Source organism: Myxococcales bacterium (assembly GCA_016706225.1).
Classification (GTDB): Bacteria; Myxococcota_A; Polyangia; order Polyangiales; family Polyangiaceae; genus JADJKB01.
This window is the reverse complement of sequence record JADJKB010000012.1, coordinates 1-55,373: the sequence shown is the minus strand read 5'-3', so window position 1 is coordinate 55,373 and position 55,373 is coordinate 1. Positions and strand designations below refer to the sequence as shown.

The following is a 55,373-nucleotide window of genomic DNA, read 5'->3' as shown; positions in this document are numbered from 1 at the left end:
CACTACGCGGACGGCGAGAAGCGCTACATCTTGGCGCCGGACGGGCTCAAGCAGGGTGACAGCGTGGTCTCGAGCAGGAACGCGGACATTCGTCCGGGTAACTGCCTGCCCCTCGGCGTCATCCCGGCGGGCACCACCGTCCACAACCTGGAGCTGCGCAAGGGCAAGGGCGGTCAGCTCGTGCGCTCTGCCGGTGTGGCAGCGCAGCTCATGGGCAAAGACGGGTCGTACGCGCAGGTGAAGCTCCCGAGCGGTGAGGTTCGCAAGATCCACGTCGACTGCCGGGCCACCGTGGGCCAGGTCTCGAACGTGGACCACCAGAACGTGAGCCTGGGTAAGGCCGGCCGCACGCGCTGGTTGGGTCGCCGCCCGCACAACCGCGGCGTGACGATGAACCCGGTGGATCACCCGATGGGTGGTGGTGAGGGCCGCACCAGCGGTGGTCGTCATCCTTGCTCGCCGTGGGGCCAGCTCTCCAAGGGCATGAAGACCCGCAACAACAAGCGTACTGACAACATGATCGTGAAGCGCCGGAAGGCAAAGGGCTGATAGATGGCACGCAGCATCAAGAAGGGGCCGTTCTGCGACGGCCACCTTGCAAAGAAGATCCAGGAAGCCGCTGCTTCCGGCGGGAAGAAGGTCATCAAGACCTGGTCGCGCCGCTCCACCATCTATCCCGAGGCCGTGGGCCTGACGTTCGCCGTGCACAACGGTCGCAAGTTCGTGCCGGTGTTCGTGACGGAGAACATGGTCGGGCACAAGTACGGGGAGTTCGCGCCGACTCGGACCTTCCACGGTCACGCGGGCGACCGTAAGGGCGGGGCGAAGAAGATCAATCCGCGCACCGGCAAGAACTGAAGAGCGCGCCCGAACGCGGGCTCGAGTGAACGCGGGCTGTCCCTTTCTCGGGATGGTCCGCGTTTTCGTTTTTTGACGGGTGGCGGGGCCACAGTCCGCCGCCCGGGGGCGGCCCGGGCCCCAGGGGAACCTTTTGCGTCGCCCCGCGTGGAACTAGCCCGATGGCTCGCCTTCTCTCAGTCCTGGTCCTGGCGCTGTTCTCGAGCGGCTGCGCCATGGGATTTCGCGCAGAAGCGCGCGGCAGCAACGTGCCCGCCGACGACGGCTATCCGCTGCGGGTGTACCAGATGCGCGAGAGCGGAGGTTCGAGCGCGCCCGCGGCAGCTCGGGGCGTCGTCTTTTACGTGGACGGCTCTCGGCGAACGTCGGTCCTCGATCGCATGGGTGCCCTCGCCGGTTTTTGCATGCTCGGGTTTTCCGTGATCCTGGTCGAACCCCGAGGGCTCGCCGACGATGGCGGCTTCGACAGAGCACTGGCCTGGCGTTCGGACACCAAAGCGCGGCGGGTCTCCGATGAAAGGAGCGTCGTCGATGCGATCCTGGCCGGACGTCGTCCGAACACGGTGCTGCTGTTTGGCGTCAGCGAGGGCGGCGACGTCGCGGCTCGCGTCGCAGCAGAAGACGCGCGTATCACCCACACCATTCTTCTGGGTTCGGGGGGTGGCATCAGTCAGGCAAACGAGCTCGGGCTGCTGCTGAAACGGCAGCCGGGCTACCTTGGTTTGGGCAGTGAGGCGGAGCTCGATGGCGCATTCGAGCGCATTCGCCGTCAGCCGGAAGCACTGACCGAGTGGTTGGGGCACCCGTATCGGCGCTGGAGCTCGTACCTGTGGAGTCGCCCGCTCGACGATTTGATGCGTGGCAAATCCCGGGTGCTCGCGCTTCACGGCAGCGACGACATGAACGTGCCGGTGGAGAGCGCCCGTGAGCTCGACACCGCGATGAAAGACACGGGACGACTCTCGTACGTGGAATACCCCGGGGTCGACCACCGGTTTCGCCAGACTCGGGGCGGCAAGAGCGTCTTCCCGTGCGTGGAGCTCGATGTGGTGGCCTGGCTCGCACGAACGTCGGTGCTCTCGGAGCAAGAAGCGCGAGCGTTCTCCGAGCGCACGCGAGGTGCGCACCCGGAGTGGTTCTCCGGTGGCGAGCAGCGCTGCGCGATGTAGCGAAAGCTCAGCCCCAAGCGCCGTACACGAGCCGGCTGACCTCGGCGATCAAACCCAGGGCAGCGTTGTCGCTCGTCACGCGGGTGTCCTTCACGTTCTGGGCCATCACGGCGATGGCCCAGTCGGCGCTCGGGGTGTGTACCAAACCCGCTTCGCAACGCACGCCGGACATGCTGCCGGTCTTGCTGGCCACCCAGACCGGTTCGGGATCGCCGAACTCGCGCGCGTAGGGGTCCGCCGGCAGGTTGCGCCTCAGCGGTTCGATGTACTTTTGGATCCGCATCACGTCGAGGAACCGCTCGGTCCAGCTCGGAGGGAGCAGGTGTCCACGTCGGAGGTCTCCGAAGAACTTCACCAGATCGGCTGGGGTCGACGCGCCGAAGGCGAACTTGTCCGAGGAGAGGCGCTCGAAATCGATGGCGCCCGCGAGCTTGGTGTCGTTCAGCCCCGCCGCGTCGATACGGGCGTTGATGTTCGCCACCCCAAGCAACTCGATCAGCAGGTTGGTGGCGAGGTTGTCGGAGACCATCATCATCAACGTCGCCAGATCCCCCAGTGTGGGTCTCAGCCCCGGGTTCAAGTGCAGCAAGACTCCCGAGCCGAGCGTCCGAGCTTGCGCTGCCAGCTCCTGCCGCTCTTCCAGCGAAATCTCCCCAGCCGCGGCCTTCGAGTAGAGCGCGTAGAGCACGAACACCTTGAAGGTGCTCGCGGTCGGGAAGCGCTCGCGCTCGGACAGCCCGAGCGTCTCTCCGGTCTTCAGGTTCTCGGCGGCGACGCCGACCGCGCAGTCGACGTGTGAAGCGGCGAGAGCGATCTGCTCACTCAACATCGTTCGCCTTCGGTGCGCAGCACGAGGCTCGACCGGCCGCAGTTCTCGGCGTGAAAGGCCAACGTGCGCCGAAGTGGCGCTACTTCCCGCCGCTCGGCCGCGTCCAGGAATCGCGGAATGGGGTCCTCGACCACACACTTTCGGCTGAGCGATGCGTGGATCACCGTCATCGGGTCTCCCTCCACCAAGATCCCGACGTGACACGGACCCTCGCGCGCCGTCCAGGCGAACACGAGGTCTCCCGTCTGCGCTGGCGCCTGACCTTGAAGCAGCGTTGCGGCGAGCTGATCGGTGGAGTGACGTGGCAGGCGCACACCGAAGCCACGCAAGAAGGCCCGCGCCACCAGGGCCGAGCAGTCGAGACCGTCGGAAGTTGCGCCGCCGAGTCGGTACGGCGCATCGAGGAAAGCGCGCGCCGCGGCCACCAGTCCGTCGGCCGTACCGTGCGCGGCCTCGATTCGCGGGGGGGCGCTCTTCTGCGCGGGCTCTTGTTCGAGCCAGCCGAGCGTCTGATCCATGCAGCGGATCAGCGGAAAACCCTCGTGCACCGTGAGCAATTCGATGGGGCCGTCTTCCGGCAACAGCTCGGTCGCCAAGCTGCGGCCGCGCCTTGGGTGGCAACGCCAGACTGGCGTGGGGCTGTCCGACGTTCGTCGCCAATCGCCGCTCGTCAGAAACGACACCCCGCTCGTGTCGATGTGCCAACCCTCGGGTACCGCGTCGACGAGGGCGGCCTGCAGCTTGCGGGCGACGCGGGGCACCGCCACCGTGCCCCGCACCAGCAGACCCGAGTCGTTGGGGCCAAGTGAGAGCTCGACGTCGACGCAGGTCCAACCGAACGTGCGCTGGAGGTCACGCTCGAGCTGTCGCACGGCGCGCTCGGCGGCGGTCAAGACCCGCTCGGGTCCACGACTGCTCACGCGGAGCCGCCGATCAGCCGCAGGGCCTCTTCGACGTCCGAGAAGGGCAGCGTCTCGGTTCCGATGACTTGCCCGCGCTCGTGGCCCTTGCCCGCAATGACCACGACATCACCCGGTTTGGCACGACTCAGCGCCTTTTCGATGGCGGCGCGACGATCGAGCTCGATCTGGACGTAGGCTCTGCCGCCGCGCTCGGCGCCCCGCGCCACGGATTTTGCGATCGACCTGGGATCCTCGGCGCGAGGGTTGTCATTGGTGACGATGCACTCGTCCGCACGTTCACCGACCGCACGGCCCATCGGTTCACGCTTCTCCGGGTCGGCTCCGCCACCGGCGCCGAACACGATGATGACGCGCGAGGAACCCGCGAGCTCCCGCGCCGTGGCCGCCGTGCGCGCGAGGGCGTCCGGGGTATGCGCGTAGTCGATGGCGACGGTGATGGGCGCCTTGGCCACCAACTCGAAGCGACCCGCTACTCCCACACACTCCCCGATACCTCGGGCCACGGTCCGGCCTTCGATACCCCGCGCCAGCGCTCCCGCGGCGGCTGCCAGGGCGTTCTCCGCGAAGACCGCCCCCACCATGCGGGTCGACAGACTGCCACCGAGTGCCTCTGCGAGCGCTGAGGGTTCGAGCTCGATGTGGGTGCCCTCCGTGGAGACTTCGACGGTCCGCGCAGATAGGTCAGCCGCGCGAAGCGCCGCGCCGCGGGACGGCACACGGTACCAGGTTCGTTTGACATCGGCGGGGAGCACCTGATCGATCAAGAGCGCACTCTCGTCTGCCGCGTTCAGCACGGCGGTTTGTCCCGGTCCAAGGTGGACGAACAGCTGGGCCTTGCTCGCGAGGTAGTGCTCCCAAGAACCGTGCTGCGACAGGTGATCTCGAGACAGGTTGGTGAACACGCCGAGATCGAAGCGCCAGCGTTTTGCGTAGCCCTGCGCCAACGCTTGGCTCGTGACCTCCACTGCTGCGTCACGGCAGCCGGCGTGCGCCGCCTGCTCGAACGCGTGCAGATACCCCTCGAGGGTGCGTGGCACCTCGAGCGGCTGGCCATCGAGGAAATAACCGAGCGTGGTCTCCACCAAGACGGAAGAGCCCGCCGCGCGGAGCGCCGCCCCCAGCAGTTGAGTCGTCGAGGTCTTGCCGTTGGTTCCGGTCACGCCGATGGTGAAGAGGGATTCCGCCCACGGAAATGCGGCTTTTGTTGGGCGGATCAGCTCGGTCATCGGCGGCTCGAATGGACCCACGGTATCACCACAAAAGAAAACGGGCCCCCGAAGAGGAGGCCCGCTTCCCGCGACTTCGATTTCGGGTCAGGGCAGCCCGACGCAGCCGATGAAGTCGTCCCGGCAATTGCCGGTGCCCTGGTCGTAACAATTCAGGACTGAGAGTACCGAGGCCGAGTCCAGCGGATTCAGCGCCGAGTTGCACTCCGATTCGGTGATCCCGGTGCCGGCATCGCCGGTGCACGTCGACGCGACGTCCTTGCAGGGGTCGTAGGTCCCGCCGTCACCGTCCGGTATCGGGTCGTGCTGGCAGGCTTTGGGGAAGAGGTCGTCGATGCACTTCTGCACCGCCGTGTCGTGGGCCGCCGCGCAGGCGTCACCCGTGATGACCTTGAGGCAATCGAGGATCGGCTGCTGGAGCCCGACGCGGCCCATGCTCTCGACGTAAATGCACAGATCGTATCCGAGAGGGGCCAGGCCGCCCTCGACTCCCGCGTCACCACAGACCGTCGCTGCGTAAGGCAGTGAGGCGCATCCAGCGGACTCGGCTCCGGTGTCGCCGAGGCAAGCCCCGCCGTCGGACCCTGCCGCACCGCCACCACCCGCCGCGCCGCCGCCGCCGGCCACACCGCCGCCGCCCGCTGCGCCGCCGCCGCCCGCCGCGCCAGCCACGCCGCCGCCGCCTGCCGCGCCGCCTGTCGAGGTGCCACCGGACCCGCCGGCTCCGCCGCCGCCCGAGACGCCCGCGTCAGTGTCCGTCTTCGTGTCTTCCGTCGTGCAGCCAGCTCCGAACAACGAGCTCGATGCCAACAAGGCCGTCAAGGCCAGGAACTTTTCGACCTGGATCCGCATGCTTCAAGCCTCCGTTAATGATGCTTTAGGGGTGCCGCCCCCCCGCAAGAACGGAGGCCGACGCACTGTTTGACGTGATTGTACGCGGAGGATTACAGAGGGCTCCCCTTTTCTGCACTCGTTCGGTGGGCGCGCCTCCCACCCCTCGCCCTGGGCCTGCGCTTTCATTCAGTATCCGCCCGAAATCACGGGGCTTGCGCAGGGGGTACCGCTCTGCTACTTAGCGCTCCCCTTTTTCGGGCCACTCGGCTCGACGTTCGTCCTTTAAAGCGCCCGGCCTGTGCCGGTCGCAAAGTGGGCTACCCAACACCCACGCGAAGGTCTCGAGCGGGGGGCGCCCCAGCGCTCCCGGAAGACTAGCTCGCTTCTCCGTCGCACAACTCGTGCGCCAGGGAAGCTCTCCCCGCCGACGCGGAATGCTTCGCGCGGGGGCTCTCGTGAGCTGCCCCCCCAATGCGGGGGACATCAGGAGTCGAGTCGATGATCAGCCGAGCCAATGCCAACTTCCAGCGAATCAGCGTGCGCAAAGCGCGCGTGATCATCAACCTGGTTCGCGGCCGCGATGCAGCGGAAGCGCTCCAACTGCTCGACTTCGTGCCGAAGGCCGCGTCACCCGTGGTCAAGAAGCTACTCGCGAGCGCCATCGCCAACGCGAAGGTCAAGCGCCCCGACCTCGACGTGGACTCGCTTTACGTGAGCCACGCCAGCGCCGACAAGGCCTCGACTCAAGCCATGCGCCGCTGGCGCCCGCGCGCGATGGGGCGCGCAACGCGCATCGAAAAAGGCGTGAGCCACATCCGCATCGAGCTGGATGCACGCTGACCAAGGCTTTCAAGAGAACGCGGAGAGATAGATAAGATGGGACAAAAGACTCATCCGTACGGCTTCCGGCTCGGAGTCATCAAGACCTGGACCAGCAAGTGGTACGAGGACGGCCACTACCAGAAGTGGCTGCACGAGGACCTACGCATCAAGCGCGCTGTGAAGGACTACCTCTACAACGCCAACGTCGCGAGCGTGGAGATCGAGCGCGCCGCCAACAAGGCGAAGGTCATCGTCTACACCGCCCGCCCCGGCATGGTGATTGGCAAGGGTGGCAAGGGCATCGAGATCCTGAAGAGCGGGAACATGGATTCCGCTGCCAAGGGTGAGACGAAGTTCCCCGGCGTGCAGTCGTTCACCGAGAACGAGGTCTTCATCGACGTCCAGGAGGTGCGCAAGGCCGAGACCAACGCGCAGCTCGTGGCCGAGAACGTCGCCACTCAGCTCGAGCGTCGTATCGCCTTCCGCCGCGCCATGAAGAAGGCGCTGCAGACGGCCATGAAGTTCGGAGCCAAGGGCGTGCGCATTCGTTGTGCCGGTCGCCTGGGCGGCGCCGAAATGGGTCGTGTCGAGACCTACCGCGAGGGGCGCGTTCCGCTGCACACCCTGCGCGCGGACGTCGACTTCGGCCTGGCCGAGGCGCGCACGACCTACGGCATCATCGGGGTCAAGGTTTGGATCTTCAAGGGTGAAGTCCTGCAGCGCAAAGCGCGCCGCATTCCGGAGTGATCGGCCATGCAACTTCAACCGAAACGCACCAAGTTCCGTAAACAGCAGAAGGGCCGCAACCGCGGCGTCGCCTGGCGTGGCAGCGACGTCTCCTTCGGAGATTTCGCGCTGCAGTCGATGGACAACGCCTGGATCACGGGCCGCCAGATCGAGGCCGGCCGCATGGCGATTCAGCGGCACGTCAAGCGCGCTGGAAAGCTCTGGATCCGCATCTTCCCGGACAAACCCGTGACCAAGAAGCCGCTCGAAGTCCGCATGGGCAGCGGCAAGGGCGCGGTCGAGGGCTGGGTTGCCGTCGTCAAGCGTGGTCGCGTGCTGTTCGAGATTTCCGGAGTCAGCGAGAAAGAGGCGCGGGACGCCTTTGCACTCGCATCGTCCAAGCTGCCCATCGAGACGCGTGTCTTGGTGCGAGGAGACCTGTGATGAAGGCGAAAGAGCTGTCGGAGCGCACGACGGAGGACCTCACCGAGCTGAAGAACCAGCTCAGGAAGGACCTCTTCTCGAGCCGCATGAAGAACTACGTGAACCAGCTCGAAGACACGAGCGTCCTCAACAAGACGCGCAAGGACATCGCTCGCATCGAGCAGATCTTGCATTTGCGCGTGAGCGCCAAGGGTAACTGACCATGACCGCCTCGGATACCAAGCCCCTGAGCAAGCGCCGCCGTCTGATCGGACGCGTCTCCAGCGACAAGATGGACAAGACCGTCGTCGTCGAGGTGGTGCGCCACAAGATGGAGTCGCTCTACAAGAAGTACGTCCGCGTGCGCACCAAGTACAAGGCGCACGACGAGAAGAACGCGTATCGCACCGGTGATCGCGTCGAGATCATCGAGCACCGCGCGCTCTCCCGCGACAAACGCTGGAAGGTCGTCCGGCTGGTCGAGCGCCCGGCGGTCGAGTTGACCACCAAGGAGCCGGTGACATGATCCAGATGCAGTCGTTTCTGGATATTGCCGACAACTCCGGCGCGAAGCTGGTCCAGTGCATCAAGGTGCTGGGCGGTTCGCGGCGGCGTTATGCGGCGCTTGGCGACGTCATCGTCGTCAGCATCAAAGAAGCGCTCCCGGGCTCAAAGGTGAAGAAGGGCGACACCGCTCGTGCGGTCGTGGTCCGAACCAAGCGCGAGTACCGCCGGCAGGACGGCTCGTACATCAAGTTCGACGACAACAGCGCCGTCTTGATCAACGCGCAGCAAGAGCCGGTCGGGACCCGCATCTTTGGCCCGGTGGCCCGCGAGCTTCGCGGCAAGCGCTTCATGAAGATCATCTCGCTCGCACCGGAGGTGCTGTGATGAATCGCATTCGAGTGGGCGACGTCGTGGCCGTCATCAGCGGAGACGACAAGGGCAAACGCGGCAAGGTGATGCGGATCTTGGTCGACAAGAACCGCGTCGTCGTGGAGGGCGTCAACCAGGTGAAGCGCCACGTGCGCGCCAGCCAGACGACCCCCGGCGGCATCCTCGAGGTGGAAGCCCCCATCGCCATCTCCAAGGTCATGCCCATCGACCCGCAGACGGACAAACCGACGCGGGTAAGTTTCAAGTCTGAGAACGGCAAGAAGCAGCGTTTCGCCAAGAGCGGCGCCGCCCTGCCCACTCCGCAGGAATGAAGCCATGAGCGAAGAAGCCGTCGTCGCGCCGCGTTTGCGCGAAAAGTACAAGAAGGACACCGTCCCGGCCTTGATGAAGCGGTTCAACTACACGAACCCGAATCAGGTGCCGCGCATTCAGAAGATCGTCATCAACATGGGCCTGGGTGAGGCCGTGGCGAACCCGAAGATCATCGACTCGGCCGTCGAGGAGCTGACGGCGATTGCCGGCCAGAAGCCGGTGGTTACGCGCTCCAGGAAGTCGATCGCGAACTTCAAGCTCCGCGAGGGGCTTCCGATCGGCGTCATGGTCACGCTCCGGGCCGAGCGTATGTGGGAGTTCTTCGACCGCCTGGTGACGCTCAGTCTACCGCGCGTGCGTGACTTCCGCGGCACCAGTGCCAAGGCCTTCGACGGCGCCGGCAACTACACGCTGGGCCTCAAGGAACAAATCGTCTTCCCCGAGATCAACTTCGACAAGGTCGACAAGGTCAAGGGCATGAACGTCACCATCGTCACCACCGCCGAGACCAACGAGGAGGCCAAAGAGCTCCTCGGTCAACTCGGCATGCCTTTCAGGAGCTGATCAGACCATGGCTCGTGCATCTCAGTGGGCAAAGGTAAACCGCCCAGCAAAGTTTTCGACGCGCGTCGTCCACCGCTGCAAAGTCTGCGGCAGGGCCCGAGCGGTCTACCGTGATTTCCACCTCTGCCGCCTCTGCACGCGCCAACTGGCGTTGCGTGGAGAGCTGCCGGGCGTCACGAAGGCGAGTTGGTGAAGCCATGATGACCGATCCGATTGGGGACCTGTTGACCCGCATCCGCAACGCCTCACGCTCGCGGCACGAGGTCGCGCGAGTTCCGGCCAGCAAGGTCAAGCGGGCAATCGCCGAGATCTTGAAGGCCGAGGGTTACGTCGCCGATGTACGCACCGAAAAATGGGGCGACAACGGCAACAAAGAGACGCTCACCGTCGTGCTCAAGTACGGCCGCGAGCGGGACTCGGCGTTCCTGGGCATTCGGCGCGTCTCTCGCCCCGGCCGCCGTGTGTACGTCGGCCACGACAACATTCCGCGCGTTCTCTCCGGCCTCGGGACGGCCATCTTGAGCACGTCCCACGGCCTGATGACCGACAAGGAAGCGCGCCGGCAGAAGCTCGGCGGCGAGTTCTTGTGTGAGGTTTGGTGATGACCGAAACCCAAGTACAACCCAAGAAGCAGTCGCGGATCGGCAAGCGCCCCGTGATCGTGCCCAAGGGCGTGACGGTCAACATCACCGGCTCGAAGGTCGACGTGCAGGGGCCGAAGGGCAAGCTCACCGTGACCCTTCACTCCGATATCGTGGTCAAGAAGGAGGGCGACTCGGTCCAGGTCGACGCCAATGCGACCGGCCGGAACGCGGCGCGTCTGCAGGGCCTCGGCCGTGCGCTCATCGCCAACATGGTGAAGGGTGCTGCCGACGGCTACGAGCAGACCCTCGATCTCGTCGGCACCGGTTACCGCTCGGAGCTCAAGGGCAAGACCTTGCACTTTTCGCTGGGCCTGTCCCATCCGGTCAACATCGAGCTGCCGCCGCAAATGACGGCGAACATTCCGCCGGACTCGAAGGGCGCCGTGCTGATGCTGGCGTGCCCCGACAAGGCGCTGCTCGGCGAGTTCGCAGCCAAGATTCGTTCGTTCCGTCCGCCAGAGCCCTATGGCGGCAAGGGTATCCGCTATCGCGACGAGAAGATCCGTCGCAAAGCGGGCAAGGCCGGCAAGGGCAAAGCGAAGTGACGGGAGGCTATAGATGGCAATGAAGCTACAAGGGCGCGAGCGCCGCAAGCTCCGCATTCGCACCAAGATCTCAGGCACGGACGAGCGTCCGCGCTTGAGCGTTTTCCGCAGCGCGAAGCACATCTACGCGCAGGTCGTGGACGACGCATCAGGGAAGACCCTGGCGTCGGCGTCTACGCTTTCGCGTGATCTGAAGACCACGCTGAGTGAGGACACCAAGACCGACGCGGCCAAGAAGGTCGGCTCGCTGCTGGCCAAGATTTGCCTCGAGAAGAAGATCGCAAAGGTCGTGTTCGACCGCAACGGATACCTCTATCACGGCCGCATCAAGGCCCTCGCAGACGCAGCGCGCGAAGCTGGCCTCGAGTTCTGATCCCCGGAGCAACCAATGGCGTTCGATCACATTGACGATGAAAAGCTGAAGGAGCGGGTGATTCACATCAACCGCGTCGCCAAGGTCGTGAAGGGCGGTCGGCGCTTCAGCTTCTCTGCGCTCGTCGTGGTGGGTGACGAGTCCGGGCACGTGGGTGTCGGGCTGGGCAAGGCCAACGAGGTGCCGGAGGCTATCCGCAAGGGTAACGACCAGGCGCGCAAGAGCATGTTCAAGGTGCCGATGGTCGGTGCGACCATTCCGCACGACATCGTCGGCGAGTTTGGTGCAGGCCGAGTCCTGCTCCGCCCCGCCGCCCCGGGAACGGGCGTCATCGCCGGTGGCGCAGTCCGCGCCGTCGTCGAGTCCGCCGGCATCCAGGACATTCTCTCGAAGTGCCTGGGCACCACCAACAAACACAACGTGGTCAACGCCACGGTGGATGCGCTCAGCCGACTTCGTCGCGTCGAGAACGTGGCGAGCTCGCGCGGCAAGACCATCGACGAGGTGGGCCACGACTACCCGATTCAGCGCATGAGCGGTGCGGCCGCAGCCGGAAGCTCCATCGTCGCTTCGACGGGTGGCTCTGGCGGAGGACCTGCCGAATGACTACCAAGCTCGAAGTTCGTCAGCGCGTCTCGGTGTCCAACCGACCGCATCCACAGCGCGCCGTGCTCAAGGGCCTCGGTCTCCGAGGACCGGGCTCCACGGTCGTCGTCGACAACACCCCCTCGTTCCGCGGCATGGTGAAGAAGGTTCTCCATCTCGTCGACGTGCAGGAGAAGAAGTCATGAGTGACATCCTTTCACGCCTGGCGCCGCCGCCTGGCTCCCGCACCCGCGAGAAGCGTCTTGGACGCGGCATTGGCTCGGGTCTGGGCAAGACCGCAGGACGCGGCCAGAAGGGCCAGAAGGCCCGGCACGGCGGTGATTTCGGCAAGACCCACTTCCAGGGCGGGCAGACCCCGATCCAGCGTCGTATGCCCAAGCGCGGCTTCAACGTGCCGTTCCCGGTCTACACGGTGGCCATCAACGTCTCGGCGCTCGATCGCTTCGAAACGGGCATGGTCGTGGACGAGGCTGCGCTGCGCACCGCGCGCCTGGTTCAGGGCCGCGACGTCCGCATCAAGATCCTGGGTGAGGGCAACCTCGAGAAGGCGCTGACGGTCAGCGCTCACGCCTTCAGCAAGTCGGCCCAGGAGAAGATCGAAAAGGCCGGTGGCAAGGTCGTCGTCTTGGCATCGTCGGCGCCGCCGGCGGCTGCCGAGAGCTGAGGCCTCAGTCGTCAAATTGGTCCCAGCTCTGGCCCCAGTCCCGAACGATGTTTATGACTCCCGCTCACGCTGCCGGTAACCCCGGCGCCGGAAGGTGAAGCCGCCGCATGGCAGTCGTTCGCGGATTCTCTAACATTACGAAGGTGCCGGAGCTCCGCCGGCGCTTGCTCTTCACGCTGATGATCATCGCGATCTATCGCGTGGGTGTGTTCATCACGACGCCCGGGGTGGACCGTGCGGTGATGAAGAGCATCGTCAGTGGGCAGGGTGGCCTGCTCGGGCTCTTCAACCTGTTCAGCGGCGGCGCCCTCGAGAACCTGTCGATCTTCGCCTTGGGCATCATGCCCTACATCTCGGCGAGCATCATCATGCAGCTCCTCGGCATGGTGAGCAAACAGGTCGAAGAGATGCGCAAGGAGGGCGAGTCAGGTCGGCGCAAGCTCGAGCAGTACACCCGCTACGGCACCATCGTGCTGTCGAGCTTTCAGTCCTTTGGCGTCGCGCTCTACCTCGAAGGTCTCAACGACGCCGACATCGGCGGAGGGCGTTTTGGTGACGTCGTGGCCAATCCCGGCTGGGGTTTCCGGCTGCTGACGATGATCACCCTCACGACCGGCACCGCCCTCATCATGTGGCTGGGTGAGCAGGCAACCGAACGGGGTATCGGCAACGGCATTTCGCTGATCATCTTCGCCAGCATCGTCAGCGGCGCCCCGGGCGCCATCGGTGGTTACTGGCAGGCCAGCGGCGGAGACGTGCAGCCGCTCACCGTCGCGCTGTTGCTCGCGGTGATGCTGATCTCCATCTCCATCGTCGTGTTCTTCGAGCGCGCGCAGCGCAAGGTCCCGATCCAGTACGCGCGGCGTCAGGTCGGGCGCCGCATCTACGGCGGGGAGAGCGCGCATTTGCCGCTCAAGGTGAACATGGCGAGCATGATCCCGCCGATCTTCGCCTCGAGCTTGCTGCTCTTCCCGACCACGTTGGCCAACTTCAACGTGCCCGGAATGGCGACCTTCTCGGCGCACTTGAACCGCGGCGAGTGGCTGTTCAACGTGCTCTTCGCCGCGCTCATCATCTTCTTCTGTTTCTTCTACACCGCCGTCACGTTCCAGCCGGTCGACGTCGCGGACAACCTGAAGAAACAGCAAGCCAACATCCCCGGCATTCGGCCCGGCAAACAGACCGCCGAGTTCCTGGACCGCGTGCTCACCCGTCTGACCGTGGGTGGGGCCATCTACGTCGCGGCCATCTGTGTCATTCCGAGCGTGATTGCCCAGGCACTTCGGGTGCCCTTCCAGTTCGGCGGCACCAGCTTGATGATCGTCGTCGGTGTGGCGCTCGAGACCGTGAACCAGATCGAAGCTCACCTCATCACGCGAAGCTACGAGGGGCTCACGGGTCCGCAGACCACACGGCTCAGCGGGCGGAGGCCCGCCTGAACGGGGGGCGGAGGTAACAATGCGAGTGGTGTTGGTGGGGCCGCCGGCTAGCGGCAAGGGCACTCAGGCGGATCGCCTGACCACGAGCTTCGCAGTGCCGAAGATCTCGACCGGCGACATGCTGCGCGCCGCGCGGGCGGCGGGCACGCGGCTCGGCAAAGAAGCCGAGACCTTCATGAACTCCGGCAAGCTCGTGCCGGACGAGGTCGTCATCGGTCTCGTGGACGAACGGCTCGACGCCGACGATGCCAAGCAGGGTTTCATCCTGGATGGCTTCCCGCGGACCGTGCCCCAGGCCCAGGCCCTGGCGGTGCTGCTGTCGAAACGCGGAACACCCCTTCAGTATGTGCTCCAGATCGATGTTCCCCGGGATTTGCTGGTCGAGAGGGCGACGCTCCGCCGCATCGACAAGCGGTCTGGACAAATTTACCACCTGAAGTATAACCCCCCGCCCCTGGGTGCCGAGCTCGAACACCGAGCCGACGACCAGGAGGAAACCGTCAAGCAGCGACTCGATGAGTACGACGCGATGACGGCGGCACTTTTGCCGTTTTACGAAGAGTTGGGACTCCTCCGCCGGATCAACGGCGTCGGAACTCCAGACGAGGTAACCGCCCGAATCCAGAGTGAGCTCGAGCGGTGACGGAGGAAAGCCCGAAACGAAGAGATACGGAAGCCAACGGAGTGATCGAGGAAGTGTTACCGAACGCAATGTTTCGCGTTCACCTCGACGACGGCAGGACGGTGCGCGCCAGCATCTCCTCCGCGGCGAGGCACTCGACGGTACGGCTGATTGCCGGCTCGCGAGTGGGAGTGAAACTCTCGAGCCAAGACCCCAGTCGCGGCCACGTCACCCGAAAGCTCTGACTCAGAGAACGAGGCAGGTAGCGCCATGAAAGTCCGTCCCAGCGTCAAGAAGGTTTGCGAAAAGTGCAAGGTCGTCCGCCGCAAAGGTGTGGTCCGGGTGATCTGCGAGAACCCCCGCCACAAGCAGCGTCAAGGCTGAGCAGGTAACCGAACATGGCACGCATCTCCGGAGTCGATCTTCCCCGCCGCAAGCAAATTGCGTTCGCCCTGCCGTACATCTTCGGCATCGGTCACAAGAACGCGGTCGAGATCTGCAAGAAGGCAGGCATCCCGGCCGAGAAGAAGGTCGACGAGCTGACCGAGTCCGAGGTCAAGTCGATCCGCGACACGATCGAGGCAGGCTACAAGGTCGAGGGCGATCTGCGCCGCGACATCCAGCAGAACATCAAGCGCCTGATGGACCTCGGTTGTTACCGCGGGCTCCGTCACCGCAAAGGCCTGCCGGTCAACGGGCAGCGCACACACACCAACGCGCGCACTCGCAAGGGCCCGCGCAAGGGCGCCGCTGGGCGCCGTTCGTGAACCCTGAATAGAGCGAAAGAAGCCGCAGCATGAGCACCGCAGGATCTGGCAAGAAGCGCGCTACCAAGAAGAAGGTCAAGAAGAATGTCGCGGCAGGCATCGCGCACATCAAGTCCACCTTCAACAACACCATCGTCACGATCACGGACGTGAACGGCAACGTGGTGTCGTGGGCGAGCTCCGGCTCCCGCGGCTTCAAGGGTTCGCGCAAGAGCACGCCGTTCGCGGCACAGCTCGCCGCCGAAGAGGCAGCGCGTCGCGCGTCTGAGCACGGCATGCGCTCCATCGCCGTGTTCGTGAAGGGTCCGGGCGCTGGCCGCGAGAGCGCGCTGCGTGCGTTTCAGGGTGCCGGCTTCAAGGTATCGCTGATCCGCGACGTCACCCCGGTTCCGCACAACGGTTGTCGTCCGCCCAAGCGTCGGCGCGTCTGAGCAGAGGAAGAGAAGTCATGGCACGTTACCTTGGTCCTGTTTGCAAACTCTGCCGTCGCGAGAGCGGGAAGCTCTACTTGAAGGGTGATCGCTGCTTCACCGAGAAGTGCGCCGTCACCCGTCGCCCGTATCCGCCCGGCCAGCACGGTCAGGGCCGCATCAAGCTCAGCGAGTACGGCCTCCGGCTGCGCGAGAAACAAAAGATGCGCCGCATCTATGGGCTGCTGGAGCGCCAGTTCTCGGGCTACTACGCCCAGGCCAGCAGCATGAAGGGCCGCACCGGCGAGGAGATGCTCGGCCTGATCGAGCGTCGCCTCGACAACGTCGTGCACCGCATGGGTTTTGCCGTCAGCCGGCGTCAAGGCCGCCAGCTCGTGCGCCACAGCCACATCCTGGTCAACGGCAAACACGTCAACATTCCGAGCTACGTGGTCCAGCCGAACGACAAGATCGAGCTCCACGAGAAGAGCCGGAAGATCGCCTACGTTGCTGCCGCGCTCGCCGCCGCCGAGAACAAACAGCGGGCGAGCTGGATCGACGTCGACAAGGAGAACTTCTCCGGTGTGTTCAAGGGCATGCCGGTGCGCGACGAGCTCAACGAGCCGATGATTCGTGAGCAGTACGTCGTCGAGTATTATTCACGCTGATTGCTGGGCCGACAGGCCAACCCAAGCGGGCAGGCTGCGGAGCTGGATGAGGAAGCTGGTTTCCTCGCTGGATCGAGACAGCCGCGCTAATTCCGAACCCGAAGGAGGCACGACATGATTACCCAAATGATGAGTCGAAACTGGCGCGATCTGATTCGACCGAAGGCGATCCACATCGAGACCGACAGCTCCTCGGAGTTCTACGGCAAGTTCACGTGTGAGCCGCTCGAGCGCGGCTTCGGCATCACCATCGGCAACTCGCTCCGGCGCGTGCTCCTCTCGTCGCTCCAGGGCGCCGCGATCACGGCCGTCCGCATCGAGGGCGCGCTCCACGAGTTCACGACCGTCCCCGACGTCGTCGAGGACGTGAGCGACATCATCCTCAACCTCAAAGAGGTGGTGTTCAAGGCCGAGTCGCCGCGCACCTACACGGTTCGCCTCGAGAAAGAGGGCCCCGGTCTGGTCACCGCTGGCGACATTCAGCTGGTCGACGGGCTGTCGATCCTGAATCCGAACCACACCATCGCGACCCTCGACAAGAAGGGCCCGTTGTCGATGGAGCTGACGGTCAACGTCGGCCGCGGCTACGTGCCCGCCGAGCGCAACAAGACCCCGACGATGCCCATCGGGACCATCCCGATCGACGCGCTCTTCTCGCCGATCCGCAAGGTGAACTACACCGTGCAGAACGCGCGCGTCGGGCAGGTCACCGACTACGACAAGCTCACGCTCGAGGTCTGGACCAACGGCGCGGTGAAACCCTCCGACGCCGTGGCGTTCGCCGCGAAGATCCTGAAAGAGCAGCTCTCGATCTGGATCAACTTCGAGGAGACCGAGGAGACGAGCTACCACGCACCGGGTCGGCGAGGACGAGCCGCTGAACGAGAACCTGTTCCGTTCGGTGGACGAGCTCGAGCTCAGCGTGCGCTCGGCGAACTGCCTCCAGAACGCCAACATCACCTTGATCGGCGAGCTGGTTCAGAAGACCGAGCAGGACATGCTGAAGACCAAGAACTTCGGCCGCAAGTCGCTGAAGGAGATCAAAGAGATCCTTTCGACGATGGGTCTCGGCCTCGGCATGAAGTTCGACAGCTGGCCCCAAATGGTCGAGCGCTGGAAGCAGCAGCAGGCCCAGAACTGAGACGGTAAGTCATGCGTCACCGCAAAGCAGGGCGGCAATTCAGCCGCAATACATCTCACCGCCGGGCGATGTTCCGCGCGCTCGCCGCGAACCTCGTGGCTCACGAGAGCATCGAGACCACGGATGCAAAGGCCAAGGAGCTGCGCCGCTTGGCGGAGCGCCTCATCACCCGCGCCAAGCGCCTGGGTGCTGTCGCCTACACGCCGAACGATCAGCTCAGCGAGAAGGACCGCGCGCGCCGGCTCGCGGCCCAGACCCAGGTTGGCCAATTTCTGCGCCGCTTCGGCACGGTGCAGGACAGCGGCGAGGTGGAGAAGATCGACCTGGTCGAGAAGGTGTTCGTGGATCTGGCCAAGCGCTTCGAGAAGCGGCCGGGCGGCTACACGCGCATCATCAAGCTCGGTCATCGTCGAGGTGACCACGCCCCGATGTCCCTGATCGAGTTCGTCGAGCGTGGGTCGTCGTCCGGAAGGCCGGCGAAGAGCGCGAAGGCGGACAAGGGTTCCAAGGCCCCGAAGGCAGCCGCTGCGGCGGCCGACGGTCTGGACGGCAAGAGCGTCGACGAGCTGAAAGAGCTCGCGGCGACCGCCAAGATCGAAGGACGCAGCAAGATGAACAAGTCCGAGCTCGTCGAGGCGCTCCGCGCCAAGAGCTGAATCGTCGAAGCACGCTCGTGCGTCGACAGGTAGGCGGGCACCCCGGGAGACCGGCGGTGCCCGTCGCGCATTTGGGGTGGATGCTTCGGGCTCGCGACTAGACTGACGCGCATGCGAACCCTGCGCTACGTCGTGTGCGACGTCTTCACCGACCGACCGCTCGAGGGCAATCAACTCGCGGTCTTCACCAACGCCAGCGGCGTCGATGACAAGACGATGCAGGCACTGGCGCGCGAGACGAACTTCTCCGAGACGGTGTTCGTGCTGCGCGCCGAGCAAGGTGGGCACGCCAAGCTCCGGATCTTCACGCCCGCTCGCGAGGTGCCGTTTGCCGGACACCCGGTGCTCGGCACGGCGTTCGTGCTGGGCAGTCCGATGACGGTCGACGACATGCGTCTGGAGACCGGCAGGGGTGAAGTACCGGTGGCGCTCACGCGCGAAGGCGGCAGGGTGACGTTCGGCCGCATGCAACAGCCGATTCCGACCTGGAAGACCTTCGAGGCCGCGGACGAGCTGTGTGCGGCGCTGGGTGTCGAGCGCTCGGAGCTCCCCATCGAGTCCTACGACAATGGGATCGTGCACACCTACGTTGCGCTCGCGTCACGCGAGGCGGTGGCCGCGGTGCGACCGGACTTTGCGCGGCTTGCCCGGGTGCCCACGCACGGCGTGAGTGTGTTTGCGGGCTCCGGCCTCGAGTACAAAACGCGCATGTTCGCGCCGGAAGCGGGCGTGAACGAAGATCCGGCGACGGGTTCGGCGGCGGGGCCGCTTGCGCTCCACCTGGCTCGCCACGGGCGGCTCGCCTTTGGTGACGAGATCCGCATCGAGCAAGGCGCCGAGTTGGGACGGCCAAGCGTGCTGTTTGCACGGGTCAGTGGCACGAGTGACAGCGTCGAGCGGGTGGAGGTGGGCGGCTCAGCGGTCGTGGTGGCGCGGGGGGAGTTCCGGGTTTGAAGGGCGGAGAGAGAGAGTTCACAGGAAGACGGAAGGGCCGAGAAAAAATAGAAATTTTACTTCTGCCCTTCCGGCCTTCCTGTAAATCCTCTGAACTGAAGAGCTGACAGCTTGCAGGGTGGCGTCAGCTCGATGGGGGCGGGTCGTCGTCGCCGGGCGCTGAGGTTGGGGTTGGGGCTTCGGTTGGCTTCTCGGTGGGGTCGTCGGCGTCGGTCGGTATTGCCGGTTCGTCATTGGCCGGTTCGGCGTGATCGGCTTTGGGGGCGGCGACGGATGCGGAGTCATCGTTGTCGCGGTCCGGTCTTGACGAACTTGGGTCGTCGTCGGGCTGGGTTTCTTCGGTGCCCGCGTCAGCATCGGGTTTCGGAGCGTCCTCAGCCGGCTCCGGCGCCGGCTCTTCGTCGCGGCGGCCTCGGCGGAGGGCGATGGCGAGCAGCGCAAACAGCGCACCGACCGCGATGGCGATGGCGGCGCCCCAGCGTCCGGTGGCGCTCTTTTTCTGGACTTCGCCCCTCCGCAGGCGCGCGAGTGCGTCTTTCGCGCGGCCGTTGTCTGGGTCGAGCTCCAGGGCTCGGTTGAAGAGTACTTGATCCGCAATGCCCTTCTCGGCCAGGACTTCACCCTCGAGCGTCAGCGCCAGGCTCTGGATCCGCTTCTTGTCTTCGGCGTTGCCAGTCAGGCGCTCGGCGCGGCGGAGCGCGGTGAGTGCCGCGGGTCGATCGTCGTCCAGCTTCCTGCGCGCGAACTCGAAGTAACCGTCCGCCAGCTCGTCCTTGTGCTCGAAGCGGGGGTTGCGCGCGAGCACCTTGTCGTAGGCCACCCGCATTGCTTCGAGGTTGCCCTCGCCGCGCGCCTTCGAGCCCTCGTCGAAGAGCGTGTACACCTGCGCCAGACGCTGACGGTCGAGCTCACCGAACAGTTCGCGCGCGGTTCGATCCCAGGTCCAGTCTCGGGGCGGCTTCTTGCCGAGCTGATCTTCGTAGCTGTCGCGCAGCTGCCAGCCGGCCACTTCCCCCATCATCGCCACCGCCTGACGCGCCGCCTCGCGCACCTGGGCCCGCTCGGTGTTGGCGAACGAAATCACGATGCGCGCCGCGTCGGGATCGCGCACGCGTCCGTAGGCCCTGAGAACGTCGGCGAGCACCTGGTGGTCCTCGGTCTGCACCGCCTCGCTCGGGATCGCCTTGCCCATCGTGTCGAGGTGACGTGTGGCCCACTTGGCAATCTTCTCCGCCTTGTGTCGGCGTGCCTCGACCAGCGCTGCGACCGCTTTGTCCCCCATCTTGCTCAGCAAAAGCTGCACGTCCACCCGCAAGAAATCGCCGAAACGGCTGTGTACGTTGATCAGCTCGCGGGCAGCCTCGACCGTGCCAATGGTCGCGAGCATGCGACTGAGCGCCACGACCCCCACGAGATCTTGCCAGGCCTTGTTTGCAGGCTGGGCCGCCGCGATCAAGATGCTCAGGTAGTCCGGCGTCTCCACCCGTCCGCGTTTTCCCTCGGCCTCCATCTTCTTGCGCTGGCTGGTCCGGGCCTTGCCCCGTGCATCGTCGAGCGCCCGGCGCATGTCGTCTCGGTTTGCCTTGTCCGCAATCGTGTCGATACGACGCGCGATGGCCGCAACCCAGGTCGGCTTGGCCTCGAGCACCTCGGGCGCGGCCGACTCGCGGGTGGTGGCGTCGTCGCTACGAATGCGTGCGAGGACCGCATCGAGATCTTCCAGGTCCGTTGCGGTCGGTTCCGGCAGCGTGATCTTCGGCACCTCCGGCAGCGCTGCGAGTGCGCGATCGTGGCGCGGCGCAGCGGGGGCTTCGGCGCTCGGGGAGGAAGCGTGAGCTGACGGCAGCAGTGTCGCGAGCGACACCACCAGAGCAGCAACGCTGCTCAGTCCACGATGCGGAAATCGGGAAAGTCGCCGCTGAAGCTGCGCCATCGCGTGTCCACCCGATCTACGCGGGCCGCACTGGGACCCTTTTGTGCCCAGCCGTAGAGCTCGCGAATGCTCGTCTCTTCACCCTCGGCCAGCATCTCGACCGAGCCGTCGCTGCGGTTCTTCACCCACCCCGTCAACCCCAGCCGCTTGGCTTCGCGCTGGGCCGACGCGCGGAAGAAGACGCCTTGGACTCGCCCTCGGACGACGAGGTTCAGCTGCTTCAGCGCCATTCTGAGGTCAGTTAAAGCAGTTTTCCCCGCGATGGAACAGCGGCGTCGGAGCCTCGGGGGCGCCACTCTGAACACACGGTCAGCTCAGCTTTGATTTTGCAGCCCCGTCCATGATGTGATCCCACGCGTGGCGCTCGCGGCGGACCCGAAGCCCGGCGAAAGGAGCCCTTCGGAGCTCGCGGCGGCGCTCTCTCGCGCGGAGCGGGTCAGCGCCGCGCTGCGCGAGGTCGGGGTGGCCATCGGCACCACCCTCGAGCTCGATGAGCTCCTGGAGCTGATTCTGGACCGCGTGACGGAGCTGGTCGAGGCCGACCGCGCGACGCTCTACTTGCTCGACGAGACCAAGAACGAGCTGGTCAGCCGGTTTGTGGTCGGGCAGAACGTGCGCTCGATTCGACTGAAGGTCGGCCACGGCATCGCGGGGACGGTGGCCCAGACGGGCAAACCCTTCCGGATCAACGACGCATACGGTGACACACGGTTCGAGCGGCAGTGGGACCAGCTCACTGGGTACCGAACGACGACGATGCTCGCCATGCCGCTCAAGAATCACCTGGGCCGCACCATTGGTGTCATCCAGGTGCTGAACAAGAAGGACGGCGCCGAGTTCACGCTGGAGGACGAGGCCCTGCTCAATGCACTGAGTACCCAGGCGGCCGTTGCCATCGACAACTCGCGACTATTCCTGTCCTTGATTCAAAAGAACAAACAACTGCTCGACACCAAGGACCAGCTCGAGCGCAAGCTCCGAGACCTCGAGCTACTGTTCGATCTGGAGCGTGCGACCGCCAACGCGCAGTCCATCGAAGAGCTCATCACCGGAGCCCTCAGTCGCTTGGCCGCGGCGTGCGGCGCTCGCGGCGCTGCCATCATGCTCGCGGAGGAGGACAGCGGTGATCTCGTCGAGTATGCCTTCGACTCGACCGCCGCCGAGCCGTTGTCGCGCCGCGGTGTGAAGGCGGGAGAAGGTGTGCTTTCGACAGCCATGGAGCAAGAGCAGCCGATCCGCCTGGTCTCTGCCAAGGACGATCCACGCTGGCACAAGCAGCTCGCGCTGGGGATTTCCTTCGAAGTGGAGCCGGTTTTGGCCCTGCATTTGGAGGGCGACGGCGCGGCGCTCGGCTCCATTGGTCTGTTCGGCGCGGCCGGGGCGCCGCCGTTCACCGACGAAGATCTGTACCTGGTGCGCCTCGTGAGCGCGAACGTGTCCACGGCAGTACGACTGTTCCTGGCCAACCGAGCTCGAGAGGTGAGCGAGCGGTTGACGACCATCGGCAAGCTCTTGTCGCAGGTCATCCACGACTTCAAGACACCGATGACCGTCATCAGCGGTTACACCCAGCTGATGGCCGAGGCCGACGAGACGGAGCAGCGCGCCGAGTACGCCGAGGAGATCTTGAAACAGTTCGACATCTTGACCGCCATGCAGCGCGAGGTGCTCGAGTTCGCGCGGGGCGAGCGCACGATCTTCATCCGGCGGGTGTTCTTGAAGAAGTTCTTCGCCGACCTGACCCGGCAACTCGGGCACGAAGTGGACGGGCGCGCGGTCGAGCTCGAGCTCGAGATCGACACCAAGGTAGTGGCCCGCTTCGACGAGAATCGCGTGGCGCGTGCGATTCACAACCTGGCGCGCAACGCCATCGAAGCGATGGCGGAGCACGGGGGACGCCTCACCATCAGCGCCGGCCTGGACGGCAGCGACCTGGTGGTTGCCGTCAGGGACACGGGGCCGGGCATCCCGAAGCAGATCGAGGGGCGTTTGTTTCAGTCCTTCGTCACTGCCGGCAAGGCGGGGGGCACAGGACTGGGACTGGCCATCGTGAAGAAGATCGCCGAGGAGCACGGTGGCAGCGTGCTCGTGAACAGCTCGGCCAAAGGCACGGAGTTTCAGCTGCGTCTGCCTCAAGATGACGGCAAGGATTCGGCTCCCCCAGCCGCGAAGGCCTCGAAATCTCGAGGCGCCGGTCGCGGTCAAACGCCCAAGACCAACCAATGAAGCGCACGCTTGCCTTGCTCGACGAGCGCCGCGCGGCGCTCGAAACCTGCGGCTACTGCCCGAAGCTGTGTCGGGCGGCGTGCCCCGTGTCGGAGGCAGAACCGCGCGACTCGCTCACTCCCTGGGGCAAGATGAGCCTGGCGTGGTTCGCGGCGCGAGGTGACGTCGAGCCAGACGCGGAGCTGGCACTGACGGCCTGGGCTTGCACCGGTTGTTTCTCGTGCAGGGAGCAGTGCGATCACAAGAACGAGGTCGCGCATACCCTGGGCCACGCCCGTGCCGAGTATCGAGCGCTCGGGCTCGCGCCCGCCGCGTCGGAAGCAGTCCTGGCCGGCTTCGAGCAGACCCGCAAGCAGACCTCCGCTGCCCTCGAATCGTTGCGGAAGGAGCCCGGAGTCAACGAGACGAACGAGACGGCGCTGCTGCTGGGTTGTGAATACACACGGGAGCTGCCCGCGGAGGCTCGCTCCGCCGTCGCGGTCGCAGTACGGCTGTTCGGCGGTGTGCGCTTGGTCGACGGCTGTTGCGGACTGCCCCTGCTCTTGGCGGGAGATCCTGGCGGATACCGAGCGAACGTCGAACGCCTGCGGGCCTCGGTGGCGGGCGCGCCGCGGTTCGTCGTGCTCGACCCAACCTGCGCGCTCGCGCTGTCGGAGCTCGGACCGAAGACCCTCGTCGAGCTCGCTGGCGCGCGCCTGGGTGCGTTCAACCAGGTTCCACGCCTGGCGCGCACCCCGGTGCGTTATCAGGATCCGTGCAAGCTCGGACGAGGCCTCGGCATCTACGATGCTCCGCGTCAGCTCCTGGCTCGGGCACTCGGTCGTTCGGCGGACGAGTTCGCGCGCAACCGCGAAGATTCCCTCTGCTCTGGCGGTGGTGGTCTTCTACCCGAGACCATGCCCGAGGTTGCGTCACGTATCACCGAGCGCCGCTTGTCGGAGCACCGCGAGCTCGGCGGGGGGCTCGTGGTCACGGCGTGTGCGTCGGGCCTGAAGCGTTTCCGCAATCAGGGGGTCGACGCCGTCGATTTGATGAGCGTCCTCGAAGAGAGCTCGCGGCCATCCGATGGTTCGTCTTAGTCCGCGTCCCGGGCGACGCACAGTCGCGACGCGGGTGCTGCTGTCGTACGCACTCGTGACCTTCGCCTTTGCGCTCTCGGCGGGGTGGGGAGTGTTTGCACAGCGCAGCGCAGCCACCGAGGCCGACCTGATGCGTCGAGGTTACTTGCCGCTCTCGCTCGCGTTGCGAGATCTGGTTGCCAACCAGGACACCTGGAACACGCAGCTGAACCACATCACCACCGCTCGCAACCCGACCGACAAGCGGGTCTGGTTCGAGACGTCGCTGCGCATCGGGCGGCCGAAGACCTTCGGCGAGGTCCGGGCTTCCATCTCGCGAGCGTTTGCCAGCTCGGGTGACGAGTCGGTGCGAGCCGTGGGTGTCGATCTCTCCCGAGAGGCCTCGGCCATCGAGGACTTCTTGGCGCAAGACCGCGAGCTGCTCGGACGACTGTTCGATGCTCTCGATCGCGGAGACGCAAAGCGGGCCGACAACCTGCGCGACGAGCTGGTCACGCGGGGTGCGCAGGGGAAGAAGCGCATGAGTCAGCTCGAGCAGCGTGTGGCGCAGAACGTCGACTCGTTGCTCGACGCCGCGCGCACGCGGGAGCGACTGGCAATCCGCCTGCTCCTGGCGCTCTCGGGGTTCACGCTTCTGGTGGGCGTGTTGATGGCGTTTTATGCGCGGCGGGTCTTGAAACCCCTGGCCGCGGTCACCGATCGCGCGAAATCCGTGGCGCGCGGTGACCTGCGCCCGCACCCGGTGGTGCCCTCGAAGGACGAGATAGGAGAGCTTGCCACGACCTTCGAGGGCATGGTCGCGGCCATCGCTCGGGCGAACGAACAACTGCTCAGCTCGGAGCGCCTGGCCACCATCGGCAAGATGGCGGCCCACGTCACCCACGAGGTGCGCAACCCGCTCTCGAGCATCGCCCTCAACGTCGAGCTGCTCGAGGAAGATCTGGGTGAGCGCGAGGACACAAAGGAGGCCGTGACGCTGCTGCGGGCGATCAAGAACGAGGTCGAGCGACTCACACAGCTCACGGAACAGTACCTCTCCGTGGCCCGGCGACAGCCGTTGCGCCTGGAAGAGGAGCAAATCGACGAGCTCGTGAACGAAGCCTGTGTGTTCATGAGCGGCGATCTCCGCCGCCACGGCGTCGAGCTGAACATCGACATCGAAGAAGCGCTGCCGGCGGTGCGCGTGGATGAGGCGCAGATCAAACAAGCGCTGTTCAACCTGCTGCGCAACGCGCGTGAAGCCATGCCCAACGGCGGAGAGGTCACGCTGAGGGTCAGGCGCGCGTCGGGTGGTGGGCTCGACGTGACGGTGGATGACGAGGGCAGCGGTATGGACGAGGCCACGCGCACGCATTTGTTCGAGCCGTTCTTTACAACCAAGGGCCACGGGACGGGGCTTGGCCTGGCGATCACGCGGCAGATCATCGAGGCCCACGGCGGCAGCATCGCGTGTGAGGCGCGCCGCGAGGGTGGCACGCGGTTCTGGCTTCATCTGCCGCCGCGCGACGAGGCCTCCCCGCCGCCGCCGGCGAGTGAGGCATGACGAGGACTCCGGGCAGTGGCCTTTGCAGGCCGCCACGCTGCTTCGACAGGTGCAGGTGGAGTTTCGGGTCGAGGAGCGCTAATCCTCGAAGCACCTCATGTTGCCCGTGGTGACCATCGTCCTGGCGACCTCGAACGAGAACAAGGCGGCCGAGCTGCGCGCGCTGCTCGGTGATCTGCCCGTGCAGCTCGTGACCACCGCCGAGGTCCTGGGTGAGAAATTGACGCTGCCGGAGGACGGCGAGACCTTCGAGGCCAACGCCATCCAAAAGGCGAGGGCCATCTGCGAAGTGACGGGCATGCTCTCATTGGCGGACGACAGCGGGCTCGAGGTCGACGCGCTCGGTGGTCGTCCGGGGGTCCGCTCGGCACGTTTCGCCCACGACCGGGCCACCGACGCCGAGAACAACGCGGCGCTGTTGCGTGCGCTCGAAGAGGCAGAGCGCGGGCACGAACGCGGGGCGAGGTTTCGCTGTGTGCTCGCGCTGGCGAGTCCATGGCTGGGCGGCGAGGTGAAGACCACCGAGGGGCGTGCTGAAGGGGCCATCGCACGGGATCCGCGCGGGAGCGGCGGATTCGGCTACGACCCGCTGTTTCTGGCTGCCGATGCCGGCGGCAAGGCGATGGCGGAGCTCAGTGATTCCGAGAAGAACTGCATCAGCCATCGCGCGCGCGCCGTGCGCCACATGCGCCCGGTGTTGATCGAAGTGATCAACAGCCAGCTGGACGAGACCGAGCGCATTTCGGGCTAGTCCACCGGCACCAGCTCGACGTTCTCGATCCCCTTTTTCGGATCGACGTCCACTACCAGGAAGTGTCTGCCGATGTTGTCGAAGCGCTCGGGGATTGCTCCGCCGCCGCCGGAGATGAAGGCGGGGATGCCGGCGTTGTCGAAGGAGTAATAGCTGTGGATGTGGCCGTACAGGGTCAGATCCACCTTGCCCTTGGCCAGGCGTGTGAGCAGCTTTGCCGCCTCGTTGCGGCTGGCAAAGGAGCCGTTTCGCACGCCCACCGGATCGATCGGCGGGATGTGCATGGCGACGATGTGAACGTCGTTTTTGCTCTTGGCGAGCCAGCCGTCGAGCCAGTCGAAGACCATGGGATCGACGCTCGCGCTCGCCGAGTCCAGCATCGAGAAGCGGACCTTGCGGAATACGAAGCTGAAGCTGGCTCGTCCATACCAATCTTGGTAGGCGGGCCCCTCGTCACCGAGCTCGTGATTGCCGAGCGTCGTGTAGTACGGCACGTCCAGTGACGTGAGCTCACTCTTGAAGCGCTCGAGCTCGTCGACCTGACCTTGTTGGGTCAGGTCGCCCGCGCCCAGTAAGAAGCGCAAGCCCTTCACCTGGTTCATCTGGGAGTAGAGCTCACCGACCCGATCGATGGCTTCCTGCACGTCGCTCATCACGGCAAAGCGCCATTTCGAGGCGTCGTCGCGGTCGGGTGGGGCGAGCACGAAGTGGGTGCGTGCATCCGCAGGCAGCGTCACGCGGTAGCGTTTGCGGGTCGGCAGCTTCTGGTCGAGCAAGCTGACGGTCAGCGGTTTGCCGTTGCTCTCCGCTCGAAGCTCGACGTCGGAGAGCACGTTCTCCAGGCTGAGGATCCAGGTCGGTGCGACGCTCTCGCTCGTGATGACGTCCATCTCCCACGCCGGAGCACTGCTCCAGAGCTGGAGTTTCCCTGGCTGGAGCTCGCGGACTGCGGCCAGCCCATCCGTGACCACGACCTCGATGCCGTGTTTCTTCGCCTTGCCGACCTCGAGATCTCGCTCCGCGCGCTCCTGAGTCGGGCGCAGGCAGCCCCCGGAGAGCGCGAGCGCAATGGCAGACACCAATCCCACACGGCGAACGAGCTGCATCAGTTCACTCCCTGTCGAAACAAAAGTGAGGCGCCGAAGATCGCCGCCGAGCCGACCTGGCCCTCGACGCGCACGCCGAGATCTCCGAAGAACTGTCGCACGTCGAAGCCCAGGTGGCCGGCCACGCCGCTGCCGAGACCGGGGACCTTCAAGCCTGCGGCGTAGTCGTCATGGCGATGGTCGTAGAAGAGCTGCGCCTCGCCCGAATTCGCGCCGCGTCCCAGGTAAAAACCGAACGCAAAGCGCAAGAGCAACAGGTCATTCGTCTCGGGGTCGATGGGAACGCCGGGCACGCGATACTCGAAGCGCTGGAGCGCGAGGCCCGTGCCCGCCTCGACGAAGGAGCCGGCGAGCGCGCTGTCCCAGCCCGCGAGATCAGCGCGAGTGCTGACCGAGACTTCGCCAGTGAGCGAACGAAAACCATCCGAGTCGAAGCGCTGGTGGGTCACCGCCGCCTCGAGATCGACGAAGCTGCCATCCGGCGCCACTTCGTGCGGCGTCGGGCCAGTGAGACGCCAGGCCGCGAGCATGCGCACCCGCGCGTTGTCGTCATCCAGCGCGAACCAGGCGCTCGGGGCGAGGCGCAGACGGCCGACGCGGAGGTCGACGCTCTCGACCAGGAAGTGCCGGTAGCGAAACTGCGGGTCGTAGACGTAGCGGTGGCCGAGCTCGCTGACCAGCACGGGTGCGAGACGCGGCGCAGTGCCGGCACCATCGGGCCCCGCCGCCGTTCCGTAGATGTCTGCGGCCCAGGGCAGGAAGAACAGGCCCGCGCCGGCGATGGTCACCACGGCGAGCGGTCCGACCACGTAACGACTGGCTCCCGTGAGGGCGAGCCCGGCGAGCCCGCCCACCATCGTGCCGAGGCCGGTGAGCTGGGCGAGGGCCAGATGTCTTCCGGTCTCGGTGCGTCCGGCTGCGACGTGTCCTGCGCCGTGAACGATCGCTCCCGGTCCGATCGCGACCGCCGTGTTCAGCAGACGCCGGGCCGGATCGTGCGCGGTCTGGTCGACGGTTTCCGGCGCGTCCGCGCTTGCCGGTCCGACACCACTCTGATCCGGTTTCCATTCGGCGTCGCCGAGGTGCGAGGGTGGCGTGTCAGCGTCGTCGTCGGCGCGGCACGGCATCACGACCAGAGTGGTGAGCAACGCGACCGAGATCGCGTGCCGAGCTCGCAGCTTCAACCCCCGCTGCCGCCTGGAATGTCGAAGTGGCCGCCGAGCTGGAAGGTCAGCCAGCCGTGCCCTGCGCTCTCGTCGCCGGGGGCGTAGGCGTCGGACTTCTTGCCGGCGGCGTCTTGCCACTCGGCCTTACCAAACGCGCCCGCCCCGAGCGTCACCATCGGTGACAGCGAGAAGAACGGGGTAACACGGATGTCGGCGCCCAAACCGATGCGGAACTCGAGGGGAGCTTCCGTCATCTGTAGCTGCGTTCCATCCTCCCACTCGGCCTTGAAGCGCCGCCATCCGAGATCGATCTCGGTGAGGAACCCCACACGATCGGCGTCGGATGAAAATCGGAGACCGATGGCGTAGTAGTCGCTGCTGCCGGTCTTCTGGCCGCCGTTGGCGTCCGGTCCTGCGCTGCCCTTGCCGAGCGCCGCGCGCTCCCAGGTGAAGAACACGTTGTAGTTGCGCGTGAAGCGCATGCCGACGTCGACCTCCCACAGGGGACCGCTCGAGGCGTACTCACTCCACTTCACCTCGTCGTAGCCGTTTGGCGTGGAGCGCAGCCAGAGATTGCCAAACGGCACGAAGTAGCCGATGCGCGCGCCGAGCCAGAACGCGGTCTTGGGTGCTCGGTGCCTTGGCTTGGCGGGGGGAGGCGGCTCCCAGACCTGCTGTTGTGGACCGTAGTAGTAGCCCGGTGGCGGCGGCTCGTAGGCCCCTGGAGGCGGGCCCTGCGGAGGCGGGCCGGGCGGTTCGCTGTAGGACTGAGGAGGCGGTCCACCGGGTGGTGGCCCGCCCTGCGGCGCCGGCGCTGGTCCCGGGGCTGGTGCGGGTTGCGCAGGTGGCGGGGGCTTTTCTCCCCCTTGGGCCCACCCGAGGGCGGGCGCAAAAAACGCGACCAGTGCGACGGTGACGGCGGTCCGACCCATGTGCCGGAGGATAGCACCAGGCTTTCGGCGCGGCGCGTCGAGGTGTCGTTGACCCCGCCTGTGCGGGCGTGTTAATCGACCGCCGCCCCTGCTGATTCGGGGGTTTTTCTGCGCTCTGCCCCGTGCGGAGTGGCCCTCCAAGGCGAGGGCTTTGGTGAAGCAAAACTGGAAAGGTCTCGGTACCTACGGGACGGTCGGACTTGAGCTGGCACTCAGCGTGCTGTTTGGCCTCTTCGTAGGAAATTGGCTCGATCGAAAGCTCGGCACTCGCTGGATTGCTCTGGTGGGTTTCGGATTCGGTCTCGCCGCTGGTGTCCGGAGTCTCTGGCGTGCACTGCGCCAGGCCAACCTCGACGCCGAGCGCATGGACCGCGAAGACCGCGAAGCCAGGAAGAAGTTCGATGACGACGAAGACCCCGACTGAGAAAGACCCCGGCACGGCGCGCGCCGTCTGGACGGTCGCGCTCGTGGGTGCCGCGTTCACCGTCGGCGCGGGCTTCGTTGGTGGGTTCACACTGACTCGCAGTGTCGCCCTCGGCGCGGTGATCGCGACGGCCAACCTGTGGGTCATTGGCTGGGTCGTCGGCGGCATGTTCGGTGACAAGCGAGGTCGCGTGCCGTGGCCGCTGATCGCCGTGTTGAAGATGGGTGTGCTGTTCGGGGGGCTCTACCTTCTGCTCAAGACCGGCTGGGTCGAGCTGTTGCCGGTGATGATCGGCTACGGCGCGTTGCCCATCGGTGTCGTCATTCGTCAGTTCGGCGCCCCGCGCGCCGTGGGTGAGGAGACCTGAACCATGCCCGAGCACGCATCCTGGCTCACGCTGTTACTCGCGTATGCGAAGGACACCCTCTCGCACAACGCCGAATCGATCGGTGATTCCATGGTTGGGCATCACCCACCCACGTGGCAGAGCTTCGAGCCGATCACGGCCTCGCTGCTGGTTTCGCTGATCGTGATTCTGGTCGCGCTGCGGGTGAAGTCGCGCTTGGCCGACGCCAACGAGGCCGTCATCCCCGACGACCAGCTCACCCTCCGCACCTTCATGGAGGCGTTCCTCGGGTACTTCTACGATCTGTCGAAGAGCGTCATGGACGCGGACCGGGCCAAGAAATACTTCCCGATCATCGGCACCTCCGCCACGTTCGTGTTCTTCTCGAACATCATGGCGCTGTTCCCCGGGCTTCCGGTGGCGACCAGCAGTCTCAACATCACCCTCGGCTGTGCCCTGGTGGTGTTCATCTACTTCAACTACGTCGGTATTCAGACCAACGGCATGGCCTACGTCAAACACTTGATGGGGCCGAAGATCTGGCTCGCGCCGCTGATCTTCCCGATCGAGGTGATCTCGCTGTGTGTCCGGCCGATCACCCTGGCCGTACGCTTGATGCTGAACATGGCCGTCGATCACCTGATCTTGGGGATCTTCCTGGCGCTGGTCGCGACCCTCGTGCCGCTGCCAGTGATGGTGCTCGGCATCCTCGTGGTCGTCGTCCAAACCCTCGTCTTCACCCTGCTCACGAGCATCTACATCTCGCTCGCGACAGAGCACGAAGAGCACCACTGATTTCCCTAGATTTCCCTCAGAATTCGGCTTAGAGCCGCCCCGCCCCCATAAAGGAGACTTGAAAGTCATGTCGAAGAACAAGCTGGCGCTGGTCGTCGCTACGCTCGTCACCCTGTTCGCCACCAGCGCGTTCGCGCAGGATGGCGGAGCCGCTGCCAACAAGTTCTCGGCCCAGGCCATGGCTGCCCTCGGCGCCGGCCTCGCGATTGGCCTCGCCGTGCTCGGTGGCGCCATGGGACAGGGTCGTGCCGCAGCGGCCGCCCTCGAAGGCATCAGCCGCAACCCGGGCGCCGCGGCCCGCATTCAGACGCCGATGATTCTCGGTCTCGCACTGATCGAGTCGTTGGTGCTGTTCGCGTTCGCGATTGCGTACCTGCTCCAGGCCAAGGTCATCTGATCGCGCCTACAGTCTAGCTTTGGACGCCGGTGCGACTTCATCGTCGCGCCGGCGTGCCTTTCTGCGCTCGGTCTCATTTCTTGCGGCGGAAGGCCCGGCCCGCGTCCGCCAAGACGTGGGCCCCGAGCAACGCTGCGGCCAGCACGACGAGCAGGTAGCCGACGATCTCTCGGCCCGATGCGGCGAGCGCCGCACCGCCGATGATCAGTGCCGCGCCGACCACGGCGGAGAACAGACGGCGCCCCAGCCGATCGGTCGCTGCGCCCGCAGCCGGGTCGAGTGTATTGAGCTTCAGCCGCCCGAGGCGCAGGTCGTCCAGCACCTCTTGGAGCTGTTGCGGCATGTTGTAGGTCGCACCGCTGAGCTTCTCGATGCGTCGGAGCAGCTCATTGCCCAGGCGTTCGGGTGAATAACGCTTGCGCAGGATCTCGACGAAGAGCGGCTTGGCCTCCTCGAAGACGTCGAGCTCCGGGTCGATCTCCTTGCCGACACCCTCGACGGTCATCAGCGCCTTGCCGACCAGCATGAAGTCGGAAGGGATCTCCAGTCCGTACTTGGTCGCACCCTGCACCAGATCGCGGATCATGGCCGAGAGCTCGATGTCCTTGAGCTGTTTGCCCAGGTACTTCTCGGTCAGCATGCCGACCTCGGCGCGGTAAGCGTCCATGTCGATCTTCTTGGTCGGCGTGCCGATGGCGTACATCGCATCCGCGATGGCCTCGTAGTCCTTTCGCACCGCGCCGACCATCACGTCGACGGTGAGATCGCGCATGCGTGGCGACAGGCGCCCGACCATGCCGAGATCGATCATCACCAAGATGGGGTCTTCTTGCTCACCGAGCACCATCACGTTGCCGGGGTGCGGGTCGGCGTGGAAGAAGCCGTCCTCGAAGATCTGCTTCACGATCACGTCGAGGGAGATCCTCGCCAGCTTCTTGCGGTGAAAACCCGCGGCCAGGGCGTCGTAGACCTTCTTCCCCGGGATGAACTCGAGGGTGAGAACGTGCTTGCTCGAGGCTTGTTTGTAGACCGCGGGGAAGCGCACGTTGCGAAACCCCTGGAAGTTCTGGGCGAAGCGAATGGCGTTGTCGGCCTCGGTGGCGAAATCGAGCTCGGCCGTGATGGCTTTGTCGAACTGCTGCACCAGACCGACGGGGTTGTAGATCTTGCTCTCCGGTATCGTCCGCTCGATCAGGGCCGCGAACGTATGCAGCAGATCGAGATCACTCGCGATGGTCTCGGCGATGCCCGGCCGCTGCACCTTGACCACCACGTCCTTGTTGCCGTCGTCGGTGCGCAGGACCGCGCGGTGGACCTGGGCGATGCTGGCTGCGGCCAGCGGTTTCTCCTCGAAGCTCTCGAACACTTCCGGGAGCTCGGCGCCAAGCGAGCGCTCCACCTGGCGTTTGAGCTGATCGAACGGGACTTCCGGCACGGAGTCCTGAAGTTTTTTCAGCTCCGCCAGGAGCTCGGGGGGGAGCACGTCGGCGCGGGTCGAGGCGATCTGCCCGAGCTTGACGAACGAGGGGCCCAGATCTTCGAGCACACGCCGGGCGCGAACCGCCGTTGAGGTCTCCTGGCGTTCCTTGGCACCGTGCTCCTCGTCCTCGGCTGTGATCTCGACGTCTGTCGTCGCGCCTTTGGCTGCAGGCGGTGGCGTGCTGTCGTGTGTCTTCTTCGCCTTGCCGAAGCCGATGCGCTGGGCGATCTCGCCGAACCCGTGGCGCACCAACACCAGTGAGATCTTTCGAACTCGCGCGATGTCGCGAGCAGCGTGGACGATGGAGACCATCTTTGGTGCTCAGTCGTCGCCGATTTGGCTGAGCCCCGCCGAGAGCTTGGATTTCAGCGCGGGCAGATCGAAGCCGCCGGGGCGATTGGAGGGGGGCGCATCGCGTAGGCCGAGCGCGACGCCCTTGGCGCGGTCCCGCGCGATCTTGGACAGCCCCAGGCGATCTCCGAGCAGATCGAGCACCTGCTCTTCCTCGGTCCCGATGCCTCCGTCGAGAGTCGCGATCCAGATTGACGCCGCGAACGTGAAGAGCCGCGTCAGCCGGTTCATGCGAACCGTCTCCACTTCGTCCAGACTGAACTCGCGCCCGAGCGCGGCTTCCATCACCTTGATCGAGTCGGCGTCCAGACCCAGTTGTTGTGCTGCTCCGCGAATGCCGGCGGCCTCGGCGGGGTCGACCGCGCCGTCGGCCCACGCGACCGCCACCAGTGCGAGTACGGTGTCACGCCCGATGTCGATGCTCATGGGAGTGATACTAATTCACGGTCCAGCGACGTGCGACAAGTCGTGATGGAGAGCTGCCGCGAGCTCCTGAGAAGGGCCCGAAAGCCCGGCTCAGCGCACACGAATCAGGGTGCCGCGGTCGTATTCGGTCGGCAGTGCGGCGGTCCAACCCGCCGGCAGGCTGGGCCCCGTCCAGTTGAACAGGCGCTGTGCGTCCATGGGGGTCAGATTGACACAGCCGTGGCTGCGAACGCGGCCGAACGAGCGGTGCCAGAAGGTGCCGTGGAGACCGTAGCCCTTCTCGAAGTACATGACCCAGGGCACGTCTTGAATGGCGTAATAACGGCTGGCGTCCTCGTCCTCGAGGTTGTCCATGTCACTCGACAGGAGTTTGACCCAGACCCGGTGTGTACCAACCGGTGTGGCCAGGATGCTCTTGCCCTTGCCCTTGCCGGTCGAGACAATGGTCGCGAAGATCGGCCGTTCGCCCTCGTACGCGGTCAACACCTGGTTCGCAATGTCGACGTCGATCCAGCGCTCTCCAGGGGCTGCTTCGCCAGGCACGGGCGCGGTCGTGGGGGCCCGCACGTCGTGGTCATTCACCCAGCGATCTTGTGCGATCCGGAACCAGCGATGTCTTTCCTTGGTGACGGTGTCGAGGACCTTCAGGCGCTCCCACTGCGGGCGGGTCTCGGAGCTGAGGCGCGAACCGCCGGGTTTGCTGTAGACCCGTGCGTGGTCTTCGTAGACCCAGGCTAGGTTCAGCATCCCATCGGTGATTTCGATGCCCCGGAGCGGGAGCGGACGCACGGCCCCCAGGTCGCGCATGGGGATCCAGAGATTCTTGGTGGTGAATGCGAAGGGATCAGCACCCCGCTTCGCGACGTTGACGACCGCGACTGCGAAGCCGGGCTCGAGCTCCGCGTCGGGGGCGATCTCTTCTGCCACCGACAGCGTGTGGTATCCGAGCGCGCCGTTCCTGCCCACGAAGTGGTAACGGAACGGCATGCCGTCGGGCATTTCGATCGGACCCTTGCGCGCGCCGACCGGTGGATCCGTCGACAGTCGCACGCGATCCTGACAAACCCAGGCGAGCGGCCCGACCATCAGCCAGTACCCCCGACAGCCAGCGCCGCGCTTGGCCGCATACAGCGGCAGCCGGGCGCTCATTTCGGCGGATCCCCGACGCGCCGCGTGAGGAGCCGGTCGCAGATAGAGCGGCTCGTCCTTCTCGGGGATCTCCACACTGGCGATCTCGACTGCGATTGGCAGGCCACCCTCCACCCAGGGCAGAGGTTGGGCCTCGGCAACCCGGGGTGTCACCAGGGCCAAGGCGAGCGCGATGGAGAGCGGACGCACCGCTGGCGAGTGTAGCGCTCGGGGACGGCCGCGCCGAAAATCTCGGCTTGTCGCGCGCGTGGAATGTTCAGTCGAGCAGGCGTTCCAGGCTGGGAAGCGCCACGCCGTGGGCTCGCCCGAGCTCCAGGATTTCGGCCCCGAGCACTCGATGCTGAGCTTGGAGCTTGGTACCGAAGTGGCTGTCGACGAAATGATTCGCCTCGGGCAAGAGCTTGCCCACGACGGAAAAGACCCAGCGCAGCGTCCGCGGTGTGACGCCGCGGAGGGCCAGCACGAGCGGCAGCTCGATGGGACCGATTCTCTGCGCCAGCACCAGGGCCTCGCGCGCCGCCTGGGCACCGAGCGAGGCGAGCTGCGGATTGGCGAGCATTGGCTCGACTCCGCCGGCGCGGCTCACTGCGACCGAGATGGGAAAGAACGCGATCGTGGTCGCCGGGTTGCGCTGTCGCACGTCTCTGGATGAGCGAGCGGGGAGGCGCGAGCGCCGGAGTGAGACAACCAACGCGCGCACGCTGTCGTTGCCGTCGACGTCGCGCTCCTCGAACAGGCTGGGTGATGCGCGGAACGCCCAGTACTCGTCCACCCCGTCGGGCCCTTCACTCGATGCCAGCGCCGGCATGGCAACGAAACAATTGGCGGCGGTCCAACCTTCGAGCCGAGCGAGCGAGAGCGGCAGGAGCGGCGTGAGCGCGACCACGGGTATTTCAGGGCCACTCTGCAGCAGCCGTTCCACGTCTTCGTTCAGCTGGTCGGCGCGCACAGCGAGCAGAATCAGGGCGGTGTCGGGCGGGATTTCGCTTACTCGTCGCGGCTCGGCAATTTGGCGGCGCAGGCGGTCTCCGTTGCGCCGCTGGATCACGAAGGCCCGCGTCTCGGTCAGCCGGGACGGGCGCACGACGAACGAGACCTGCTCTCCGGCCTCGGCGAGGTGAACACCGTAGACTCGGCCGAGGGCTCCGGCTCCCAGAACTGCAACTCGCACGTTCGCCCCCGTCGATCAGCAACACAGCGGGCGGGCGAAGCGGCGGCGCTGTTCGCCACAGCGCGCGCGCCCTGGCGCGTCAGCCATAACTGAAGCTGATCTCGTGATCGCAGACCTTGAAGTGATCTCCCTCGTTGATCACTTTCCGCTGCACACGCTGGCCGTTGTACTCGACGCCGTTGGTCGAGCCCATGTCGACGATGTAGTACTGCCCGTTCAAGTACTCGACCATCGCGTGCTGACGCGACACGTTCGGATCTTTGATCGTCAGGTCGCTAGACTGCTTGCCGCGCCCGATGATGAAGCGATCTTTGGTGATCGGAAAGCGCTCGCCCGAGTAGTAGATGTTGAGCGTGCCGTAGGGCTGCTGCGCCGGTGGGGCCGGCGGAGGCGGCGCCGAGCGCGGCATGGGTGGGGGAGGGGGCGGCGGACCGCCACCACGGCCGCCCATGGTTGGCGGGCCCGGCGGAGGCGGGGGTGGGGGTGCTGCGCTGCGGTATTGCTGGGGCGGCGCAGGAGGCGGTCCGGGCGGTGGCCCAGGGGGCGGAGGAGGTGGAGGAGGTGGCCCCGGCGCACGGCGCGCAACCGAACCGCCAGTTGCTGGCGGCGGCGGCGGCGGCGGCGGAGGCGGCGGCGCTCCGCCCGCCGACGGGAACGTTCCGCGCGGTGGAGGCGGAGGGGGAACGGACGCGCGAGCCTGCGGCGGAGGCGGCGGTGGCGTGGGTGCGGCCGACGATCGCCCTTGCGATGACGTGGGAGGCATCGGCGGCGGCCCGCCGGGGGGCGGCGGAGGCGGCGGCGGTGCACCCATCGTTGCCGGGTGCGCAGTGCTGCCATACCCGCGCTGGCGGGCGTACTGCTTCATCGCGTCGTTGATCAGGTAATCGACGGAGCACTCGAGCTCCCGCGCCATCTGCTCGAACTTCTGCCAGAGCGATTCGCGGCATTGAAACGTACGAGGAACCTTCTTGTTCGGGTCGGACGATTCCATCACTTGCCCTTGGTCTCACCCTTCTTGGATGCCGCGCGTTTCTCCATGGCCGGCTTCACGCAGTACTGGGCAAACTCGCCGACGGTGGAGACCTCTTTCACTTCCTGACTCTTGCCCTCACCCACCGCGCACTTCCACTCGCAGTCGGTCATTTCCTTGCAGTCAGGCACCTTCCCGCGGTCCCCGGTGAGCGGGTCGATCTTTCCGAGCTCCGGCTTTCCGCCCCACTCGTAGTAGTAGCCCATGGCGCTCAGGCGAACGGACGTGGCGTTCTCTCGCCCGAGGTACTTGTCGACCATGTTCTCGGGCTTGTCCTTGCCCTTCATCTCGCCGATCAGAGCGCCGTAACGGAGCGGCTCGGTCAGCGCCATGTGTCGGACGCTGGACAGCTTGCTCATGAATTCGCCGAGCTGCGACGTGTCGCTCATCTTCAACACCAGCTCGGCGGCGACCCAGCGGATCTTCCAGTTGTCGTTGGAGAAGAGCCCGTAGAGTTTGTCGACGACCAGCTTGCGCGGCAGCTCACCGACGCGCTTCAGCGCCAGGTCGCGCACGCCGTCGGGTGTGTCCGCCGCCGAGGCAAGGTCCAGGATCGTCGCCACGTGTTTGGCGTTGTTCTTGTCGAGGTTGCCCTCGAGCGCGGCGAGAGCCGCTGCCCGGCGCTTCTCTTCCTTCTCGACCTTGGCGAAGTCGAGCAGGAAGTCGACGGTGGGAACCCCTCCAACCTTCTTCATCGAGGAGAAGACACGCAGCAGCTCCTCTTCCTGGTACTGCGACAGCTGAGCCTTGAACTGCGCCGGAGTCGGGTTCAGTTTGCTGGCCTTGTTGGCTGCCTCGACCAGCGGAGCCTTCTGCTCGATCCAGTGGGCCGAAGAGATGTCCTTGGCCACCAAGACCAGCTGTTTGCTGGCGGCTTCTTTGGTCGCCGGGTCGGCCAGCTCGGCGATCAGATCTGCCATGCGGTCGAGCTTCTTGGCTCCCGGCAGCATCTGCGGCGGCAGGCGCGTCACACCTTCGGCACCGAGCTCGCGCAAGACCTGCTCCACGCCGTAGAGCTGCGACGACTCCTCGAGGCGGTCTGCGAAGTCGGTCATCGACCATTCCACCAGCGCGGCTCGCAGGCGCTTCTTGTTCTCATCGCTCTGCATCAACCCGCCTTCGGCGTGGGTCAGCAGTGCAAAGGCCGCGTCTTTGTATTCGAAGCTGGGATCCGCGGGCGCGGGCTGGCCAGCTTGCGCCTTGGGTGGCGGCTTGCGCATCTCCTCTTCGAGACGCGGCACCATGCGAGACACGATCTTCTCGCGGCTTGCCGGCGGCATCGACTCGAGCGCGCTGACCAAGCCGGGTTGGTCGTCTTGTCCGAGGATGCCGATGCGCCGGCCTCCGCGCGCCTTCATGCGCACCATGCCCATCGCGGCCTCGACGCGGAGATCGATGGGGTACTTGTCGTGGACCAGTACCGCGATCAACTTCCGTGGCCCTTGAGCCGTCGTTGTCCAACGCTCGATGTCATCGTTCGTGGTCCGACAGCCGGCCGAAGCCGCGCCGATCCCGATCGCGACGCCGAGGGTTGCACCTCGGACAGTGCGTCCCCAACGCCCGCCGAGATTCCCCGAGAACCTTTTCGTTTTCGCGTACCTTGCCATTCGAGGGCCCGCCCGCATCGCTGCCGAAGGAAGAGCGAGGATAGTACAGGCTCGCCACGAAATGACTCAAGCGAGCGACAGGAAACGCCCTTCGATAACTGCCGGAGGGCGACGCTGAACGGAGGTACCCCTGCGGCGGCCCGCAGCTTATTTTCCCTGTGAACGCACCTGATGTAGGTGAGTAACTTACATGGGCGCTAGACCCTTTTCGCCGCGGCGGCACGCCGCGGCCGATCCCGCGATGGCGGAGGCCTCGGTCGCTTCCGACAGTCCCGTGCGTTTGTCGGGGCGAGGGCGCGAGGCCGCCGCCCTGCTTCTGTTCGCGGTTTCCTGCTTCCTGTGTCTGGCGCTGGCCAGCTATCGGCTCGACCCCAACGACCCAACGGTGAGCGGCAGTGACTGGGTGGGACCGGTCGGCGCATTCGTTGCCGGCGTGCTGGTCCGAGCCTTCGGCCTGGTCGCGTGGGTCGTCCCGCTCGAGGTCGCCCTGATCGGCCTACCGCTCCTGCGGCGCAAGGACATCGGCTCGGCCAGTCTGCGGGTCGCGGGCGATCTGGTGCTCGCCATCGTGCTCGCGTCCCTGACCCGGGTGGCATTGCCCGAGCTGCTCGTGTTCGGGCGGGTGCCGTCGGGTGGCAACGTCGGTCTGGTATTCGGGGAGCTCGCCCGCGGCTTGTTCTCGTCGCTCGGTTCTTTCCTGGTTGGCGGCACCATCGTGGGCTTGATCCTGATCGGTCGCAGCAGCTTCTCGTTCATCGCGCTCGTGCAGCGGGTGGTCGCGTTGGCTCAGTTGTTCTCGTCGCGCGCGCAGAATGCCTCGAGGCGTTTTGGTGGCGCATGGGCAGAAGCGCACCGGCTCCGCGAGGAGCAGCGTGCACAGCGTCGCGAAGCGGCCGCGCCCCAGATCACCTCGCATGAGACGGACGAGGCGATCATTGCGCAGCTGGTGGACGACGACGTCTTCGTGCCGCCCGAGATGACGGGCACGCCGCCGATCGCGATTTCCACCGCGCTCAGGGCGGCTGCTCCCGAGTCAGCGGAGGAGATCCTGTTTCAGGCGAGTCCGGCCAGTGCTTCAGACTTGGAGCAGGCGCCGGTTGCGCCGGCGCCGGTCGCGCCGCCCACGACACCAACGCCGGAGCTCGGGGCCGTCGCGTTTCAGGCCGTGGAAGCCCTGGACCGAGCACCCGACACCGGCGCTGCGGTCGAGGGCGCCGAGGCGGAGGTCGCGGAGGAAAGCGACGCGCCGGTGGTTCGAAAATCCTCCCGCGCGAAGGCCAAGTCCGACGAGCTGGTGATCATCGACACCAAACCCGCCCAGGCGGTCAAGCGGGGTTCTGGCCCGTCGCCGCGCACGGCGCACGGCTACACCTTCCCGACTCCGTCGCTGTTGTTGCCACCCAGTCACGTTCAGACGGAGGTCGACCGCGAGCACATCCGACACAACGCCGCGCTGTTGGAGAAGACCTTGGGTGACTACGGCGTCACCGCCCGGGTCGAAGAGGTTCACCCGGGGCCCACGGTCACCATGTACGAGGTGGCGCCGGAGGCCGGGACGAAGGTCAGCAAGGTGGCGAGCCTGGTCGACGATCTCGCGCTGGGTCTGTCCCGCACCGTGCGCATCGTCGCGCCGATCCCGGGCAAGAACCGCATCGGCTTCGAGATCCCCAACGACGAGCGCATCCCCGTGAATCTGCGCGAGCTGATCGAGGACAAACACTTCGCCAAGCTCGCCGAGAAGGCCCCGCTCCCGGTCGTGCTCGGACGCGACATCGTGGGTGTGCCGTTCTACGCGGATCTCGCGTCCATGCCCCACGTGATCGTCGCCGGTGCCACCGGTGCCGGCAAGAGTGTCGGCCTGAACGTGATGTTGTCGAGCCTGCTCTTCTGCCGTAGCCCGGCCGAGCTGCGGTTCTTGATGATCGATCCCAAGGTCGTGGAGCTCGCACCGTTCGACGGCATTCCGCACATGCTGTTGCCCGTCGTCACCGACATGAAGAAGGCGGCCACCGCACTCAAGTGGGCCGTGGACGAGATGGAGCGGCGCTATCAGCTGTTCGCCAACGCCGGCACCAAGAACATTTCCACCTACAACGGCTGGGTGAAGCGCGTCGTGTCCGGGGAGGCGCCGCTGCCTCCGCCCGAAGAAGTGCAAGCGCTTGCGCCGGACGGCTCGATGGTGAGCGTCGCCGCCGCCAAACAAGGCACGGACGGCAAACATCTACCGCACGCGCTGCCGTACATCGTGATCGTCGTCGACGAGTTCGCCGACTTGATGATGCAGCAGGGCAAAGAGGTCGAGGTGAGTGTGGCGCGCCTGGCACAGAAGGCGCGCGCCGCGGGCATGCACGTCGTGCTCGCCACGCAGCGCCCGAGCGTCGACGTGATCACCGGCATGATCAAGGCGAACTTCCCGTCTCGCATCGGCTTCCGGGTCGCGCAGAAGGTCGACAGTCGCACGATCTTGGACGAACAGGGTGCCGAGTTGCTGCTGGGCAAAGGCGACATGCTCGTGAAGCTCAACGGCTCGACGGACACACGCCGGGTGCAGTGCCCGTTCGTGAGCGAGGAAGAGGTCGCGGCGTTGACCGAGTTCGTACGCCGTCAGGGCGCCCCCGAGTATCACGACGAAATTCTGGCGGCCGTGGAGGAAGACTCCGCCGACGCGAGCCCCGAGGAGCAGACCGACGCGCGCTTCGACGAGGCCGTGAACGTGGTGCGCGAAACACAACGCTGCTCGACCTCCTGGCTGCAGCGCAAGATGACCATCGGCTACAACCGAGCCGCGAAAATCGTGGAAATGATGGAGCGCCGGGGACTCGTGGGTCCACCGAACGGGGCAAAAGATCGAGAAGTCCTCATGCCCCCAGGCTGACGACCCGGCGGCAGGCTCAGCGGGCGGCGCGGGCGCGGCCCGGACTCGGGATTCGTGACGCTCGTTTTGCAGGCAGCCGCGGGGTCGGCCTATGATCCCGAGATTGCAGATGTCCGAGCCGGACGACGTCATACCCGTACCGCACGACGACGACGATGACGACGTCGCGTGGGCGCTGCAGACCGCGGCGGTCCAGTGGCGTCGTGGCGCAAAACCGGACGCGGTGCTCTGGCTGCGTCGCGCCGTCGAGTCGGCGATGGAGGTGGGGCATGTGCAGCGCGCCACCGAGCTGAACGAGCGCATCGCTGGCGTCGAAGACCAGCTGGTCAACGACATATTCTCTTCGCCGCCTCCGGCGGTGGCCTCCGGGGCCGACGTCGACGACCTGCTCGACGCCACCGTCTCCGCTGGCCGCGCCAGCATCGACATCGAGTTCGACGACGAGAACGAACACACCGAGGTCGTCTCGTCGGCAGACCTGTATCACAGCGGCGGGGCGCTGCCGCCGTCGGAACCACCGACTGCGCAGCAGCCCCACCCGACCTCCGCGCCGCCGCCCGCGCCTGCAGAGTCCGCGCCGCCAGGCCCGCACTACGCCGATTCGGCGGTGCCGCCGCCGCCCGCTTCCGCTTCGCAGCCGCCACCCCGCCGGCGTGTGCGTCCGCCTCCGGCCCCGTCATCGATGCCGAAGGACGAGAGCGTGCCGCCACCTCCGCACCTACCGCGCGCAGCAGGAGCGGCGCCGCGTGGGGTGCCGGACGCCGTGTTCGAATCGCCTACCGTGGTCCCCGCGCCGAGGTCCGCGCAGGTCTTCGAGGCGGTGCCCGACTCGACGCCGACGATCGCCACGACGGAGGCCGACATTCTGGGTGAGCTGCCGCCGATCAGCGCGGCGTTCGACGACGGCGCCGCGTCGATTCCGTCACCGCCCAGCTTCGAGGAGCAAGCTGCGGCGGAATCGGAGCCGTTCGATCCGCGCGCTCTCGCCCTTGGTGATGATTTCGACGATCCGAGCACCGAAGCGTTGCCCGTGCCGGACGGTTTCCCGGAGGCTCCCGCGCTGCCGCCCCCCGAGGAAGGGGAGGCCTGCATCCGCGGAGTGAGCTTGGTCAACGTGGCCGGGTTGCAGGATCTTCCGCCCGAAGCGCAGGCGGCCTTGGTTGCGAGCGCGCGCCTCGAGCGGCTGGACGTCGATGAGGAAGTCAGTGCGTTCGCGGTCGCTCTGGTGGTGGAGGGCTGGGCCAGCATCATGCCCGCCATCGCCGATGTCGCGTGCGCCTTCGCGCAGGTGGGTGATGTCGTGTTCACGGACGGCACGCTGGACGAGAGCATCTCGATGCGTGTCGTTGCCGGCGAGACCGATACCTACGTTGCCGTCTGGGACAGCGAGGCGCTCAAACAGGCGACCTCGGACTGCCCGTGGGTCGCTGACGAGCTGCGCGTCGTCGCCGACCGCTTTCAAGCGCTCGCTGGCGCTACCATCGGCCCGCTCGGTGAGCGGCTCGACGATACCTTGCGACAGATGGTGACCAGTCGTTGTGAGGTGCGCACGGCGCTGCCCGGCGACGAGATCGTATCCGCCGGCAGACCCGTCGATGGCATGTACATCGTGGGCGCGGGGGTGGTCGAGCTGACGGCGGGTGCCGACGTGGTCGGTGAGCTCGGCCCCGGCGAGTTCTTGTTCGCGACCTCGGTGATGGCCGCGTCCAACGCGCCGATGGGGGCGCGCGCGGGGAAATCCGGCGCGCTGCTCCTGTTCGCGGAGCGACATGCCGCGCACGAGCTGCTCGTCAGTGTACCGCCGCTCTTGGAGATCCTCGCCGGCTGACCGCCCGCCCGTCGCTCGACTCGATCTCCCAGACCAGCGCCTGATTTCCCTGGGCGCCGGCGAAACGCAAGCCGATCCAGCGGGCCCTGTTCGCGATGGTCGGGCGCCCGTCGGAGCGCAGCTTGGGAAAACGAATGCGATAGGCGCTGCGCCAAGGCGTCGTGTACGGGAAGTACGTGCGCTCGATGGCGCCCGGCTTTTTGATCGGTTCGATCTCGAGCGGTGCCGTCTCGCTGCCTTGGTCGTCGATCAGGCGCACGATCCATGCGGGGTTGTCCGCCGACAGATCTCCCCACTTGAAGCGTTGGGCGTGCAGCGCGACATAGAAGGTGTGCGACGAGCGCGTCTCTGCCAGCGAGCTCTCGAGCAGCGCGCGGCGTTGGTCGACCGTCAACCGGTAGTCGTCTGCGTAGCGCACCACGTAGGCCCAGCGGAAATCCCACGACTCGTAGGTCGCGGTCACGGCGAGCACGTTGTCCAGCTCGGTCACCGTGATCAGGTCGTCGCTGCGGGTCCAGCGGTCGAGCACGATCTCGTAGTCGGTCGGCGCGTACTCGCGCGCCCCTTCGGTCAGGGGGACCTTCGGCTCCGCGCAGGCCATGAGCAAGAGGCCTGCGAGGAGCGCGGCTCTCGGGCGGAGTGGCATCGAGCCCGAAGCGTAACCCTGCTTGGGTGCGAGTTGTAGTTTCGGTACGTCCGCCGCCTGCCGCAAGCTGGCCTCGGCGGTCGGAAGCACGGGCGGCAATTGCCTCAGATGGGGCGCAAGAGCCCGCTGGCCAGGGCTTTTGCGACGACGCGGTGAGTGGCCGTGTGACCCGGACGGTCGGCAAAGACCCGCCCTCGCGGTGGGCCGCCGTACAGCGCCAGGTCTCCGATCAGGTCGAGAAGTTTGTGGCGGGCGAGCTCGTTCGGTTCGAGGGGCCGTGAGGGCCCGAGTACCCGACCTTCCGCGTCGAGCACGACGACGGCCGAGGGGTCGACGTGGCGAGCGCGCCCAGCTCGGCGGAGCGATTCGGCGTCGTGTTCGAAGCCAAAGGTCCGGGCCGCGGCGATCTCGGCCATGAACGCCTCGGGTTCGCCCCGGTGCTCTGCGCGCTGGCGGCCGAGGCCGTGTCCGAAGTCGACCTCGACCTGCAAGTGCACGGAGTCGCCCGGCTCGAAGACGTAGCTGCTGGACCCGTCCGAGAGCTCGGCTCGTTCCGCGACTACGAGGCGCGGTGGCTCGCGCCGACAAGCGAGTGTCGCGAGCGCGCGCCCCAGCTCGAAGGCGCCGCCGTCGAGCAGCGGAACTTCGGGTCCGGTCACCGTGACGACGACGCCGCTCCGAAGGCCGAGACCAGCCAGTGCAGCCAGCATGTGTTCACACAGGTCGACCTCGTGCCGACCGTGGCGCGCCCTCAGGCAGACGCCGTGATCCGTGCGCACGAGCGTCAGCTGCTCTGGGCTGGCTTCATCGTCGCCGAAACGAAACAGGAGCGGTCCGGGGCGGGCATCGAAGCGGATGCTGGCGCGAGCGCCGCTGTGCAGGCCGCGCCCGTGAAGCTCGACGTACCCACTCACCGGCCGCGAATGTCGAATACGCTGACGACGGCGATGAGGGCCAGCAGCATGAGCAGCCCTACCGCGTGAACGTGGGCCTCGATGCGGGCGTTCGGGCGCCGTCGTGTGACCGCCTCGTAGCACAAGAACATCAGCCGCCCGCCGTCGAGCGCGGGGAAAGGCAGCAGGTTGAAACCGCCCAGATAGGCCGAGAGCAGCCCGAGCAAGAACAGGTACTCAGCCGCACCTTGTTCAGCGGCGCGGCTGGTCTCCCTCACGATGCCCACGGGCCCCGAGACCTCGGGTTTCTCCCGTCCCGTGATCATGCGACCCAGGCCCACGACCAACGCCTCGACGACCTTTGCCGGGTGGATGACGGACTCGACCGCGGCCTCTTTGACACCCAGGGCGGGCACGGAAGAGATGGGGCGCACACCGATCTGTCCGCCCCCAGCTTTTGCCTTCGGCTCGGGGACGACCTCGATCACCTTCTGATCGGACCCCCGCAGCACGGTGATGGACATCTTCTTGTTGGCGCGGGGCAGCACGAGCTCGGGAATTTGCTCCCAGCGTTCGATCTTCGTCCCGTCGATGGACACGACCTTGTCGCCATTCTCCAGACCGGCGCGCTGCGCCGCACCGTCCTTCATGACCTGGACCTTGGTGGGGTCTCCGCCGATCAAGAAGGCCACGAAGAAGAACACCGATGCGAACAGGTAGTTGGCGAGTGGGCCGGCGACGATTGCCGAGATGCGCCCGACCAACGAAGCGTTGGCGTAGCTGCCCTTGTCGTCCGGGTCGATCTCCTCGAGCGGGTTCATGCCCGCGATCTGCACGTAGGCGAGGAACGGGATCAGCGCGATCTGGTAGATCGTGTCGCTGCCCTTCGGCTGATGGCGCCAGAGTGCGGGGCCAAAGCCGATGCTGAAACGAATCACGCGCATCCCGAACGCGCGCGCCGCCAAGAGGTGACCTCCTTCGTGGATCACCATCAGGAGGGCGAGTCCGAGAATGCTGATGAGGATCGTCACTCAGGCATTTCTATAGCCTTCAACGCCCCGATCCGCCATGTGGTGCGGGGTGCTGCAGGGCTTTTTCAGGTCGCGGCGGCGCGCTTGACTGCACGCGAGCGCAGCACCCGAGCGCCGGGCGCGCCGTGGATCCGGGTCAGAAGACGAACGACGCACCCAGGCTCACGGCGGGGTAACCGATGCGGAGGGTGAGTGCGATTTTCTCGCTGAAATGAAAGCGCCCGCCGGCGTAGCCCGCGGGTCGCACGCCGGTCGCGTTGCCCAGGTAGAGCCCCCAGCCGGGCTCGCCAAACACGGACCAGTTACGGCTGAGCCAGAAGTTCCACTGCATCACGAACGGAATGAAGACGGCTTGTTTGTCCTTGGTGAATGCGATCCAGTCGAAGCCGAAGCCCAGGCCCACTGTGTTGTTGATCGACTTGACGAAGCCGTTGTCGACGAGCTCGATGGTGCCGCGAAAGCCCGGACCGTAGCCGCGGCCCGCGGTTTTTCCCGGCGGATCGAAGCCGAAGAAGAAGTGCGGTTCGGCCTCGAAACTGTAGTCCGGGTGGCGTCCGGGATGTTTGATCACACCCTCGTCCGCCCTGGCCGGACCCCCCGACAAAACCCCGGCGCCGATGCTCGCGCACAGCAAGAGGGCCGACTTTTTCCGGGTCATCAGCCTTGTTCTTAGCGGACCCCCTGCCGATGTCGAGTCCCGTTGCTCGGCTCCGCAGCCACTGCTAGCTTCCGCGCCCCGGAAAGCGGGGAGCCCATCGGTCTTCGCCGGGGCTCGGTGCCGCGCGCGCGCGTCGGCCGACAACGAGGTGCTCTGATGACTCAGCCCAATCTGCCCGGCGCAGGCGCCGGCGAACAGCCCACCAACCTGCAGCTTCAGGGCGGCGCCGCCATCGTCGCGCCCGTCAGCGCCTTCCCCGGCGGCGTTCCCGGCAACGCGTTGATCGTGCTGCCCCTCTCCAAGCCCAACGACGAGCTGGTGGAGTCGATCAAGAACGGCCCTGTGGCGATGGAGCTCGAGCAGATGTGGAAGCTGCTCGGTTTCAATGGTCCCGCGGTGCAGGTGCAGGACGCCGAAGGGCGCCCCATCGCCATTGGTCTCGAGGATCTGCTCTCGGGTCTCGAGAAGCACTGGTCCGAGAACAAAGACGACCTCAACCGAGGTCGGCTCTTGGCGCAGGAGCTGATGAAGTACACGCGCTTCGATCGCGCCGAGAAGGTGCTCTCGAAGGTCGTCGCTGCGGGCGGAACGGGCGAAGACTGGCTCGGTCTCGGCGTGGCGCAGATGCAGCAAGAGAAGTGGGACAAGGCCGAAGGCACCCTCAAGGGTGCGATGAACCTGATGGCCGAGAACCCCTACCCCGCACTGCACCTGGCCAAGGTCGCGAAGGGCAAGGCGGACAAGAACGCCGAGCGCGAGTGGATCGAGCGCGCCGTCACCATCGACAGCGGCTGCGTCGACGCCTGGGCCTACCTGTACGCGTCCGTGCGCGAGAACGAGAGTGAAGAGGCCGCGCTCGAAGCCGTGACGAAGCTCGCGGATGCTGAGACACACAAACGCTCCGCGGCCCCGTACGTCGCGCTCCAGGGATTTTACTCCGGCGAGGAGAGCACCCGGGACAAGGCGCTGGAGTTGGCGAAAAAAGCCGTGCAGCGCAACGACAAGGACGCCCTGGCGTTGATTTCACTCTCCGCGCTCTACGGCCAGGCCGGCAAGCTCGACGAGGTCATCGGGCTGCTCTCGAAACACGAGAACGGCATGATGAGCGACGTGCGGTTGGCCAATAACTACTTCGAGGCGCTGTTCCAGGCACGTCAGCTCGACAAGGTGACCAAGCTGCTCAACGCCCTCGCCGGTTCGTCGAACCGCGAGGTGAAGCAGTTTGCCATCGAGCGCTCGCGCGCCGTGGCGCAGTACCTGCAGCAGCAACAGCAGCAGCTCGCGGGCGCAACAGCCCCCGGCGCGTGAGAGCTTCGAAGCTTTGAAGCTTCGCTGCCTGAGCGCATCTGCGGCCGACACCGAGATGTTGGCCGCGGCGGCCCGACTCCGCTGAAATTCGAGGTGTGAAGTCGGGTCAGGTGATCTCCGGCAAGTACCGGCTCGTGCGTCGCCTCGGAATGGGCGGCATGGCAGAAGTTTGGGCGGCGACCAATCTGCTGACTCAGCGTGATTTCGCCGTGAAGTTCATCCTGCCGGCGCTGGCGGGGAACGCGGAGGCCGTCGACCGGTTCTTCCAGGAGGCCAAGGCAGCAGGACGTGTACGGCACCCGAGCATCGTCGACGTGTTCGATGTTGGAATCGCGCCCGATGGTCAGCCGTACCTGGTGATGGAGCTGCTGGCGGGTGAGAGCCTCGAGTCGCGGCTGGCGCGCGCGGGCAAGCTCGGGCCCCTCGAGACCTGCGTGACGCTATCGCAGATCGCCCGCGGTCTCGAGCTCGCACACCGCGCGGGAGTGGTGCACCGCGATCTGTCAGCCGGCAACGTGTTCCTCGCGACCGACAGCCAGGGCAGCGAGCCGCTGCCGAAGATCCTGGATTTCGGCGTCAGCAAGATCCTGACTCCGGGCCTCGAGCTCAAGGTGCGCACGGGCAACGGCGCCGTGCTCGGCTCGCCCCACTACATGAGCCCGGAACAGGCCCGCGGGGCCGAAAATGTGGATGCGCGCACGGACGTGTGGACCCTCGGTGTGCTGCTCTACGAATGCCTCGCAGGCATGCCCCCGTTCCGCGCCGCGAACTACAACGCGCTGATGCTGTCGATCATGTCGGTGCCCCACGCTCCGCTCGACGCGCGGGCGCTCGGGCTCGACTCGGAATTGCTGCGCTTGGTCGAGAGCTGCCTGGTGAAGGATCGCGAGGCACGCACGCAGTCCGCGCTCGAAGTCGCCGAAGAGCTCGAACAGATCGCGCGTCGGCTCTCCCATCCGGATCGGGTCGGAGGGCAGAAACGACGCGCGACGGATCGCCTGCCCGACCAGCGCGTGTCTCGGCGTTCGCTGAGCCAGGTCCCTTCGGCCGCGCGCCTGCCTGCCAGTGCATTTCCGGTCGGAGTGCGCTGCTGGCAGTTTCTAACGCGGCACACAGCGCCTGGCGGTTTGATGGTGGGGGGTGCCATCGGTGGAACCGCGGTTGGTCTTGCGATTGGAGTTGCGATCGCGACGAGCAAGGGACCAACGACGCCCGCAGCGCGGACGGCGGCGCCGATGGCCGTTGCGAACCCGGAGCAGCGTCCGCCGGAGCGTGTCGTCGAGGTCACGGAGCCCGCACCGGCCGCGTTGGAGGAGGTCGATCTGGTGCGCGCGACCGCCCGAGCGCTCGGAGTCAAGCGCCCCGCTCGGGGCACTCCGCCACCACCTGCGACGACCGCCGTCGCCGCCACGCCGCGCGGGAACCCGTACTGACGCCCCACGCCGGTCTGACGCCCTGATTGGTAGTCGGGCCGGACGGGTTGGGAAAAGGGACGCGCCTTCGATCAGTTGCGCTGCCGCGGGGGAGGGCCGGGGAGCGAGGCACAAATTCGCAGCTCGAGTCCGGCCGAGGTGCCCCCGCCTCGCCCGGCCCTCGGCCGCTGTCGCGGCCTCGTGGCGGTCGTTCCCCCCCAAGCGTCGGTCCTCGGCCGCTGTCGCGGCCTGCGGGTCGCCGCGGGGGGGGAAGGCGTCTGTGAGCGCTGGAAGGTCAGCGCCGAGGACCGCGCGGTCGGCGAAGGCAGCGGCGGAGAGAGGGGCGCAAGGAAGAGAGATAGAAGCCAGTCCCCCGCGGCGCAGGGCGAGTTGATGCCCGCGTGGGCGTCGCCTCTCGTCGCCTGGGAGCAGCCACCGGAGCAGCGGTCCCAACGCGCACCGTGTGCCCCGCTCGGGCTCGGTCGCGCTGCTTTGCTGCGCGAGCAGGCGAGCCCATGACGCTGCCGCTGCCGAGACCACCGAGGGCAGTCCGTGCACACCTCTTTGTTCGAAGTGTGCGAGAGGCGTGGTTCCGAGCTCTGCGCTCTGCCGAAGCGCGTGCGTGAAAAGAGCGGTCGCGCGACGATTCGATTCACATTCTTCTTGAGATCTAACCGGCCAATCTCGGATTGCCGCCGAGTTGGCCCGTGCCGGATTGGATCGCGATGATCGCGGCGGAAGAAAGTAAGAGGGCCCGGACAATCACCTGAGCCCTCGGGTCGTCGCGGTGGTCGCGTTTGACGGCGCTACCTTCGCATGCCATCCTTGCTGCGGCCAGCTTTCTGCATTCGCAGCGGTGGTCGTTCTTCAGCAGGTGGAGTGCTCTCGCGATGAGTGCCACAACGTGCTCGACGTTTGCCCGGCCTGCAACTTCGGCAGGCTGTTCTGCGGCGAAACCTGTCGGCGGATGTCGCGGGAAGCCTCCCAGCGCCGTTACCGCACCAGCCTGGGGCACCGCACGACGGCGGCACGAGTGGCCCGCTGGCGTGAGCAGAAGAAGAATGTAACGCACAGCACGGCTCGAGAAGTTGGCCATCGTGAGAGCGTCGCCCCGCTCGTAGCCGAGATAGCCGTCATCGTGGCGGCCTCGAGCTCGGGCAGGAATCGACCGATGAGCTCGATCTGGATGGGCGTTGCACCTGGGCCGAGGGAGATGCGCGTGCTCGCGATGGCCGGCCCGAGGGAGACGATTCTCAGGCCCGGTTGCTGCGCCCGCCAACCCACCCGCGGCGTTGCCGCTGTTGCTGGAGGCGCTGGCGCTGTGGCAGGGCAGTCGGTGCGCGTTGCGCTCGCTGCGGAAGAGCGGGGCGTCGAAGCGGACTTGTCAGCCTACGACGGGATTCGAGCGGACGACGGCGGGCGGCGCCAGTACACCGTGGAATGGGTCCCGCCCCCGGTCGCGCTTCGCCGCCGTCATCGTGATCTCTCCCGGTGTCGACGACTTCTGTGACTTGAGGCAGCTGCTGCTCTTTGGAGTGCCTTGATGACCGAGTGCACCTCCGGAGAGTCCGGCGCCGCTCACGGCGCGGGCCACGCCAGGCTGTGCTCGTAGCGCTCGAGATGCGAAATCTCACGCCACCATCGACGAGGTCTGCCGTCGCCGTGGTGTCGTTCGGGAGGAGCTTCTGCAGGCCGAGCGCGGACCTCAAGCGTGTCCCGGGCGCGCCAGGAGCTCTGGTGGCTGATCCGCAATCAGTTCGATCGCCACTACAGCCTTCTCGAGATTGCATCGCTGTTCCGTCGCGACCACACGACCGTGCGCCACGGCATCCGAGCTCATCAGCGACGTGCAATCCTATGACCAGTGGCTTCGCGAAGCAGCGCCGACACGGGTCTGCGCGTAGCGCGCTCGGCCATCGGTCATACGCTGGTCGACGACAACGGCACGATTGCTGAGGCCAACGAGTTCCTCTCGGCGCTGCAGGTCCGCGGGCTATCGCCACGCACGGTTCGGGCGCATTCGATCTACTGCTGCTCTATCGATGGATGCGCGCTGGCGCCTGAGCCTCCAGCAGCCAGCGCAGGACTTGTTGGGCTTCATCGCAGCTCAGCGCGAAGCCGGTGCGGGGCCACGGTCGATCGATCGGCGGCCGACGACAACCCGGCTCCTGTTCCGCTTCTGGATGAATCGAGAGTTTGGCGTCGGCCCTCGCGTGAGCCTGCCCGCTGCGCACTACCAGGGGACCTGGCCGTGATCGTGATCCGGCCTTCACCGGCTCAGGCGGCGCGGAGGGCTCAAGCTGCGCGTCACGGAGCCGCGCAAGCTCGTCGAGCCCCTCACACCCGAGCAGGTGCGAGCCTTCCTTCGCAGCCTCACGCGCTACAGGGACTTGGCCATCGCCCATTTCATGCTCCTGTGCGGGCTTCACCGCACGAGTGCTCGGGCTCGAGCTCGGTGACGTCATCTCGGCGACAACCGCGTTCGGGTTCGCGGCAAAGGCGAGCGCGATCGCGCGCGCCCCCTGCCGCAGGTGCTCACGCACGCTGCGTCAGTATCTCGAGCTCGAAAGACCAAGGCAGTGTAACAAGCCCCGACTGTTCGTCGTCTTGCAGGGTAAACACTGCGATGGCCCAGACGCCGGCTGGACTCAGGAGCCTGTTTCGGCATCGGCGTCGCCGTCGGATCCCGCCATCGCCAACCCTCATCGCTTTTCGACACACGTTTCGGCGCCGACATGGCGCGCGCCAGAGTACGTTTGCCGGTTCTGCAACAGATGATGGGCCACGCCGACCTGAAAACGACTCTGCAGTACGTCCGGCTGTCCAGGCGGACGTGGCCGACGAATTCCGCCGTGCGCTCAAGAAAAATCGCCGGCCGTTATCGGCGATGAGATTGCACCATGGCGCGTCGCAACCCCTTCGCCCATCTGCCGCCCCTTCGCGCTCGAGTTCTTGCAGAGCAGCCGAGCGCGGGTGTCGCTCTGAGCCAGTTTCATGGCTGGTTGAAGGCCAGTTACAGGCCGCTCCTGCAGCTCGACCGCTCGGAAATCGACCGATTCCTTCAGCAGTTGGCGAAGGCATCCGTTCCCGAGCATGCGCGCACCCGACGGCGTCGTGTGGCCCTGATGTATTTCGAGTGGCTCCATGCACGGGGTCTTCTCGGCTTCGACCCTCGGTGCGCTTGGCCGCGTTCGAATTTCCCGCTGCCTCCGTCTGCCAGCCGGTTTCTCGAATTGCTCTCCGCAGCTCCACATCTGGCTCAGTCGCCAACCACGTGTCTGTCGTCTGCCTGCAGCGCGTTGCCATCTCGAATCGTGGCTCGCGTGGCTGCATGCTCGCGGTTTGGCTGCCTGCACCCGAGTCAACGCGATCCAAACGTGCGCGCATATCTCGAGTGGCTCGAGGAGCAACGCCTGCTCTCCGTGCCTGCCAAACACCCTGATTCGTAGCAGTGACCTCCCCGAAGCTACCGAACTACCTCCCGCGTCCGGTCGCGCTGGACATCGATCCGTGCTCCAGCGCCGGCTCAAGTCCGGCTGCATCTACTAGCTCGGCTTGCTCCTGATGCGATGCACCGGCTTCGCATCGGCGAGCTGATCGCTTTGCCGTACCAATGCACTCGCTCGGACCACAGCGGCAACACCTGCTCAAGGTCCCTCTCGGCAAGCTCCGCCACCGAGCGGCTCGTTCCGCTCGACCCTTCCACCGTCAAGCTCATCGCAAACTGCGGCGGTTGGGTCCGCAAACGCTCCCGGCTGCTCGCCACCGCCACAGGTCACAAAACCCGCTACGAGCTCTATCGAGAAGCCCTTTGCAAAGCCTGCCGCGGACTCGTGTTCGCTGGAGTCCATGACGACTCATCGGCTCCGCCACACCTATGCGACCTCGCTCCTGGCTGCCGGAATGAGCCTTCCCTCCGTGATGAGGCTGCTCGGTCAAAACCGACTACCGCATGACTCTGCGGTACGCCGAGATCAGCGGCTCCACCGTCCATTCCGAGTTTGCCGCGGCACTCGAGCGAATTGCCGAGCGTTACCCAACCGTTCTCCCCCAGGCGCCGAGCGCACCTTCCCCTCTCGACCCGATGGTCGCTGTCCGAGGTCGCTCGATACATCCAGAAACGCACCCAAGACGACGCACTCGATCGCCACGCCGCACGCTTGCTCGTCGGCGTGCTCGCCGACTGCAAGCCGATCTTCGCAGACTGCTTCGCAAATCTCCCCACAGAGCAGCGCGGCACCATTGGCCGGTTAATTGACGGGTTTCCAGGCGCGCAGCTGCGCTTGCGACGAGTCACGCGGAAACCATCGCGCTTTGCCACGAGGGTGAGCGCGTGGCGCTTTGCGCGTCGCAGGTGACGTTCGAAGCGTTCCACGTCGTCGAGCGCCGCGCCTGGTGGCGGCGGCGAGGTCGAAAAATCGTGGTAGGCGAGAAAGCATGCCTCTCCTCTCTTCGGTCTCAGATCTCGAGCTCCGCGGACGCCTCTCCGCTGCCGTCAGCAGCGGGCGCGCCGCATCGACGGAGTCTCTTTCACCTGGCGGCCCGACCGCCGCAAGCTTTATCTCGAGGGCGCGTGCTCGTGCTCTTCGCGTACCGGTGCGTGGAGCGCCTGGGGTCTCCGAGGACGGCCAACCGGCGTGCGCGCGTCGCCCGCCTGGCAGCCCTTTCTCGGATCCTCGACGAGACTCGCGTCCGGCGACGTGCACCTGACCGGGCTGCTTTCTCCTCTCCAGGCTCCCCAAATGGAGGACAACGTCGAGCGGCTCCTGGCCGAGGTGTCGCGGAGAATCGAAGCGTCAGCTCGAAGAGCTCATCGCCCGCTGGTCTCCGCAGCCGGACGTGCCCCACCACGATGGCGCCCGAGCCCGCGCAGCCGGAGTTATCAACAGTGTCCGGGGCAGGTAGCTCAGTACCACCGCCTCGGCCCTCGATCCATCGTGCTCGTCTCCAGCCCCTCTCGCCGACGACTGTTCGGCTGGGTCCACCGCCCGCGTCGAGGCTCCGCGACAAGCTCATGCCGGCACCTGCTCAGCCGAGATCCCCCGGCGACCCGGCGACGCCCTCGAGCTCGGCCTCCGACCTGAGATCGCGGCCGCGATCCAACATGTCAGCCGCCAGCGCGCCGCGCAAGCGCGTCGCGAGACGAAGCCGGGCTCACGACATGCCCGTCGATGTCCAGCGGGAGCCGTCCGGTGGGGCGCGGACGCTGACCAGTGCACGTTCCGCGACGCCGAAGGCGTCGATGCTCGGAGAGACCCGTTCGACCATCAGGACATCGTTCCCTTCGCGAAGGGGGCGGGCCGACCACCGTGGACAACTGCTGCCTGCTCTGCTCGGCTCACAACTCGTACCGAGCGCGACAGGTGTTCGGCGAAGAGCATCCAGGCGAGATCCCGGGGCTCGCTCGCGCAACCAACCGCACGCCAGCGCCTGCGGTCTGGCCGCGCCCGAGCCCGAAGTGTTCGAGAAGTGCTCGTCTGGTGCTCGGGGTTCAAGCGGGCCCAGGCACGGCATGCGCGTCGAGCAGGTGCGCGTGACTGCGCGGGGTTCGAGCCCTCGGTCGAGCCGCTGCTTGCGCCGCGATCGCCGTGCTCACACCCTGCGACGGTCCGGGCACACCCCCCAAAGGGCGCGGCAGGCGCTGGTCTCGGCAGCGGCAGCGTCAGGCAACAAACGCGAGCGAGAGAGAGGGTGCATCACGTGACTCGAAAGGACGCACCAGGAAGAGGCTCACCGGC

The 55,373-nt window shown here is 66.1% G+C and carries 61 protein-coding genes and 1 pseudogene (1 of these 62 running past the window's edge); 42 read left to right on the top strand and 20 right to left on the bottom strand.

What is annotated here, in order from left to right; all coding sequences use genetic code 11:
* The 3 genes from rplB to IPI67_19960 all read left to right on the top strand — a co-directional run.
* Positions 1–549: the 3' portion of a 50S ribosomal protein L2 gene (rplB, locus tag IPI67_19970; GenBank protein ID MBK7582465.1), read on the top strand. Its footprint begins 282 nt before the window's first position; only the last 549 of its 831 coding nucleotides appear in the window; its start codon lies beyond the left edge, outside the window; its stop codon occupies positions 547–549.
* A gap of 3 nt (positions 550–552) precedes the next feature.
* Positions 553–858: a 30S ribosomal protein S19 gene (gene rpsS, locus IPI67_19965; GenBank protein MBK7582464.1), complete on the top strand. Its 306-nt coding sequence runs from the start codon at positions 553–555 to the stop codon at positions 856–858.
* Positions 859–1,019: 161 nt separating this feature from the next.
* Positions 1,020–2,027, top strand: a complete 1,008-nt coding sequence (locus IPI67_19960; GenBank protein MBK7582463.1) for an alpha/beta hydrolase — start codon at positions 1,020–1,022, stop codon at positions 2,025–2,027.
* 7 nt (positions 2,028–2,034) lie between these two features.
* Here IPI67_19960 and IPI67_19955 read toward each other — a convergent pair whose 3' ends face one another.
* The 4 genes from IPI67_19955 to IPI67_19940 all read right to left on the bottom strand — a co-directional run bounded on the left by IPI67_19955 (position 2,035) and on the right by IPI67_19940 (position 5,857).
* Positions 2,035–2,853, bottom strand: a complete 819-nt coding sequence (locus IPI67_19955) for a serine hydrolase (protein ID MBK7582462.1) — start codon at positions 2,851–2,853, stop codon at positions 2,035–2,037.
* Positions 2,850–3,776, bottom strand: a complete 927-nt coding sequence (locus IPI67_19950) for a C40 family peptidase (protein MBK7582461.1) — start codon at positions 3,774–3,776, stop codon at positions 2,850–2,852. Before IPI67_19950 ends, IPI67_19955 begins: the two co-directional genes overlap by 4 nt.
* Positions 3,773–5,005 carry a UDP-N-acetylmuramyl-tripeptide synthetase gene (gene murE / locus IPI67_19945; GenBank protein MBK7582460.1) on the bottom strand — a complete coding sequence of 411 codons (1,233 nt, stop codon included), beginning with the start codon at positions 5,003–5,005 and terminating at the stop codon, positions 3,773–3,775. The genes IPI67_19950 and murE overlap by 4 nt, the downstream gene beginning before the upstream one ends.
* Positions 5,006–5,092: 87 nt before the next feature.
* Positions 5,093–5,857 (bottom strand): hypothetical protein, encoded by a 765-nt coding sequence (locus tag IPI67_19940; protein MBK7582459.1) that lies wholly within the window; start codon positions 5,855–5,857, stop codon positions 5,093–5,095.
* 480 nt (positions 5,858–6,337) lie between these two features.
* Between IPI67_19940 and rplV the strand changes: the two genes are divergently transcribed.
* From rplV to IPI67_19815, 25 genes and pseudogenes are all read left to right on the top strand, one after another.
* The gene (gene rplV, locus IPI67_19935; protein ID MBK7582458.1) at positions 6,338–6,679 is read left to right on the top strand and encodes a 50S ribosomal protein L22; all 342 of its coding nucleotides are present in this window, start codon (positions 6,338–6,340) and stop codon (positions 6,677–6,679) included.
* A 36-nt stretch (positions 6,680–6,715) separates the two neighbouring features.
* Entirely contained in the window at positions 6,716–7,408 is a 693-nt protein-coding gene (gene rpsC / locus IPI67_19930) for a 30S ribosomal protein S3 (GenBank protein ID MBK7582457.1), read from the top strand.
* A 6-nt stretch (positions 7,409–7,414) separates the two neighbouring features.
* Complete coding sequence (rplP, locus tag IPI67_19925; protein ID MBK7582456.1) at positions 7,415–7,831, top strand: 50S ribosomal protein L16; 417 nt, start codon at positions 7,415–7,417, stop codon at positions 7,829–7,831.
* Positions 7,831–8,031 carry a 50S ribosomal protein L29 gene (gene rpmC, locus IPI67_19920; protein MBK7582455.1) on the top strand — a complete coding sequence of 67 codons (201 nt, stop codon included), beginning with the start codon at positions 7,831–7,833 and terminating at the stop codon, positions 8,029–8,031. The genes rplP and rpmC overlap by 1 nt, the downstream gene beginning before the upstream one ends.
* Positions 8,032–8,033: 2 nt before the next feature.
* Positions 8,034–8,336 (top strand): 30S ribosomal protein S17, encoded by a 303-nt coding sequence (gene rpsQ, locus IPI67_19915; protein MBK7582454.1) that lies wholly within the window; start codon positions 8,034–8,036, stop codon positions 8,334–8,336.
* Positions 8,333–8,701, top strand: a complete 369-nt coding sequence (rplN, locus tag IPI67_19910) for a 50S ribosomal protein L14 (protein MBK7582453.1) — start codon at positions 8,333–8,335, stop codon at positions 8,699–8,701. Before rpsQ ends, rplN begins: the two co-directional genes overlap by 4 nt.
* A complete protein-coding gene (rplX, locus tag IPI67_19905) occupies positions 8,701–9,018 on the top strand; it encodes a 50S ribosomal protein L24 (GenBank protein ID MBK7582452.1) in 318 nt (105 codons plus the stop codon). Before rplN ends, rplX begins: the two co-directional genes overlap by 1 nt.
* A 4-nt stretch (positions 9,019–9,022) precedes the next feature.
* Positions 9,023–9,583 carry a 50S ribosomal protein L5 gene (rplE, locus tag IPI67_19900; protein MBK7582451.1) on the top strand — a complete coding sequence of 187 codons (561 nt, stop codon included), beginning with the start codon at positions 9,023–9,025 and terminating at the stop codon, positions 9,581–9,583.
* Positions 9,584–9,590: 7 nt separating this feature from the next.
* Entirely contained in the window at positions 9,591–9,776 is a 186-nt protein-coding gene (locus IPI67_19895) for a type Z 30S ribosomal protein S14 (GenBank protein ID MBK7582450.1), read from the top strand.
* A gap of 4 nt (positions 9,777–9,780) precedes the next feature.
* Positions 9,781–10,185 (top strand): 30S ribosomal protein S8, encoded by a 405-nt coding sequence (gene rpsH / locus IPI67_19890; GenBank protein MBK7582449.1) that lies wholly within the window; start codon positions 9,781–9,783, stop codon positions 10,183–10,185.
* A complete protein-coding gene (gene rplF, locus IPI67_19885; protein MBK7582448.1) occupies positions 10,185–10,772 on the top strand; it encodes a 50S ribosomal protein L6 in 588 nt (195 codons plus the stop codon). The genes rpsH and rplF overlap by 1 nt, the downstream gene beginning before the upstream one ends.
* 13 nt (positions 10,773–10,785) lie before the next feature.
* Entirely contained in the window at positions 10,786–11,145 is a 360-nt protein-coding gene (locus tag IPI67_19880; GenBank protein MBK7582447.1) for a 50S ribosomal protein L18, read from the top strand.
* A 15-nt stretch (positions 11,146–11,160) separates the two neighbouring features.
* Entirely contained in the window at positions 11,161–11,751 is a 591-nt protein-coding gene (gene rpsE / locus IPI67_19875; protein MBK7582446.1) for a 30S ribosomal protein S5, read from the top strand.
* Positions 11,748–11,936, top strand: coding sequence for a 50S ribosomal protein L30 (rpmD, locus tag IPI67_19870; protein ID MBK7582445.1), 189 nt, complete (start codon positions 11,748–11,750; stop codon positions 11,934–11,936). The genes rpsE and rpmD overlap by 4 nt, the downstream gene beginning before the upstream one ends.
* Positions 11,933–12,415, top strand: coding sequence for a 50S ribosomal protein L15 (gene rplO / locus IPI67_19865; protein ID MBK7582444.1), 483 nt, complete (start codon positions 11,933–11,935; stop codon positions 12,413–12,415). Before rpmD ends, rplO begins: the two co-directional genes overlap by 4 nt.
* Before the next feature lie 107 nt (positions 12,416–12,522).
* Positions 12,523–13,854 (top strand): preprotein translocase subunit SecY, encoded by a 1,332-nt coding sequence (gene secY / locus IPI67_19860; protein ID MBK7582443.1) that lies wholly within the window; start codon positions 12,523–12,525, stop codon positions 13,852–13,854.
* Between the two features lie 19 nt (positions 13,855–13,873).
* Positions 13,874–14,497: an adenylate kinase gene (locus IPI67_19855; protein MBK7582442.1), complete on the top strand. Its 624-nt coding sequence runs from the start codon at positions 13,874–13,876 to the stop codon at positions 14,495–14,497.
* Positions 14,494–14,721, top strand: coding sequence for a translation initiation factor IF-1 (infA, locus tag IPI67_19850; GenBank protein MBK7582441.1), 228 nt, complete (start codon positions 14,494–14,496; stop codon positions 14,719–14,721). Before IPI67_19855 ends, infA begins: the two co-directional genes overlap by 4 nt.
* Positions 14,722–14,746: 25 nt before the next feature.
* The gene (gene rpmJ / locus IPI67_19845; protein ID MBK7582440.1) at positions 14,747–14,860 is read left to right on the top strand and encodes a 50S ribosomal protein L36; all 114 of its coding nucleotides are present in this window, start codon (positions 14,747–14,749) and stop codon (positions 14,858–14,860) included.
* A gap of 14 nt (positions 14,861–14,874) precedes the next feature.
* On the top strand, positions 14,875–15,243 hold the full coding sequence (rpsM, locus tag IPI67_19840) for a 30S ribosomal protein S13 (GenBank protein MBK7582439.1): 369 nt from the start codon (positions 14,875–14,877) through the stop codon (positions 15,241–15,243).
* 29 nt (positions 15,244–15,272) lie between these two features.
* Positions 15,273–15,674, top strand: a complete 402-nt coding sequence (gene rpsK / locus IPI67_19835; protein ID MBK7582438.1) for a 30S ribosomal protein S11 — start codon at positions 15,273–15,275, stop codon at positions 15,672–15,674.
* A gap of 17 nt (positions 15,675–15,691) precedes the next feature.
* Positions 15,692–16,321, top strand: a complete 630-nt coding sequence (gene rpsD / locus IPI67_19830) for a 30S ribosomal protein S4 (protein MBK7582437.1) — start codon at positions 15,692–15,694, stop codon at positions 16,319–16,321.
* Positions 16,322–16,435: 114 nt separating this feature from the next.
* A pseudogene (locus IPI67_19825) lies at positions 16,436–17,462 on the top strand (DNA-directed RNA polymerase subunit alpha).
* An 11-nt stretch (positions 17,463–17,473) separates the two neighbouring features.
* The gene (rplQ, locus tag IPI67_19820) at positions 17,474–18,118 is read left to right on the top strand and encodes a 50S ribosomal protein L17 (protein MBK7582436.1); all 645 of its coding nucleotides are present in this window, start codon (positions 17,474–17,476) and stop codon (positions 18,116–18,118) included.
* A gap of 111 nt (positions 18,119–18,229) precedes the next feature.
* Positions 18,230–19,072: a PhzF family phenazine biosynthesis protein gene (locus tag IPI67_19815; protein MBK7582435.1), complete on the top strand. Its 843-nt coding sequence runs from the start codon at positions 18,230–18,232 to the stop codon at positions 19,070–19,072.
* Positions 19,073–19,196: 124 nt separating this feature from the next.
* Here IPI67_19815 and IPI67_19810 read toward each other — a convergent pair whose 3' ends face one another.
* Both IPI67_19810 and yccX read right to left on the bottom strand, forming a co-directional pair.
* Entirely contained in the window at positions 19,197–20,936 is a 1,740-nt protein-coding gene (locus IPI67_19810; protein ID MBK7582434.1) for a hypothetical protein, read from the bottom strand.
* Positions 20,937–20,956: 20 nt separating this feature from the next.
* The gene (gene yccX, locus IPI67_19805; protein MBK7582433.1) at positions 20,957–21,235 is read right to left on the bottom strand and encodes an acylphosphatase; all 279 of its coding nucleotides are present in this window, start codon (positions 21,233–21,235) and stop codon (positions 20,957–20,959) included.
* A 127-nt stretch (positions 21,236–21,362) separates the two neighbouring features.
* On the opposite strand from yccX, the gene IPI67_19800 reads away from it, so the two are divergent.
* The 4 genes from IPI67_19800 to rdgB all read left to right on the top strand — a co-directional run bounded on the left by IPI67_19800 (position 21,363) and on the right by rdgB (position 26,604).
* Positions 21,363–23,231: a GAF domain-containing protein gene (locus tag IPI67_19800; protein MBK7582432.1), complete on the top strand. Its 1,869-nt coding sequence runs from the start codon at positions 21,363–21,365 to the stop codon at positions 23,229–23,231.
* Positions 23,228–24,310: a (Fe-S)-binding protein gene (locus tag IPI67_19795; protein MBK7582431.1), complete on the top strand. Its 1,083-nt coding sequence runs from the start codon at positions 23,228–23,230 to the stop codon at positions 24,308–24,310. The genes IPI67_19800 and IPI67_19795 overlap by 4 nt, the downstream gene beginning before the upstream one ends.
* Positions 24,297–25,853, top strand: a complete 1,557-nt coding sequence (locus IPI67_19790) for a HAMP domain-containing protein (protein MBK7582430.1) — start codon at positions 24,297–24,299, stop codon at positions 25,851–25,853. The genes IPI67_19795 and IPI67_19790 overlap by 14 nt, the downstream gene beginning before the upstream one ends.
* A 97-nt stretch (positions 25,854–25,950) precedes the next feature.
* Positions 25,951–26,604 carry an RdgB/HAM1 family non-canonical purine NTP pyrophosphatase gene (rdgB, locus tag IPI67_19785; GenBank protein MBK7582429.1) on the top strand — a complete coding sequence of 218 codons (654 nt, stop codon included), beginning with the start codon at positions 25,951–25,953 and terminating at the stop codon, positions 26,602–26,604.
* Here the strand turns inward: rdgB and IPI67_19780 are convergent.
* The 3 genes from IPI67_19780 to IPI67_19770 are packed head-to-tail and all read right to left on the bottom strand — an operon-like array spanning position 26,601 to position 29,808.
* Complete coding sequence (locus IPI67_19780) at positions 26,601–27,710, bottom strand: metallophosphoesterase (protein MBK7582428.1); 1,110 nt, start codon at positions 27,708–27,710, stop codon at positions 26,601–26,603. The two genes, rdgB and IPI67_19780, sit on opposite strands and share 4 nt — an antisense overlap.
* Positions 27,710–28,894: a hypothetical protein gene (locus IPI67_19775; GenBank protein MBK7582427.1), complete on the bottom strand. Its 1,185-nt coding sequence runs from the start codon at positions 28,892–28,894 to the stop codon at positions 27,710–27,712. Before IPI67_19775 ends, IPI67_19780 begins: the two co-directional genes overlap by 1 nt.
* On the bottom strand, positions 28,891–29,808 hold the full coding sequence (locus IPI67_19770) for a hypothetical protein (protein MBK7582426.1): 918 nt from the start codon (positions 29,806–29,808) through the stop codon (positions 28,891–28,893). The genes IPI67_19775 and IPI67_19770 overlap by 4 nt, the downstream gene beginning before the upstream one ends.
* A 154-nt stretch (positions 29,809–29,962) precedes the next feature.
* Here IPI67_19770 and IPI67_19765 point away from each other — a divergent pair, with 154 nt between their 5' ends.
* The 4 genes from IPI67_19765 to IPI67_19750 all read left to right on the top strand — a co-directional run bounded on the left by IPI67_19765 (position 29,963) and on the right by IPI67_19750 (position 31,770).
* On the top strand, positions 29,963–30,232 hold the full coding sequence (locus tag IPI67_19765; GenBank protein MBK7582425.1) for an AtpZ/AtpI family protein: 270 nt from the start codon (positions 29,963–29,965) through the stop codon (positions 30,230–30,232).
* Positions 30,210–30,599, top strand: coding sequence for an ATP synthase subunit I (locus tag IPI67_19760; GenBank protein MBK7582424.1), 390 nt, complete (start codon positions 30,210–30,212; stop codon positions 30,597–30,599). Before IPI67_19765 ends, IPI67_19760 begins: the two co-directional genes overlap by 23 nt.
* 3 nt (positions 30,600–30,602) lie before the next feature.
* Positions 30,603–31,373 (top strand): F0F1 ATP synthase subunit A, encoded by a 771-nt coding sequence (gene atpB / locus IPI67_19755; GenBank protein ID MBK7582423.1) that lies wholly within the window; start codon positions 30,603–30,605, stop codon positions 31,371–31,373.
* Positions 31,374–31,440: 67 nt separating this feature from the next.
* Entirely contained in the window at positions 31,441–31,770 is a 330-nt protein-coding gene (locus IPI67_19750; GenBank protein ID MBK7582422.1) for an ATP synthase F0 subunit C, read from the top strand.
* 73 nt (positions 31,771–31,843) lie between these two features.
* Here IPI67_19750 and IPI67_19745 read toward each other — a convergent pair whose 3' ends face one another.
* From IPI67_19745 to IPI67_19725, 5 genes are all read right to left on the bottom strand, one after another.
* The gene (locus IPI67_19745) at positions 31,844–33,505 is read right to left on the bottom strand and encodes an AarF/ABC1/UbiB kinase family protein (GenBank protein MBK7582421.1); all 1,662 of its coding nucleotides are present in this window, start codon (positions 33,503–33,505) and stop codon (positions 31,844–31,846) included.
* 66 nt (positions 33,506–33,571) lie between these two features.
* On the bottom strand, positions 33,572–34,027 hold the full coding sequence (locus tag IPI67_19740; protein MBK7582420.1) for a DUF533 domain-containing protein: 456 nt from the start codon (positions 34,025–34,027) through the stop codon (positions 33,572–33,574).
* A 90-nt stretch (positions 34,028–34,117) separates the two neighbouring features.
* Positions 34,118–35,365: a L,D-transpeptidase gene (locus IPI67_19735; GenBank protein MBK7582419.1), complete on the bottom strand. Its 1,248-nt coding sequence runs from the start codon at positions 35,363–35,365 to the stop codon at positions 34,118–34,120.
* 67 nt (positions 35,366–35,432) lie between these two features.
* Positions 35,433–36,347: an oxidoreductase gene (locus IPI67_19730; protein MBK7582418.1), complete on the bottom strand. Its 915-nt coding sequence runs from the start codon at positions 36,345–36,347 to the stop codon at positions 35,433–35,435.
* A 79-nt stretch (positions 36,348–36,426) separates the two neighbouring features.
* Positions 36,427–36,756, bottom strand: coding sequence for an FHA domain-containing protein (locus IPI67_19725; protein MBK7582417.1), 330 nt, complete (start codon positions 36,754–36,756; stop codon positions 36,427–36,429).
* A 40-nt stretch (positions 36,757–36,796) separates the two neighbouring features.
* Between IPI67_19725 and IPI67_19720 the strand changes: the two genes are divergently transcribed.
* Positions 36,797–37,231 (top strand): hypothetical protein, encoded by a 435-nt coding sequence (locus tag IPI67_19720; GenBank protein ID MBK7582416.1) that lies wholly within the window; start codon positions 36,797–36,799, stop codon positions 37,229–37,231.
* A 106-nt stretch (positions 37,232–37,337) separates the two neighbouring features.
* Here the strand turns inward: IPI67_19720 and IPI67_19715 are convergent, their stop codons facing one another.
* Positions 37,338–38,894, bottom strand: coding sequence for a hypothetical protein (locus IPI67_19715; GenBank protein ID MBK7582415.1), 1,557 nt, complete (start codon positions 38,892–38,894; stop codon positions 37,338–37,340).
* A gap of 280 nt (positions 38,895–39,174) precedes the next feature.
* Between IPI67_19715 and IPI67_19710 the strand changes: the two genes are divergently transcribed.
* On the top strand, positions 39,175–41,859 hold the full coding sequence (locus IPI67_19710) for a DNA translocase FtsK (protein MBK7582414.1): 2,685 nt from the start codon (positions 39,175–39,177) through the stop codon (positions 41,857–41,859).
* Between the two features lie 109 nt (positions 41,860–41,968).
* Positions 41,969–43,687: a cyclic nucleotide-binding domain-containing protein gene (locus tag IPI67_19705; protein ID MBK7582413.1), complete on the top strand. Its 1,719-nt coding sequence runs from the start codon at positions 41,969–41,971 to the stop codon at positions 43,685–43,687.
* On the opposite strand, the gene IPI67_19700 is transcribed toward IPI67_19705, so the two are convergent.
* From IPI67_19700 to IPI67_19685, 4 genes are all read right to left on the bottom strand, one after another.
* The gene (locus IPI67_19700) at positions 43,650–44,423 is read right to left on the bottom strand and encodes a hypothetical protein (GenBank protein MBK7582412.1); all 774 of its coding nucleotides are present in this window, start codon (positions 44,421–44,423) and stop codon (positions 43,650–43,652) included. The genes IPI67_19705 and IPI67_19700 overlap by 38 nt on opposite strands.
* 14 nt (positions 44,424–44,437) lie before the next feature.
* A complete protein-coding gene (locus tag IPI67_19695; GenBank protein ID MBK7582411.1) occupies positions 44,438–45,247 on the bottom strand; it encodes a UDP-3-O-acyl-N-acetylglucosamine deacetylase in 810 nt (269 codons plus the stop codon).
* Complete coding sequence (locus IPI67_19690) at positions 45,244–46,218, bottom strand: site-2 protease family protein (protein MBK7582410.1); 975 nt, start codon at positions 46,216–46,218, stop codon at positions 45,244–45,246. The genes IPI67_19695 and IPI67_19690 overlap by 4 nt, the downstream gene beginning before the upstream one ends.
* A 175-nt stretch (positions 46,219–46,393) precedes the next feature.
* Positions 46,394–46,915, bottom strand: a complete 522-nt coding sequence (locus tag IPI67_19685) for a hypothetical protein (GenBank protein MBK7582409.1) — start codon at positions 46,913–46,915, stop codon at positions 46,394–46,396.
* 156 nt (positions 46,916–47,071) lie between these two features.
* Here IPI67_19685 and IPI67_19680 point away from each other — a divergent pair, with 156 nt between their 5' ends.
* The gene (locus tag IPI67_19680; protein MBK7582408.1) at positions 47,072–48,223 is read left to right on the top strand and encodes a hypothetical protein; all 1,152 of its coding nucleotides are present in this window, start codon (positions 47,072–47,074) and stop codon (positions 48,221–48,223) included.
* Positions 48,224–48,318: 95 nt separating this feature from the next.
* On the top strand, positions 48,319–49,656 hold the full coding sequence (locus IPI67_19675) for a protein kinase (protein MBK7582407.1): 1,338 nt from the start codon (positions 48,319–48,321) through the stop codon (positions 49,654–49,656).
* Positions 49,657–50,305: 649 nt separating this feature from the next.
* Here the strand turns inward: IPI67_19675 and IPI67_19670 are convergent.
* Entirely contained in the window at positions 50,306–50,731 is a 426-nt protein-coding gene (locus IPI67_19670) for a hypothetical protein (protein ID MBK7582406.1), read from the bottom strand.
* Between the two features lie 615 nt (positions 50,732–51,346).
* On the opposite strand from IPI67_19670, the gene IPI67_19665 reads away from it, so the two are divergent.
* Positions 51,347–51,496 carry a hypothetical protein gene (locus IPI67_19665; protein ID MBK7582405.1) on the top strand — a complete coding sequence of 50 codons (150 nt, stop codon included), beginning with the start codon at positions 51,347–51,349 and terminating at the stop codon, positions 51,494–51,496.
* Positions 51,497–55,373: the final 3,877 nt, after the last annotated feature.

Coding starts and splice junctions, on each gene's coding strand:
- IPI67_19795 (MBK7582431.1), top strand. CDS start 23,228: ATGAAGCGCACGCTTGCCTTGCTCGACGAGCGCCGCGCGGCGCTCGAA.
- IPI67_19740 (MBK7582420.1), bottom strand. CDS start 34,027: ATGAGCATCGACATCGGGCGTGACACCGTACTCGCACTGGTGGCGGTC.
- IPI67_19705 (MBK7582413.1), top strand. CDS start 41,969: ATGTCCGAGCCGGACGACGTCATACCCGTACCGCACGACGACGACGAT.
- IPI67_19680 (MBK7582408.1), top strand. CDS start 47,072: ATGACTCAGCCCAATCTGCCCGGCGCAGGCGCCGGCGAACAGCCCACC.
- yccX (MBK7582433.1), bottom strand. CDS start 21,235: ATGGCGCTGAAGCAGCTGAACCTCGTCGTCCGAGGGCGAGTCCAAGGC.
- IPI67_19760 (MBK7582424.1), top strand. CDS start 30,210: ATGACGACGAAGACCCCGACTGAGAAAGACCCCGGCACGGCGCGCGCC.
- IPI67_19960 (MBK7582463.1), top strand. CDS start 1,020: ATGGCTCGCCTTCTCTCAGTCCTGGTCCTGGCGCTGTTCTCGAGCGGC.
- murE (MBK7582460.1), bottom strand. CDS start 5,005: ATGACCGAGCTGATCCGCCCAACAAAAGCCGCATTTCCGTGGGCGGAA.
- rplF (MBK7582448.1), top strand. CDS start 10,185: ATGACCGAAACCCAAGTACAACCCAAGAAGCAGTCGCGGATCGGCAAG.
- rplV (MBK7582458.1), top strand. CDS start 6,338: ATGATCAGCCGAGCCAATGCCAACTTCCAGCGAATCAGCGTGCGCAAA.
- rpsM (MBK7582439.1), top strand. CDS start 14,875: ATGGCACGCATCTCCGGAGTCGATCTTCCCCGCCGCAAGCAAATTGCG.
- rpsK (MBK7582438.1), top strand. CDS start 15,273: ATGAGCACCGCAGGATCTGGCAAGAAGCGCGCTACCAAGAAGAAGGTC.
- rplX (MBK7582452.1), top strand. CDS start 8,701: ATGAATCGCATTCGAGTGGGCGACGTCGTGGCCGTCATCAGCGGAGAC.
- secY (MBK7582443.1), top strand. CDS start 12,523: ATGGCAGTCGTTCGCGGATTCTCTAACATTACGAAGGTGCCGGAGCTC.
- rpmJ (MBK7582440.1), top strand. CDS start 14,747: ATGAAAGTCCGTCCCAGCGTCAAGAAGGTTTGCGAAAAGTGCAAGGTC.
- rplQ (MBK7582436.1), top strand. CDS start 17,474: ATGCGTCACCGCAAAGCAGGGCGGCAATTCAGCCGCAATACATCTCAC.
- rplE (MBK7582451.1), top strand. CDS start 9,023: ATGAGCGAAGAAGCCGTCGTCGCGCCGCGTTTGCGCGAAAAGTACAAG.
- rpsH (MBK7582449.1), top strand. CDS start 9,781: ATGATGACCGATCCGATTGGGGACCTGTTGACCCGCATCCGCAACGCC.
- IPI67_19685 (MBK7582409.1), bottom strand. CDS start 46,915: ATGACCCGGAAAAAGTCGGCCCTCTTGCTGTGCGCGAGCATCGGCGCC.
- IPI67_19880 (MBK7582447.1), top strand. CDS start 10,786: ATGGCAATGAAGCTACAAGGGCGCGAGCGCCGCAAGCTCCGCATTCGC.
- IPI67_19940 (MBK7582459.1), bottom strand. CDS start 5,857: ATGCGGATCCAGGTCGAAAAGTTCCTGGCCTTGACGGCCTTGTTGGCA.
- rdgB (MBK7582429.1), top strand. CDS start 25,951: ATGTTGCCCGTGGTGACCATCGTCCTGGCGACCTCGAACGAGAACAAG.
- IPI67_19780 (MBK7582428.1), bottom strand. CDS start 27,710: ATGCAGCTCGTTCGCCGTGTGGGATTGGTGTCTGCCATTGCGCTCGCG.
- rpsS (MBK7582464.1), top strand. CDS start 553: ATGGCACGCAGCATCAAGAAGGGGCCGTTCTGCGACGGCCACCTTGCA.
- IPI67_19895 (MBK7582450.1), top strand. CDS start 9,591: ATGGCTCGTGCATCTCAGTGGGCAAAGGTAAACCGCCCAGCAAAGTTT.
- rplO (MBK7582444.1), top strand. CDS start 11,933: ATGAGTGACATCCTTTCACGCCTGGCGCCGCCGCCTGGCTCCCGCACC.
- IPI67_19855 (MBK7582442.1), top strand. CDS start 13,874: ATGCGAGTGGTGTTGGTGGGGCCGCCGGCTAGCGGCAAGGGCACTCAG.
- rpsE (MBK7582446.1), top strand. CDS start 11,161: ATGGCGTTCGATCACATTGACGATGAAAAGCTGAAGGAGCGGGTGATT.
- IPI67_19725 (MBK7582417.1), bottom strand. CDS start 36,756: ATGCCGCGCTCGGCGCCGCCTCCGCCGGCCCCACCGGCGCAGCAGCCC.
- IPI67_19670 (MBK7582406.1), bottom strand. CDS start 50,731: ATGGCCAACTTCTCGAGCCGTGCTGTGCGTTACATTCTTCTTCTGCTC.
- rpsC (MBK7582457.1), top strand. CDS start 6,716: ATGGGACAAAAGACTCATCCGTACGGCTTCCGGCTCGGAGTCATCAAG.
- rpsQ (MBK7582454.1), top strand. CDS start 8,034: ATGACCGCCTCGGATACCAAGCCCCTGAGCAAGCGCCGCCGTCTGATC.
- IPI67_19690 (MBK7582410.1), bottom strand. CDS start 46,218: ATGGTGATCCACGAAGGAGGTCACCTCTTGGCGGCGCGCGCGTTCGGG.
- IPI67_19815 (MBK7582435.1), top strand. CDS start 18,230: ATGCGAACCCTGCGCTACGTCGTGTGCGACGTCTTCACCGACCGACCG.
- IPI67_19710 (MBK7582414.1), top strand. CDS start 39,175: ATGGGCGCTAGACCCTTTTCGCCGCGGCGGCACGCCGCGGCCGATCCC.
- rplN (MBK7582453.1), top strand. CDS start 8,333: ATGATCCAGATGCAGTCGTTTCTGGATATTGCCGACAACTCCGGCGCG.
- rplP (MBK7582456.1), top strand. CDS start 7,415: ATGCAACTTCAACCGAAACGCACCAAGTTCCGTAAACAGCAGAAGGGC.
- IPI67_19770 (MBK7582426.1), bottom strand. CDS start 29,808: ATGGGTCGGACCGCCGTCACCGTCGCACTGGTCGCGTTTTTTGCGCCC.
- rpsD (MBK7582437.1), top strand. CDS start 15,692: ATGGCACGTTACCTTGGTCCTGTTTGCAAACTCTGCCGTCGCGAGAGC.
- rpmD (MBK7582445.1), top strand. CDS start 11,748: ATGACTACCAAGCTCGAAGTTCGTCAGCGCGTCTCGGTGTCCAACCGA.
- IPI67_19790 (MBK7582430.1), top strand. CDS start 24,297: ATGGTTCGTCTTAGTCCGCGTCCCGGGCGACGCACAGTCGCGACGCGG.
- IPI67_19750 (MBK7582422.1), top strand. CDS start 31,441: ATGTCGAAGAACAAGCTGGCGCTGGTCGTCGCTACGCTCGTCACCCTG.
- IPI67_19720 (MBK7582416.1), top strand. CDS start 36,797: ATGGTTGGCGGGCCCGGCGGAGGCGGGGGTGGGGGTGCTGCGCTGCGG.
- rpmC (MBK7582455.1), top strand. CDS start 7,831: ATGAAGGCGAAAGAGCTGTCGGAGCGCACGACGGAGGACCTCACCGAG.
- atpB (MBK7582423.1), top strand. CDS start 30,603: ATGCCCGAGCACGCATCCTGGCTCACGCTGTTACTCGCGTATGCGAAG.